The 56,139-nt window shown below is 71.5% G+C and carries 53 protein-coding genes (2 of these 53 only partly in view); 29 read left to right on the plus strand and 24 right to left on the minus strand.

The window, feature by feature from the left end:
• Together NW895_RS22545 and NW895_RS22550 are read left to right on the plus strand one after the other, a co-directional pair.
• Window positions 1-185: the 3' end of a TetM/TetW/TetO/TetS family tetracycline resistance ribosomal protection protein gene (locus NW895_RS22545; RefSeq protein WP_289937593.1), read on the plus strand. 1,786 nt of this gene lie to the left of the window's left edge; 185 of the gene's 1,971 nt are visible here — the last part of the coding sequence; its start codon lies beyond the left edge, outside the window; its stop codon occupies window positions 183-185.
• Window positions 186-267: 82 nt separating this feature from the next.
• Entirely contained in the window at window positions 268-2,127 is a 1,860-nt protein-coding gene (locus NW895_RS22550; RefSeq protein ID WP_289937594.1) for a cellulase family glycosylhydrolase, read from the plus strand.
• Here NW895_RS22550 and NW895_RS22555 read toward each other — a convergent pair.
• Entirely contained in the window at window positions 2,120-3,367 is a 1,248-nt protein-coding gene (locus NW895_RS22555) for a YncE family protein (RefSeq protein WP_289937595.1), read from the minus strand. The two genes, NW895_RS22550 and NW895_RS22555, sit on opposite strands and share 8 nt — an antisense overlap.
• Before the next feature lie 193 nt (window positions 3,368-3,560).
• Between NW895_RS22555 and NW895_RS22560 the strand changes: the two genes are divergently transcribed.
• Window positions 3,561-4,241 carry a TetR/AcrR family transcriptional regulator gene (locus NW895_RS22560; protein ID WP_289937807.1) on the plus strand — a complete coding sequence of 227 codons (681 nt, stop codon included), beginning with the start codon at window positions 3,561-3,563 and terminating at the stop codon, window positions 4,239-4,241.
• 216 nt (window positions 4,242-4,457) lie between these two features.
• On the opposite strand, the gene NW895_RS22565 is transcribed toward NW895_RS22560, so the two are convergent.
• The 3 genes from NW895_RS22565 to NW895_RS22575 all read right to left on the minus strand — a co-directional run bounded on the left by NW895_RS22565 (window position 4,458) and on the right by NW895_RS22575 (window position 8,069).
• A complete protein-coding gene (locus NW895_RS22565) occupies window positions 4,458-5,693 on the minus strand; it encodes a glycosyltransferase (protein WP_289937808.1) in 1,236 nt (411 codons plus the stop codon).
• Window positions 5,694-5,879: 186 nt separating this feature from the next.
• Window positions 5,880-6,242 carry a nuclear transport factor 2 family protein gene (locus NW895_RS22570; protein ID WP_289937596.1) on the minus strand — a complete coding sequence of 121 codons (363 nt, stop codon included), beginning with the start codon at window positions 6,240-6,242 and terminating at the stop codon, window positions 5,880-5,882.
• Between the two features lie 72 nt (window positions 6,243-6,314).
• The gene (locus NW895_RS22575; protein WP_289937597.1) at window positions 6,315-8,069 is read right to left on the minus strand and encodes an ABC transporter ATP-binding protein; all 1,755 of its coding nucleotides are present in this window, start codon (window positions 8,067-8,069) and stop codon (window positions 6,315-6,317) included.
• 138 nt (window positions 8,070-8,207) lie between these two features.
• Here NW895_RS22575 and NW895_RS22580 point away from each other — a divergent pair, with 138 nt between their 5' ends.
• The 3 genes from NW895_RS22580 (at window position 8,208) to NW895_RS22590 (ending at window position 10,945) form a co-directional block, all read left to right on the plus strand.
• A complete protein-coding gene (locus tag NW895_RS22580; RefSeq protein WP_289937598.1) occupies window positions 8,208-9,296 on the plus strand; it encodes an S-(hydroxymethyl)mycothiol dehydrogenase in 1,089 nt (362 codons plus the stop codon).
• Window positions 9,296-9,925: an MBL fold metallo-hydrolase gene (locus tag NW895_RS22585; protein WP_289937599.1), complete on the plus strand. Its 630-nt coding sequence runs from the start codon at window positions 9,296-9,298 to the stop codon at window positions 9,923-9,925. The genes NW895_RS22580 and NW895_RS22585 overlap by 1 nt, the downstream gene beginning before the upstream one ends.
• Window positions 9,926-10,030: 105 nt before the next feature.
• The gene (locus NW895_RS22590) at window positions 10,031-10,945 is read left to right on the plus strand and encodes an SDR family oxidoreductase (RefSeq protein ID WP_289937600.1); all 915 of its coding nucleotides are present in this window, start codon (window positions 10,031-10,033) and stop codon (window positions 10,943-10,945) included.
• Window positions 10,946-10,950: 5 nt separating this feature from the next.
• On the opposite strand, the gene NW895_RS22595 is transcribed toward NW895_RS22590, so the two are convergent.
• A complete protein-coding gene (locus NW895_RS22595) occupies window positions 10,951-11,178 on the minus strand; it encodes a hypothetical protein (protein WP_289937831.1) in 228 nt (75 codons plus the stop codon).
• Between the two features lie 104 nt (window positions 11,179-11,282).
• On the opposite strand from NW895_RS22595, the gene NW895_RS22600 reads away from it, so the two are divergent.
• A complete protein-coding gene (locus NW895_RS22600) occupies window positions 11,283-11,978 on the plus strand; it encodes a L,D-transpeptidase (protein WP_289937601.1) in 696 nt (231 codons plus the stop codon).
• Window positions 11,979-12,012: 34 nt separating this feature from the next.
• Here the strand turns inward: NW895_RS22600 and NW895_RS22605 are convergent, their stop codons facing one another.
• From NW895_RS22605 to NW895_RS22620, 4 genes are read right to left on the minus strand one after another with little or no spacing between them, the layout of a single operon-like run.
• Window positions 12,013-13,215, minus strand: a complete 1,203-nt coding sequence (locus NW895_RS22605) for a Gfo/Idh/MocA family oxidoreductase (RefSeq protein ID WP_289937809.1) — start codon at window positions 13,213-13,215, stop codon at window positions 12,013-12,015.
• 14 nt (window positions 13,216-13,229) lie between these two features.
• Window positions 13,230-14,555, minus strand: a complete 1,326-nt coding sequence (locus tag NW895_RS22610) for a sugar ABC transporter substrate-binding protein (protein WP_289937810.1) — start codon at window positions 14,553-14,555, stop codon at window positions 13,230-13,232.
• 34 nt (window positions 14,556-14,589) lie between these two features.
• On the minus strand, window positions 14,590-15,510 hold the full coding sequence (locus tag NW895_RS22615; RefSeq protein ID WP_289937602.1) for a carbohydrate ABC transporter permease: 921 nt from the start codon (window positions 15,508-15,510) through the stop codon (window positions 14,590-14,592).
• Between the two features lie 18 nt (window positions 15,511-15,528).
• Complete coding sequence (locus NW895_RS22620) at window positions 15,529-16,494, minus strand: sugar ABC transporter permease (RefSeq protein ID WP_289937603.1); 966 nt, start codon at window positions 16,492-16,494, stop codon at window positions 15,529-15,531.
• A 170-nt stretch (window positions 16,495-16,664) separates the two neighbouring features.
• Here NW895_RS22620 and NW895_RS22625 point away from each other — a divergent pair, with 170 nt between their 5' ends.
• The 3 genes from NW895_RS22625 (at window position 16,665) to NW895_RS22635 (ending at window position 18,989) form a co-directional block, all read left to right on the plus strand.
• Window positions 16,665-17,825, plus strand: a complete 1,161-nt coding sequence (locus NW895_RS22625) for an ROK family transcriptional regulator (RefSeq protein ID WP_289937604.1) — start codon at window positions 16,665-16,667, stop codon at window positions 17,823-17,825.
• A gap of 100 nt (window positions 17,826-17,925) precedes the next feature.
• Window positions 17,926-18,111, plus strand: a complete 186-nt coding sequence (locus NW895_RS22630) for a hypothetical protein (RefSeq protein ID WP_289937605.1) — start codon at window positions 17,926-17,928, stop codon at window positions 18,109-18,111.
• Between the two features lie 56 nt (window positions 18,112-18,167).
• On the plus strand, window positions 18,168-18,989 hold the full coding sequence (locus NW895_RS22635; RefSeq protein ID WP_289937606.1) for an EamA family transporter: 822 nt from the start codon (window positions 18,168-18,170) through the stop codon (window positions 18,987-18,989).
• 4 nt (window positions 18,990-18,993) lie between these two features.
• Here NW895_RS22635 and NW895_RS22640 read toward each other — a convergent pair whose 3' ends face one another.
• The 3 genes from NW895_RS22640 to NW895_RS22650 form a co-directional block, all read right to left on the minus strand.
• Window positions 18,994-20,355, minus strand: a complete 1,362-nt coding sequence (locus tag NW895_RS22640) for a S1 family peptidase (protein ID WP_289937609.1) — start codon at window positions 20,353-20,355, stop codon at window positions 18,994-18,996.
• Window positions 20,356-20,471: 116 nt separating this feature from the next.
• Window positions 20,472-21,302 carry an SAM-dependent methyltransferase gene (locus NW895_RS22645; protein ID WP_289937610.1) on the minus strand — a complete coding sequence of 277 codons (831 nt, stop codon included), beginning with the start codon at window positions 21,300-21,302 and terminating at the stop codon, window positions 20,472-20,474.
• Between the two features lie 42 nt (window positions 21,303-21,344).
• A complete protein-coding gene (locus NW895_RS22650) occupies window positions 21,345-22,403 on the minus strand; it encodes a hypothetical protein (RefSeq protein ID WP_289937612.1) in 1,059 nt (352 codons plus the stop codon).
• 24 nt (window positions 22,404-22,427) lie between these two features.
• On the opposite strand from NW895_RS22650, the gene NW895_RS22655 reads away from it, so the two are divergent.
• Genes NW895_RS22655 through NW895_RS22665 form a run of 3 tightly spaced genes read left to right on the plus strand, consistent with a single transcriptional unit; the run spans window position 22,428 to window position 25,443 of the window.
• A complete protein-coding gene (locus NW895_RS22655) occupies window positions 22,428-23,606 on the plus strand; it encodes a MalY/PatB family protein (protein WP_289937613.1) in 1,179 nt (392 codons plus the stop codon).
• 51 nt (window positions 23,607-23,657) lie between these two features.
• Window positions 23,658-24,047 carry a PPOX class F420-dependent oxidoreductase gene (locus tag NW895_RS22660; RefSeq protein ID WP_289937614.1) on the plus strand — a complete coding sequence of 130 codons (390 nt, stop codon included), beginning with the start codon at window positions 23,658-23,660 and terminating at the stop codon, window positions 24,045-24,047.
• A 55-nt stretch (window positions 24,048-24,102) separates the two neighbouring features.
• Window positions 24,103-25,443, plus strand: coding sequence for a Gfo/Idh/MocA family oxidoreductase (locus NW895_RS22665; protein WP_289937616.1), 1,341 nt, complete (start codon window positions 24,103-24,105; stop codon window positions 25,441-25,443).
• 5 nt (window positions 25,444-25,448) lie between these two features.
• Here the strand turns inward: NW895_RS22665 and NW895_RS22670 are convergent, their stop codons facing one another.
• Both NW895_RS22670 and NW895_RS22675 read right to left on the minus strand, forming a co-directional pair.
• Window positions 25,449-25,862: a zinc ribbon domain-containing protein gene (locus NW895_RS22670; protein ID WP_289937617.1), complete on the minus strand. Its 414-nt coding sequence runs from the start codon at window positions 25,860-25,862 to the stop codon at window positions 25,449-25,451.
• 160 nt (window positions 25,863-26,022) lie between these two features.
• Entirely contained in the window at window positions 26,023-26,757 is a 735-nt protein-coding gene (locus tag NW895_RS22675; protein WP_289937619.1) for a TetR family transcriptional regulator, read from the minus strand.
• A 179-nt stretch (window positions 26,758-26,936) separates the two neighbouring features.
• Between NW895_RS22675 and NW895_RS22680 the strand changes: the two genes are divergently transcribed.
• Together NW895_RS22680 and NW895_RS22685 are read left to right on the plus strand one after the other, a co-directional pair.
• Entirely contained in the window at window positions 26,937-27,656 is a 720-nt protein-coding gene (locus NW895_RS22680; protein WP_289937620.1) for a peptidoglycan-binding domain-containing protein, read from the plus strand.
• Between the two features lie 102 nt (window positions 27,657-27,758).
• Complete coding sequence (locus NW895_RS22685) at window positions 27,759-28,247, plus strand: flavin reductase family protein (RefSeq protein WP_289937621.1); 489 nt, start codon at window positions 27,759-27,761, stop codon at window positions 28,245-28,247.
• 32 nt (window positions 28,248-28,279) lie between these two features.
• Here the strand turns inward: NW895_RS22685 and NW895_RS22690 are convergent, their stop codons facing one another.
• The 4 genes from NW895_RS22690 to NW895_RS22705 form a co-directional block, all read right to left on the minus strand.
• Entirely contained in the window at window positions 28,280-30,622 is a 2,343-nt protein-coding gene (locus tag NW895_RS22690) for a SpoIIE family protein phosphatase (protein WP_289937813.1), read from the minus strand.
• Between the two features lie 133 nt (window positions 30,623-30,755).
• Entirely contained in the window at window positions 30,756-31,322 is a 567-nt protein-coding gene (locus tag NW895_RS22695; protein ID WP_289937622.1) for an antibiotic biosynthesis monooxygenase, read from the minus strand.
• 54 nt (window positions 31,323-31,376) lie between these two features.
• On the minus strand, window positions 31,377-31,757 hold the full coding sequence (locus NW895_RS22700; RefSeq protein WP_289937623.1) for a hypothetical protein: 381 nt from the start codon (window positions 31,755-31,757) through the stop codon (window positions 31,377-31,379).
• Between the two features lie 358 nt (window positions 31,758-32,115).
• Complete coding sequence (locus NW895_RS22705; protein WP_289937624.1) at window positions 32,116-33,033, minus strand: MurR/RpiR family transcriptional regulator; 918 nt, start codon at window positions 33,031-33,033, stop codon at window positions 32,116-32,118.
• Window positions 33,034-33,218: 185 nt separating this feature from the next.
• Between NW895_RS22705 and NW895_RS22710 the strand changes: the two genes are divergently transcribed.
• Together NW895_RS22710 and NW895_RS22715 are read left to right on the plus strand one after the other, a co-directional pair.
• Complete coding sequence (locus NW895_RS22710) at window positions 33,219-33,392, plus strand: hypothetical protein (protein WP_289937625.1); 174 nt, start codon at window positions 33,219-33,221, stop codon at window positions 33,390-33,392.
• Window positions 33,393-33,448: 56 nt separating this feature from the next.
• Window positions 33,449-33,865, plus strand: a complete 417-nt coding sequence (locus NW895_RS22715) for a DUF3662 domain-containing protein (RefSeq protein WP_289937627.1) — start codon at window positions 33,449-33,451, stop codon at window positions 33,863-33,865.
• Here the strand turns inward: NW895_RS22715 and NW895_RS22720 are convergent.
• From NW895_RS22720 to NW895_RS22730, 3 genes are all read right to left on the minus strand, one after another.
• Window positions 33,853-35,520 (minus strand): phospholipid carrier-dependent glycosyltransferase, encoded by a 1,668-nt coding sequence (locus tag NW895_RS22720; RefSeq protein WP_289937629.1) that lies wholly within the window; start codon window positions 35,518-35,520, stop codon window positions 33,853-33,855. The genes NW895_RS22715 and NW895_RS22720 overlap by 13 nt on opposite strands.
• A gap of 92 nt (window positions 35,521-35,612) precedes the next feature.
• Window positions 35,613-37,532 carry a phosphatase PAP2 family protein gene (locus NW895_RS22725; protein ID WP_289937630.1) on the minus strand — a complete coding sequence of 640 codons (1,920 nt, stop codon included), beginning with the start codon at window positions 37,530-37,532 and terminating at the stop codon, window positions 35,613-35,615.
• A 165-nt stretch (window positions 37,533-37,697) separates the two neighbouring features.
• A complete protein-coding gene (locus tag NW895_RS22730) occupies window positions 37,698-38,597 on the minus strand; it encodes a BadF/BadG/BcrA/BcrD ATPase family protein (RefSeq protein ID WP_289937632.1) in 900 nt (299 codons plus the stop codon).
• 238 nt (window positions 38,598-38,835) lie between these two features.
• Between NW895_RS22730 and NW895_RS22735 the strand changes: the two genes are divergently transcribed.
• From NW895_RS22735 to NW895_RS22755, 5 genes are all read left to right on the plus strand, one after another.
• A complete protein-coding gene (locus NW895_RS22735) occupies window positions 38,836-39,957 on the plus strand; it encodes an ROK family protein (RefSeq protein WP_289937633.1) in 1,122 nt (373 codons plus the stop codon).
• A gap of 274 nt (window positions 39,958-40,231) precedes the next feature.
• Window positions 40,232-41,554, plus strand: coding sequence for an extracellular solute-binding protein (locus NW895_RS22740; RefSeq protein WP_289937634.1), 1,323 nt, complete (start codon window positions 40,232-40,234; stop codon window positions 41,552-41,554).
• Window positions 41,555-41,676: 122 nt separating this feature from the next.
• On the plus strand, window positions 41,677-42,588 hold the full coding sequence (locus NW895_RS22745; RefSeq protein ID WP_289937635.1) for a sugar ABC transporter permease: 912 nt from the start codon (window positions 41,677-41,679) through the stop codon (window positions 42,586-42,588).
• The gene (locus tag NW895_RS22750) at window positions 42,585-43,487 is read left to right on the plus strand and encodes a carbohydrate ABC transporter permease (RefSeq protein ID WP_289937636.1); all 903 of its coding nucleotides are present in this window, start codon (window positions 42,585-42,587) and stop codon (window positions 43,485-43,487) included. Before NW895_RS22745 ends, NW895_RS22750 begins: the two co-directional genes overlap by 4 nt.
• Before the next feature lie 2 nt (window positions 43,488-43,489).
• Window positions 43,490-45,208: a hypothetical protein gene (locus NW895_RS22755; RefSeq protein ID WP_289937638.1), complete on the plus strand. Its 1,719-nt coding sequence runs from the start codon at window positions 43,490-43,492 to the stop codon at window positions 45,206-45,208.
• Between the two features lie 109 nt (window positions 45,209-45,317).
• Here the strand turns inward: NW895_RS22755 and NW895_RS22760 are convergent, their stop codons facing one another.
• Complete coding sequence (locus tag NW895_RS22760; RefSeq protein ID WP_289937640.1) at window positions 45,318-46,016, minus strand: nucleoside/nucleotide kinase family protein; 699 nt, start codon at window positions 46,014-46,016, stop codon at window positions 45,318-45,320.
• Between the two features lie 168 nt (window positions 46,017-46,184).
• On the opposite strand from NW895_RS22760, the gene NW895_RS22765 reads away from it, so the two are divergent.
• From NW895_RS22765 to NW895_RS22790, 6 genes are all read left to right on the plus strand, one after another.
• Window positions 46,185-46,922 (plus strand): beta-phosphoglucomutase family hydrolase, encoded by a 738-nt coding sequence (locus NW895_RS22765; RefSeq protein ID WP_289937642.1) that lies wholly within the window; start codon window positions 46,185-46,187, stop codon window positions 46,920-46,922.
• Window positions 46,919-49,273, plus strand: coding sequence for a glycosyl hydrolase family 65 protein (locus tag NW895_RS22770; RefSeq protein WP_289937643.1), 2,355 nt, complete (start codon window positions 46,919-46,921; stop codon window positions 49,271-49,273). The genes NW895_RS22765 and NW895_RS22770 overlap by 4 nt, the downstream gene beginning before the upstream one ends.
• 203 nt (window positions 49,274-49,476) lie before the next feature.
• The gene (locus NW895_RS22775) at window positions 49,477-50,973 is read left to right on the plus strand and encodes a hypothetical protein (protein ID WP_289937645.1); all 1,497 of its coding nucleotides are present in this window, start codon (window positions 49,477-49,479) and stop codon (window positions 50,971-50,973) included.
• 122 nt (window positions 50,974-51,095) lie between these two features.
• Entirely contained in the window at window positions 51,096-51,947 is an 852-nt protein-coding gene (prcB, locus tag NW895_RS22780) for a proteasome subunit beta (RefSeq protein ID WP_289937646.1), read from the plus strand.
• 123 nt (window positions 51,948-52,070) lie between these two features.
• Window positions 52,071-53,222 carry a HoxN/HupN/NixA family nickel/cobalt transporter gene (locus NW895_RS22785; RefSeq protein ID WP_289937648.1) on the plus strand — a complete coding sequence of 384 codons (1,152 nt, stop codon included), beginning with the start codon at window positions 52,071-52,073 and terminating at the stop codon, window positions 53,220-53,222.
• A gap of 88 nt (window positions 53,223-53,310) precedes the next feature.
• Window positions 53,311-53,784: a DUF5709 domain-containing protein gene (locus NW895_RS22790; protein ID WP_289937814.1), complete on the plus strand. Its 474-nt coding sequence runs from the start codon at window positions 53,311-53,313 to the stop codon at window positions 53,782-53,784.
• Between the two features lie 215 nt (window positions 53,785-53,999).
• Here NW895_RS22790 and NW895_RS22795 read toward each other — a convergent pair whose 3' ends face one another.
• Together NW895_RS22795 and NW895_RS22800 are read right to left on the minus strand one after the other, a co-directional pair.
• Window positions 54,000-54,206, minus strand: a complete 207-nt coding sequence (locus NW895_RS22795; protein WP_289937650.1) for a hypothetical protein — start codon at window positions 54,204-54,206, stop codon at window positions 54,000-54,002.
• Between the two features lie 218 nt (window positions 54,207-54,424).
• On the minus strand, window positions 54,425-55,537 hold the full coding sequence (locus NW895_RS22800; RefSeq protein ID WP_289937651.1) for a PP2C family protein-serine/threonine phosphatase: 1,113 nt from the start codon (window positions 55,535-55,537) through the stop codon (window positions 54,425-54,427).
• A 311-nt stretch (window positions 55,538-55,848) separates the two neighbouring features.
• Between NW895_RS22800 and NW895_RS22805 the strand changes: the two genes are divergently transcribed.
• Window positions 55,849-56,139: the 5' portion of a GNAT family N-acetyltransferase gene (locus tag NW895_RS22805; RefSeq protein ID WP_289937652.1), read on the plus strand. The gene runs 621 nt beyond the window's last position; 291 of the gene's 912 nt are visible here — the first part of the coding sequence; its start codon is at window positions 55,849-55,851; the stop codon falls past the right edge of the window.

Raw genomic sequence — 56,139 nt, forward strand, 5'->3', positions numbered from 1 at the left:
CCCGGGTGCACGAGCTGGAGCAGCGGCTGCCGGGGCTCACCCGCGGCGAGGGCGAGCTGGAGAGCACCTTCGACCACTATGCGCCAGTCACGCACGGCACGGTTCCACAGCGGCCGCGCACCGACCACAACCCGCTGAACAGGAAGGAGTACCTGTTGAACGTGACACGCCGGACGGGCGGGTGAGGCATACGGGGTGGCCGAGAGGGAACTTACTCCAGAGTCAGGGGTGTTGACGGTGTCCTGATATCGCCGGACTGTAGTGGACATGCCGACTATACGAGCGCGTCTGCTGGTTGTCCTGGCTGTCCTCTTCGGCTCCCTGTCGGTGGCGGGCGTCCCACCCGCCACCGCCGCGCCCCCTCCCGGCTCCCTCTGGTTCGACGACCCGACCGTGAGGGTGCAGAACGGCCGCTTCACCGACGGCTTCGGCCGTGAGGTCGTACTGCGGGGCTACAACGTCTCCGGCGAGACCAAGCTGGCGGAGAACGGCGGTCTGCCCTTCGCCTCGGTCGCCGACGCGAAGAAGTCGGCGACCGCGCTGCGCGCCCTCGGCGGCGGCAACGCGGTCCGCTTCCTGCTGTCCTGGGCGTACGCCGAACCCGTGCGCGGTCAGGTCGACACCGCGTACCTGGACGCCGCCACCGCGCAGATGCGCGCCTTCCTCGACGTCGGCATCCGTGTCTACCCCGAATTCCACCAGGACCTCTTCTCCCGGTACCTCTTCGACGCCGACAGCTGGTACACGGGCGACGGCGCCCCCAAGTGGGCCGTGGACGCCGGTGACTACCCGGACGAGTTCTGCGGGATCTGCCTGTTCTGGGGCCAGAACATCACCCAGAACGAGGCCGTGAAGCGGGCGGCGCACGACTTCTGGCACAACGCCCGCGGGGTGCAGGACGCCTTCCTCACCACCGCCGGGAAGACCATGGCGTACATCGAACAGCACGTCGGCGCCGATCAGTTCAAGGGGATCGTCGGCTTCGACCCCTACAACGAGCCGCACCCCGGCAGCTACGACTCCGGTCAGACCAGCCGCACCTGGGAGCGGGACGTGCTGTGGCCGTTCTACGAGCGGTTCCGGGCGCGCATGGACGCGGCCGGCTGGCAGGACAAGCCCGCCTTGGTGGAGCCCAACGTCTTCTGGAACGCCAACCTCGACTTCCAGAAGCAGGAGGGCGGCCTGCTGGACGCCGGCAAGCTCGGCCCGCGCTATGCCTTCAACACCCACTTCTACGACCAGAAGGCCATCTCCGGCGTCTTCATGTGGGGCAAGGCGCAGGACGGCCAGTACGCGAACGACTTCGGCACGGTCCGCGACCGGGCCGCCGCCGCGCAGACGGCCGCCGTCGTCAGCGAGTTCGGTCATCCGCTCGCGGGCAATGTCTCCGACAAGGCGCCGACCGTCCTCAAAGCGATGTACCAGGCCCTCGACTCCCGTCTGCCGGGAGCGCGTTGGTGGTCCGACCCGGCCTCGTCCGGACCGGTGCTCTCCGCTTCCCAGTGGCACTGGGACATCTACAGCGGACGCCACCACGAGCTCATGAACGGCAACCCCGACAAGGTGCAGACCGCGGGCGACGCCTGGAACGACGAGGACTTCTCGGCCGTACGCCTCGACGACTCCGGGAAGGCGACGCTGCGTCAGGACGCGCGGCTGCTGGACCGGCTCTACCCGAGCGCCACGGCCGGGACGACGGTCGCCTTCACGTACGAGGACCGGTCCCGGGACGGCTCGACGACCCTGACCTGGAACCCGGTGCCGAGTTCCCTGCCGAACGTGGCGCGGCTGGTGGGCTCCGGCCAGTACGGGCTGCTGCTGTGGCGCTCGGGCGAGGGGTCGGCGCCCACCGAACTGCACCTGCCGGCGTCCTTCCCGGCCTCGGGGACGACGGTCGTCTCCGACCTGGGCGCGGTGCACGCCCCGCCGTCGTACACGTCGGCGACGCCGGTCGCCGTGGCCTTGGAACCGGGCGACACGGGAAGCCGCCGCCTGCTGCTCACCGACAAGGACACCGGTGTCCTGCACTACGCGCTGGTGACCAACGGCGCGACGGCTCCCTCGGCGGACCTGCTGGACGCGGCCCGCGCGGAGCTGGCCGCGTGGTCCGCCAAGGCCGTCAGCTAGCGGACGGGCTCGTCCAGTTCGCCGTCACATGACCGAGACGTACGCGCTGGGGGTGGTCGCCGACCGGGACGGACACCGTCTTCTCGCCGGTGGCGAAGTCGATGGCCGTGACCTGGTCGGCGCCGCTCTCGGACACCACGCAACTCTTGCCGTCACCGCTGACGGTGGCCCAGTAGGGCTTGGCGGCGGTGACGAGCGGGCCCTGCTGGAGCGTGCCGCGGTCGACGACGGTCGCGTAGTCGTCCATCGTGCCGGCGACGCACAGCTTGCTGCCGTCGGGGCTCATCGACAGGCCGTGGTGGCGAGAGTCGTTGACGAACGTGGTGCGGTCGTCGCTGGTCGACGGGTTCTTCGGCAGGGTCTTCGTACGGGTGATCTTGTCGGTGGCGAGGTCGTACTCGAAGAAGCCGTTGAAGAACGACACCTGGAAGTACAGCTTCGACTCGTCCGGGGAGAACACGGCGGGCCGGACCGCGTCGGAGTAGTCCTTCAGGCCGATCGCGTCGAGGCGTTCGCGCATGTCGATCACCTTGACCTGCTTGAACGTCGTCGCGTCCACGACCGTGATGCGCCGGTCGCCCTTCGTCCAGTCCAGCCACGGGGCGTCGGTCTGTGTGTTCACGTCGCCGATGGCCATGTTCCAGATGTACTTGCCGTCCTTGGAGAAGATGTTCTCGTGCGGCTTGTCACCGGTGGCGAACGAGCCGAGCTGCTTGCCGGTGACGATGTCCAGCACGTGCACGGTGTTCGCGGTGGAGGCCGAGACGGCGACCTTGGTGCCGTCGGGGGAGACGGCCATGTGGTCGGAACGGTAACCCGACACGGGGAAACGCCAGTTGATCCGCCCGCTCGCCAGGTCGATGGAGACGACGTCGGCGAAGCTCGGCCGGGAGACCACCACGGACGTCCCGTCCGGTGTGGAGTACATGTCGTCGACGAACTGGTCGTGGCCCTCGCCGACGCTGTTGCGGATCGCCATGAAGTAGATCCACTTGATGGGATCGGCGTTGATCTCCGCCATCCGCTCGTCCTTGTCCGGGATGACGTCGACCCGGCCGATGCGCGCCAAGTCCCCGGTGGACTTGATGACGTCGGCGGTGCCGTCCCAGTTGTTGCCGACGAACATGACCTCCCGCAGCGCGGCGGTGGAGTCCGCAGCGGCGGCGGTCGCGGGGACGGTGGCGGTGAGTGCGAGGGCGGCGGCTACGGAGCGAAGGTGCCTGCGTCGGAAGGCCGGCATGGCTGCTCTCTCCTCTGGTGGCTGTATGACTGGGGCATGCCAAGGCGGTCGCGACGCCAGGGCGCGGTGCGGCAAATTCTGAACACGCGTGCTTTCAGAGTGAACTTACTGCAAAGTAAGGAAGGGGGGCCCTTCTCCACAAGACCGCGTGCACGACAAAATTGGCTCCTGGGTGAGGAAGGGAGGGCGCCGGGTGGCGGGCAGGCTCAGAGCGCCGACCGGCCGCTACGGCGGCAAGTCCGCCGAGGAACGGCAGGCCGAGCGGCGTCGGCGCTTCCTGGACGCCGCGCTCCAGCTGTTCGGCGGCTCTCCCGGCTACCGCGGCACGACCGTCGCGGCGCTCAGCGAGGCGGCGGGCCTGTCGACACGCCAGTTCTACGAGGAGTTCCGCACCCTTGAGGACGTGCTGGCCGCGCTGCATCTGCAGGTCAACGACTGGGCCGAGGAAGCGGTGGTGGAGGCGGCGGCCGGAGCGGCGGACCTGCCGCTGACCGAACGTGCCACCGCGATCTTCCGCGCATACGCCGCGAACGTCACCGGTGACCCGCGCCGCATCCGCATCACCTTCGTCGAGATCATCGGCGTCAGCCCGCGCCTGGAGGAACAGCGGCTGGCCCGCCGCGCCAGCTGGGTCGACCTCATCTGCACGGAGGCCCGGGCGGCCGCCGCCCGAGGGGAGGCGGCGCCCCGCGACTACCGGATCGCCGCGACGGCGTTCATCGGCAGCGTCAACGGCCTGCTCCACGACTGGAGCGCCGGGTGGGTGGACGCGACGCTGGACGAGGTCGTCGACGAACTGGTCCGCCAGTTGGTGGGCATCCTGCGGCCGCCGGGATGGCGTCCTCCGGGCGGGGTTGTCGAGGGACGGGGGTAGGGCGCTGGCCGGGACGCGACCGACCGGAGGAGGGACCGTCGGAACCGGGCCGCGGCACGGCCTGCGCCGTCCGGCGCTCGCCCGACCGGCACCGCGGTGCGGAGGCCTGCGAGGCCCGTCGGCGTCCAGGCCCCGCGCCGTGGCACGTCCTTCTCCACGCGGCCGGCGCGTTCCGGGGCCGCCCGCCGACCAGTCCGTCACCACCCGGACGGGTCACTACGCCCGGCCGGCGACCCGCGCCACCGCCTCCACCACGGGAGTGACCCCGTCCTCCGCGCGTATACGGGCGCCGAGGGCCCGCGCCCGCTCCCGGTACGCGGGGTCGCGGGTGGCCCGAACGAGTGCCGAGGCCAGCGCGTCGGCCCTCAGCCGCCGCAGCGGTACGACGCGGGGCGCCACGCCGAGGGCGACCAGCCGTGCGGCCCAGAACCCCTCGTCGAACTGCACCGGCACGGGCACGGCCGGGACCCCTGCGCGCAGCCCGGCCGCGGTCGTGCCGGCGCCCGCGTGGTGGACCACGGCGGCCGTCCGCGGGAACAGCAGGGAGTGCGGCACCTCACCGATCGTCAGCATGTCGTCCCCGGCGGCCTGCAACTCACCCCAGCCGCGCTGGATCACCCCGCGCAGCCCGGCCCGGCGCAGGGCCCGTACGATCTCGGCGCTCAGCCCTTCGGGATCCGGCACGGTAGCGCTGCCCAGGCCCACGAAGACCGGCGCGGGACCCGCGTCCAGGAACTCCCGCAGCCCGAGCGGCAGTTGCTCCTCACGGTCGTACGGCCACCAGTAGCCGGTCACCTCCAGGCCCGCCCGCCAGTCGCGCGGCCGGGGCACCACCAGCGGGCTGAAGCCGTGGAGCACCGGCGGCCCCTGCCGCTCCCCGCCCCGCCACGCCGTGACCGTCCGCCGCCGGGGCAGCCCCAGCCGAGCCCGTACGTCCGGCACGGCCTCGGAGAAGACGCGCTGCACGGCCAGGGACACACCGTGCCCGGCGATCCGGTTGCCGACCGGCCCCAAGGAGCGAACGCCCAGCACGGACGGCGGGAACTCGCGGGTCGGAATGCGCGGTTGAAGATGAAGACTCAGCATCGGCAAGGACATTCCCTCGGCGACGGCGTGCCCCAGCGGCTCCAGCGAGGTGGCCACCAGCAGCACGTCACTGGCCCGCGCGGCCGCCAGGACATCGTCGGTCATCCGCCCGACCAGCGCCCGCGCCAGCGCCACCACCCGCACCAGCTTCCCGACCCCGGTCGCGCTGCGATGCAGTCCCCGCCCCCGCGAGGATTCCAGCTCGGCCCGTGGATCGACCGGCAGTGGATGGAACCCGACCCCCGACCCCGCCACCAGCGCCTCGAAGCGGCTGTGTGTGACCAGGGTGACCTGGTGCCCGGCCCGGACGAGTCCGTGTCCGAGTCCGGTGAACGGGGCCACGTCGCCCCGGGATCCCGCCGTGATGATCGCCACGCGCACGACGGTAAGTATGGCGCCGCGGCGGCCGGTCCGGGGAGAGTGCCCCGCGCCGAGGGGCGGTTTCACGCCTTCCGGTGTCCGCGCCTCGCCCAGCCGCCGCACTCACATGATCCACTCCGGGCCGGTGGTCCTACTCGCCCGGCAGTCACCTCGACCGACCTGCCTTTCTCCCTACTCGTCCCAGGCCTGGACCAGAGTCTGCTCGGTGATCTTGCCGTCCCGCAGCGAGAGCATCGACTCGGAGAGCACGCGGACCCCGTCCGCGTACACGCAGGACTCGCTGTAGGCCGCCTGATCGCCCTGCACCACGCACCGCTCCAGCTTGTGCGTCATGTCGCGGCTGTAGACGTCGTCGAGCATCCGGGCGATCTCGTCGCGGCCGTGCAGGACCTTGGGGTGGCTCGGCTGGGTGGTGCGGTCCACGATGCGAAACTCCGCGTCGTCCGCGTAGAGCGACAGGAGGGTCTCCGGCTGTCCCTCCACACCCCGGCGCAGGGTCTCGGTGTCGAAGGCGGGCTGTGCCGCGGTTCCCATGGTGACCTCCTTCGATGGCCGTCCTCTCCTTCGAGGCTCCTCCGCCCCGGCAGGCCCGGCAAGCGCAGTGGCTCACTCACCCCCCGCCAGGAACTGGGTCGCCGCCAGCTCCGCGTACAGCGGATCGGCGCTCACGAGCTCGCGGTGGGTGCCGACCGCGCGGACGCGGCCCGCGTCCATCACGACGATCCGGTCGGCCATCGTCACCGTCGACAGCCGGTGCGCGACGACCAGCACCGTCGTCGTCCGGGCCACATCGGCGATGGTGTCCCGCAGCGCCGCCTCGTTCACCGCGTCCAGCTGGGAGGTGGCCTCGTCGAGCAGCAGCAGCCGGGGGCGGCGCAGCAGGGCCCGGGCGATGGCGACGCGCTGCCGCTCGCCCCCCGACAGCTTGGTGCCGCGGTGCCCCACGAGCGTGTCCAGGCCACTCGGCAGGCGGGCCACCAGCCCGTCGAGACGAGTCGTCTTCAGTACGCGGGCGAGCGCGGCCTCGTCCGCCTCCGGATGGCCCAGCAGCAGGTTCTCCCGCAGCGAGCCCGACAGCACCGGCGCGTCCTGCTCCACGTATCCGATCGCGGCCCGCAGCTGCGGCAGCTCCCAGTCCGTGAGGTTCCGGCCGTCCAGCGTGATCTCGCCGGACTCCGGATCGTAGAACCGCTCGATCAGGGAGAAGACGGTGGTCTTGCCCGCGCCGGACGGGCCGACGAACGCCGTCATCCCCTGCGCGGGCACGGCGAACGTCACCCCGTGGTGGACGTACGGCAGGTCCTCGGCGTACCGGAACCGCACGTCGTGGAAGGCGAGGGCGGCCGGCTCCGCGCCGGTGGCGGGCAGCGGCGCGGGCCGGGCCGGCGGTTCGGCGGGCAGGCGCAGTGCCTCCTGGATGCGGGCGAGGGCCGCCGAGCCCGTCTGGTACTGGGTGATCGCGCCGACGACCTGCTGTATCGGCGACATCAGATAGAACACGTACAGCAGGAACGCGACCAGCGTGCCGACGTCGATCGCGCCGGTCGCCACCCGCGCCCCGCCCACCGCGAGCACCGTGATGAAGGCGATCTGCATCGCCAGCCCTGCCGTGTTCCCCGCCGCCGCCGACCACTTGGCGGCGCGCACGCTCTGCCGCCACGACTCCTCGGCGGCCTCGTGCAGCACGCGCTCCTCGCGGTGCTCGGCGCCGGACGCCTTCACCGTGCGCAGCGCGCCGAGCGTCCGCTCCAGCGCGGCGCCCATCACGCCGACCGCGTTCTGCGCCTGCCGGCTGGCCCGGTTGATCCGCGGCACGATCACGCCGAGGACCGTGCCGGCGGCCAGGACCACGGCCAGGGTGACACCCAGCAGCACCGGATCCACCAGGCCCATCATCACCAAGGTGGCGACGAGTGTGAGACCGCCCGTGCCGAGGCCGACGAGCGAGTCGGTGGTGACCTCGCGCAGCAGCGTGGTGTCGGAGGTGATACGGGCCATCAGATCGCCCGGCTCACTGCGGTCGACGGACGTGATGCGCAGCCGCAGCAGATACGACGACAGTGTGCGCCGCGCCCCGAGCACCACCGACTCGGCGGTGCGCCGCAGCACGTACGAACCCAGCGCTCCCACCGCCGCGTTGGCGACCACCAGCCCCGACATGACGAGCAGCGCACCCGTGATGGCCCGGTCGTGCGCCAGGTCGTCGATGAGCCCCCGCGCCACCAGCGGCAGCAGCAGCCCGGTGGCCCCCGTCACCAGCGAGAGCACCGCGCCGGCCAACAGGGCCCACCGATGCGGCCGTACGTATCCGAGGAGCAGCCGCCATGCGGGCGGACCGCTCTGCGTCTCTGCGATGCTCACGGTGCTCCTTCGGAGTCCGACGGATCCCTCAGGCTACGTCGGCGCCGCTGCGCGCGGCTTGCCGATTTCCGACGCATGTGGCGTAGCCGCACGTAGGGTTCGAGGGAACGAACACCGGTCGAGGAGAGGGGCAGCACCATGGCGCAGGAAGTTCGTGGGGTGATCGCATCGGGCAAGGGTGAGCCGGTGCGTGTGGAGACGATCGTGGTGCCGGATCCGGGGCCGGGTGAGGCGGTGGTGAAGGTGCAGGCGTGCGGGGTGTGTCATACCGACCTGCATTACAGGCAGGGCGGGATCAGTGACGACTTTCCGTTCCTGCTGGGGCATGAGGCGGCCGGGGTGGTGGAGTCGGTGGGCGCGGGTGTCACCGAGGTGGAGCCCGGTGACTTCGTGATCCTGAACTGGCGCGCGGTGTGCGGCCGGTGCCGGTCGTGTCTGCGGGGGCGGCCCTGGTACTGCTTCGACACCCACAACGCGCGGCAGAAGATGACGTTGGCGGGCAGCGGGCGGGAGCTGTCGCCGGCCTTGGGGATCGGTGCGTTCGCCGAGAAGACGCTGGTGGCGGCGGGGCAGTGCACGAAGGTGGATGCGTCGGTGTCTGCGCAGGTGGCGGGGTTGCTGGGGTGTGGGGTGATGGCCGGGATCGGTGCGGCGATCAACACCGGCGGGGTGGGCCGGGGGGACACGGTGGCGGTGATCGGCTGTGGTGGTGTGGGGGATGCGGCGATCGCGGGGGCGCGTCTGGCCGGGGCGGCGAAGATCATCGCGGTGGACATCGACGACCGCAAGCTTGAGACGGCCCGGGCTATGGGTGCCACGCACGCGGTGAATTCGCGCCGGACGGATGCGGTGGAGGCGGTCCGGGAGCTGACCGGCGGGTTCGGGGCGGATGTGGTGATCGAGGCGGTGGGCCGGCCGGAGACCTACCGGCAGGCGTTCTATGCGCGGGATCTGGCCGGGACGGTGGTGCTGGTCGGGGTGCCGACGCCGGAGATGAAGCTGGAGCTGCCGCTGCTGGACGTCTTCGGCCGGGGCGGGGCGCTGAAGTCGTCCTGGTACGGCGACTGCCTGCCCTCGCGGGACTTCCCGATGCTGATCGACCTGCATCTGCAGGGCCGCCTGGATCTGGCCGCGTTCGTGTCGGAGACCATCGCGCTGGATGAGGTGGAGCAGGCGTTCGAGCGGATGCATGCCGGGGATGTACTGCGTTCGGTGGTGGTGCTGTGATGACCGCCCGCATCGAAGGGCTGGTGACCTCCGGGCAGTTCACCCTGGACGGCGGCAGCTGGGACGTGGACAACAACGTGTGGCTGGTCGGCGACGACCAGGAGGTCATCGTCATCGACGCCGCCCACGACGCCGACGCCATCGCCGCAGCCGTCGGCGGGCGCCGGCTGGCGGGGATCGTGTGCACCCACGCCCACAACGACCACGTGGGCGCCGCTCCCGCCCTGGCCGAGGCGACCGGCGCGATGATCTGGCTGCACCCGGAGGACCTGCCGCTGTGGAAGCAGACCCACCCCGACCGTGACCCCGACGCCTGGCTGGCCGACGGTCAGGTCATCGACGTGGCCGGCACCGAGCTGAGGGTCCTGCACACGCCCGGCCACGCCCCCGGCGCCGTCTGCCTGCACGCCCCCGCCCTGGCCACCGTCTTCACCGGCGACACCCTCTTCCAGGGCGGCCCGGGCGCCACCGGCCGTTCCTACTCCCACTTCCCGACCATCATCGACTCCCTCCGCGACCGCCTGCTGACCCTCCCCCCGGAGACGAAGGTCCTCACCGGCCACGGCGACGCCACCACCATCGGCACCGAAGCCCCCCACCTCCAGGAATGGATCCAGCGCGGCCACTGACCGCGTTCTCCGTCACGGTCACCTGCCGGAAAAGGTGACAGAGGATGTCCGGCTTCATCGGCACCCTCGAAGCGGAAACGCTTGCGGGCACACGGGAGGCCGGACATGTCACAGCCGCTGGAAGGCAAGATCGCACTGGTCGCCGGGGCGACCCGGGGAGCCGGGCGCGGCATCGCCGTGGAACTCGGGGCGGCCGGGGCCACCGTCTACGTCACCGGGCGCAGCACCCGCGCCCGGCGATCGGAGTACGACCGGCCCGAGACCATCGAGGACACCGCCGACCTGGTCACCGAGGCCGGCGGGCAGGGCATCGCCGTACCCGCCGACCACCTCGACCCGGAGCAGGTCCGCGCACTCGTCGACCGCATCGCGCAGGAGCAGGGCCGACTCGACGTCCTCGTCAACGACATCTGGGGCGGCGAGCACCTCTTCGGATGGGACTGCCCGGTCTGGGAGCACGACCTCGACAACGGGCTCAGACTCCTCAGGCTCGCGGTCGAGACCCACGCCATCACCAGCCATCACGCCCTGCCGCTGCTGCTGCGCCGGCCCGGTGGCCTGGTGGTCGAGGTGACCGACGGCACCGCCGACTACAACAGCGACCACTACCGCACCTCCTTCTTCTACGACCTCGCCAAGGCGTCCGTCCTGCGCATGGCCTTCGCGCTCGGTCACGAACTGGGGCCGCGCGGCGCCACGGCCGTGGCGCTGACCCCGGGCTGGCTGCGCTCGGAGATGATGCTCGACCACTTCGGCGTACGCGAGGACAACTGGCGCGACGCCCTCGACCGCGTCCCCCACTTCGCCATCTCGGAGACACCCCGTTTCGTGGGCCGCGCCGTCACCGCGCTCGCCGCCGACCCCGAGGTGGCGCGCTGGAACGGCACGTCCCTCTCCAGCGGAGGCCTGGCGCAGGTGTACGGCTTCACCGACCTCGACGGCAGCCGCCCGGACGCCTGGCGCTACCTCGTCGAGGTCCAGGACGCGGGCGGACCGGCGGACGTGACCGGGTACCGGTGACCGGGTCAGCCCTGGTGGGCCGGCGGTAGGGGCCGGCGCGCCCCGTGGCCGGGCGGCAGCGCGAGGTCGTCCCGTACGGCGGTGCAGTAGCCCTCGCGCGCGGCGCGCTGCCGTTCCAGCAGACCGTGCCAGGACGCCGTGACCGATGTGGGCGGGCCGGCGGCGGACAGGGCAGCGGCGGCATTGCGCGAACGGGGCGCCCGCAGCCGGCGCCGTCGCGGCGTACGAGCCACGGAATGTCACCGTTTCGTCGCAGGGTGAAGCTCACCACAACCGATTGCGCCGGACACGGGTCTACCTGGCAGAGTCGCAACGTACGAAGGGGGAAGGGCCCGCCATGAGGACCACAGCCAGACGCGGCGCCGTCGCACTCGGGATCACCGGGCTGGTGGCACCACTCACACTCGCGCTCGGTGCCGCGCCGGCACAGGCCGCGAGCTGCACCACACAGACCGGTCCGTACCAGAAGCAGGTGGAGAAGTTCCTCGGCCGCCCGGTCGACGGCAGGCAGTCCGCCGCCGACTGCAAGGCCATCCAGGCCTTCCAGAACAAGCACGGCATCACGCCGAACGTCGGGTACGCCGGTCCCGTCACCTGGGGCGTGATGGACCTGATGAACAAGCAGAAGGCCGTCGGGACGAACCCCAACAAGGACGGCAAGTGCCCGGTGAACAAGGGCCGCATCGCCTGCGTGAACCTCACGCTCCAGCTGAGCTGGATCCAGGACGGCAAGAATCTCGTCTACGGCCCGGTGCCGGTCCGCACGGGACGTGACAAGTACGAGACCCGCACCGGTCTGAAGAAGATCTACTGGCGGGACATCGACCACGTCTCGTCCATCTACGACGTGCCGATGCCCTACAGCCAGTTCTTCGACGGCGGCCAGGCCTTCCACTCGGTCGGCGTCAGCATGTGGAACCCGCCGGGCTCGCACGGCTGCGTCAACATGACCACCACCGACGCCAAGAAGTACTGGTCGCTGCTGAAGAAGGGCGACGACGTCTACGTGTACGGCCGCAAGCCGGGCACCTGACGTGCCACAGGGCCCGGCTCGACCGGCACCGGGCTCACAGCTCCGGCGCGTCTCCGAAGTCCGGGATCTCCAGCCTGACCCCGCCCTGCCGCGCGGACTCGTGCGCGATGATGCCCGGCAGGGTGTAGCGGGCCGCGACCCACGCGTTCACGGACGGCAGGGTCCGGTTGTTGACCGCGGTCACGAAGTCGTCCACCAGGAAGTGGTGGCTGCCCTCGTGGCCGTTGTGCAGGTTGTCGAACTCCCGCGGCAGGCGGGAGCGGTCGTGCACCGGCGCCGACCCGGACGTGAACGCGGCCCGCAGCTCCGGCGCGATGTGCTGGAGTGAGGGGTCGTCAGCGGACATCGTGGGCTTGGGCTCCAGCAGCTCGCTGATGTCCTTCACCCCGTTCTTGTCCTGCCACAGGGCCACCGTGGCGAGCTGCTCCATGCTCGCCTCCGTGCCGAAGAAGCGGAAGCGGGACTCCCGGATGTGGGAGGGGTAGCCCACCCGCCGGAACTCGTTCGTGCGGAACGAACCGCCGCCCGCGACCTCGAACAGGGCCGTCGCGTTGGACACGTCGTTGTCGAACTGGCTGACCGACCTGTCGAAGACGCCGTCCCCGCGGTCGTCGACGACCCCGATCGCGGACACGCTCACCGCGTGCGTCTGCCAGGCGCCCAGCACCCCGCCCACCGAGTGCGTCGGGTAGAGCAGCGGGGGATAGCTGGCGGTCGCCTTCCAGTTCTCCCCGCCGCTGTACTGGTACGCCTCGTAGAAGCCCAGATCCATGTCGTGGACGTAGTCGCCCTCGGCGTAGAACAGCCGTCCGAAGGCGCCCTCGGCGATCTGGTTGCGGGCGTGCACCGTCGCCGGGTTGTACTGGCTGGTCTCGCCCATCATGTACGTCAGGCCGGTCGCCTTGACCGCGTCGATGATCGCCGCGATCTCCTCGGTGGTGATCGCCATCGGGACCGCGGAGTACACGTGCTTGCCCGCGTTCAGGCCCTGCAGGACCAGTGGGCCGTGGGTCCAGCGCTGGGTGAAGATGGCGACCGCGTCGACGGACGGCGACTCCAGCATGGCCTCGTAGGAGGGGAAGGTGCCCGCGAGGCCGTGGCCCGCGGCGAGCTGCTCGGCTCGCTCGGGCAGCAGGTCGGTGACGTAGATGTCGCCGACGCCCGGGTGAGCCTGGAACAAGGTGGCGAACTGGCCGGAGAACTGGCCGGCACCGACGATGCCGAGCGAGAACGTCATGAAATGCGTGCCCTTCACTGGGAGAGGATCAGGTTGATCTGGTCGTTGGTCTGGTCCAGGCTGCTCACGGATTTGCCGTTGCCGTAGACGTCCTGCATGGCGGGGTGCATCAGGGCGTACACGTCCGCCGCGTAGTTGGTGATCGGGAAGGAGAAGGTGGTGAAGTCCTTCTTGTCGGCGACCGGTTCGGTGAACGCCGTGACGTCGATGCCCTTCTTCTTGTACGCGGCCACGGCGGCCTCGGTGCCGGCAGGCGTGGCCGGGAAGACGATGCCGTAACTCCCGACCGTCTTCTGGCACTTGTCGGACGACAGGTACTTCACCCACTTCAGCGCACCCGGCTTGTTGCGCGCGTTCTTCGTGACGGAGTCGGCGAGGCCGTTCATCATCGTGGCGCGCTTGCCGGTGGGGCCGGCGGGGGTGACGGCGGTGCCGACCTTCAGATTCTTGAAGCCGTAGTAGGTCGAGATCATCCACGCTCCGTCGAAGGCCATCGCCGCCTTGCCGGAGGCGAGTTGGGCGTTGGCCGGGTTGGCGCCCTCGCTGTAGTCCGTGAGCGGGGGCATGTAGCCCTTCTTCGCCAGGTCGAAGAACCACTTGATGGTGGACTGGAAGGTCTTGCTGTCGTACTGGTACTTCGTGCCCCACCGCTTCTTGTCGGTGTAGTTCCATCCCGCGGAGGCGGCGAAGTTGCTCCATGTGGTCTGTCCGTCGCCGTCGCCCGCGCCGCCGGTGGCGAGGCCGTACACCTTGACGTGGTTCTTGTCGAAGCCGGGCTCGTCGCCGCGCTTGCCGTTGCGGTCGATGGTGAGGTGGGCGACGGCCTTCTCGAAGGTGCCGCCGTCCTTCGGGTTCCAGTCCAGGTTGTTCAGCTGCTCGGCGGTCAGACCGGCCGCCTTGGTCATCTTCTGGTTGTAGAAGAGGGCGACCGTGTCCCAGTCCTTGGGGGCTCCGTAGCGGTGGCCGTCCTGGCCCATCCAGTTGCCGGCCAGCCCCGACTGGTAGTCCGACGGGTTGATACTCAGGTCGTCCAGCGGCTCCAGGACCTTCAGATCGGCGAACTGGCCGAACTTCTGGATGTGGTCGGTGAAGACGTCCGGCTGGGTGCCCGCGATGAAGCTCGCGGTGAGCTTGGTCCAGTAGTCGCTCCAGCCCATCTGCGTGATCTTGACCTGCAGGCCCGGGTTCTCCTTCTCGAAGTCCTTCGCGCAGGCCTGGTAGGCGGGCAGTTGGTTGGCGTCCCACAGCCAGTACGTCACCGTGTTCCTGCCCGCGCCGACGGAGTCGCCGTTCGCGCAGCCGGCCGTCAGGGACAGCGTCAGCGCCCCGGTCAGCGCCATGACCGTACGCATACGAACTCGCATAGCAGTCCCCTTACTTGATACCGGTGAAGCTGATGGAGCTGACGATGCGGCGTGCGAAGAAGCCGAAGAGCACGAGCATCGGGAGCGCGGCGATGAGCGTGGCCGCCATCAGGCCGGACCAGTCGTAGCCGGTCTGCGGGGTCTGCGCCCGGAAGATGGCCAGCGCCACGGTGAGCACGCGTGAGCTGTCGCTGTAGGACACCATCAGCGGCCAGAAGTAGTCGTTCCAGGAGGTGATGTACGTCAGCACGGCCAGGGTGAGGATGGGCGTGGACGCCATCGGCAGCATCACCCGGAAGAAGATCCGCACCTTCCCGGCGCCGTCCAGCAGGGCGGCCTCCTCGACCTCCCGCGGGACGTTCATGAAGAACTGCCGCAGGAAGAACACCGCGAACGGCGTCATGAACATCGTCGGCAGCGCGATGCCCAGCAGGCTGTCCACCAGGTGGAGTTGCTTGATGAGCACGAAGTTCGGCAGCAGGGTGAAGATGGTCGGCACCATCAGCCCGGCGAGGAACAGGGCGAACACCTTGTCCCGGCCGCGCCAGCGCAGCCGCGCGAAGGCGTACGCGGCCATGGAGGAGAAGAAGATCTGGCAGACGGTGATCAGCGTCGAGACGACGACCGAGTTGATCAGGTAGCGCCAGAACTTCAGCCCGCCGCCCGCACCGCCCTGGGCGATGGCCTCCTTGGTGGACTGCAGGCCCAGGGCACGCTCGAAGCCGCCCGCCGTCAGGTCCACGGGCAGGGGGTCGCCGGGGTGGGCGGCGAGCGCGGTGTTGGTGGACAGCGCGGTGCGCAGGATCCAGTAGAACGGCAGCAGGGTGATGAGCACGATCGCGGCCATCACCGCCCAGGCCACGATCCGTCCGGCGGAGGGCCGGCGCCTGAGGGGCCGTACGCGTGTCGTCGTGGTGGTCACGGCAGCCATGTCGGTCTCTCCTCTCCGTCAGCCGAGGTCGCTCTGCCCGGCGCGGGTGAGCCGGTACTGGAGGATGGTGATCGCGCTCAGCACGACGAGCAGGGCCACGGACATCGCCGAGGCGTACCCGAACTGGAAGCGGCCGAAGGCGGCGCCGTAGATGTAGTACTGGAGCACGTTGGTCGCGTTCGCCGGGCCGCCCGCGGTCGTCACGGCGACCGTGTCGAACACCTGGAAGGAGCCGATCACCGTCATGATCAGGACGACTGCCAGGACCGGCCGCAGCAGCGGCATGGTGATCCGCCAGAACATCCGCCACTCGCTCGCGCCGTCCACCTTGGCGGCCTCGTACATGTCGTTGGGGATGGCCTGGAGCCCGGCGAACAGCAGCAGGGCGGTGTAGCCGACGTGCCGCCACACGTTGATCAGCGCGATGGTCGGGATGGCCCAGGTCTCGTCCGCCAGGAACGGTATGCGGTCGAATCCGATCGCCGAGATGATCTCGTTGCCGATACCGAGCTGGGTGTCCAGGATCCACAGCCAGACGATGCCGGCCACGACGTTCGACATGAGGTACGGCGTGAGCACGATCCCGCGCAGCACCGCCGACTGCGTCAGACGCTGGAGCAGCACGGCGATGGCGAGGGCCGAGACCGTCTGGACACCGATGTTGATGACCACGTACTCGACGGTGACCGAGAGCGAGTCCCAGAAGATGGGGTCATGCACCATCCGTACGTAGTTGTCCAGTCCCACCCACTCCGCCGGCGTGAGCAGATTGAAGCGGGTGAAACTCAGATAGATGCCCCGCAGCGTCGGCCACAGCAGGAAGACCGTGAAGCCGAGCAGCGCCGGTGCGATGAACACCGCGGCGAGACGCCCGTCCCCCCTGCTCTCGGCGGCTCCGGTCCGGCGTGTCCTGTGCTTGGTCCCTGCCTCCGTGGCGCCGCCGAGTGGCAGACGCGACGGAGGGCTGCTGGAGGCGATGGTCATCGGGAGACTCCCTCGCATGCGGCGGCTCGTCCTCGGGCCACTTACTTTTGGCGCGAAATAATCGTGGCGTCAAGGGGTGCGCAAACATCTTTTCCGGCTGTCCTTCATCGCCGTAGAGTGGTCTCGTTCTTTCCAGGTCGGAAAAAACTCACGTGGGGAGTACGACCGTCATGACCGCAGGTTCCGCCAGCTGGCTGCCGCTGAGCCCCGGCGAACGCTCCGTGGCGATCGAGGTGCTGGTCCACGGTCCGCTGTCCCGCACCGAGCTCGCCCGGCGGCTGGACCTCTCGCCCGGCAGCCTCACCCGGCTGACCAAGCCGCTGATCGAGTCGGGCCTGCTCGTCGAGGTGCCCGAGGCGGGCGCGCCGGCCGGAGTGCGGCAGGGGCGCCCCTCGCAGCCGCTGGACGTCGTCGCCGACTCCCGCTCCTTCCTCGGCTTCAAGATCACCGAGGACATGGTGTACGGCGTCGTCACCACGCTCCGCAGTGACATCGTCGCCCGCCACGACCGCCCCCTCACCACGCACGACCCCGCCCAAGTAGCCGACGTGCTGGGCGAGATGACCGCGGAGCTGTCCCGCATCCATCCCCGCCTCGCCGGCATCGGCATCGGCGTCGGCGGCCTCGTCCGCGACCGGGCCGTGGTCGGGGAATCCCCCTTCCTGCGGTGGCGGGACGTGCCGCTGGCGGGGCTCGTCGAGGAACGCACCGGGCTGCCGGTCGTCGTCGAGAACGACGTCGCCGCCCTCGTCGAGGCCGAGACCTGGTTCGGCGCCGGCCGCGGCCTGGACCGCTTCGTCGTCCTCACCATCGGCGCCGGCATCGGCTACGGCCTGGTCCTCGGCGGCAAACGGGTGCCCTGCGCCGAGGAGGACCGCGGCTTCGGCCGTCACTGGATCCTCAACCCCAACGGCCCGCTCACCCCGGACGGACAGCGCGGCAGCGCCGTCTCGCTGCTGACCACCTCCAACATCCGCTACCAGGTTCAGGTCGCCACCGGCCGCGACCTGACCTACGAGGAGGTCCTCGCGCTCGCCGCCGCAGGGGAGCCGATGCCCTCCCGTGTCATCGACGAGGCCGCACGCGCTCTCGGCACCCTGGTGGCGCAGATCGCCAACTTCGCCATGCCGCAGAAGATCCTGCTCGCCGGGGAGGGTGTCGGGCTGATGGACGTGGCCGGGAAGACGGTCGAGGAGACCATCCGCGCGGGCCGGCATCCCCTTGCCGCGCCGGTCGATCTGGAGACCAAGGTGTCCGACTTTCACGACTGGGCGCGTGGCGCCGCCGTACTGGCGATCCAGGTGCTGGTGCTGGGGGCGGCGGATGTGTGAACCAGCCCACGTTTAAGGGCAGATGGACGTGATCAGTAACACGGTCCGGTATGTCCGCTTAGCTCGTGATTACTCACATCGTCTTCACTCACGGAGCCGTATGCTTCACACCATGTCCACCACTGTTGAACCCTCCTCCGAGCGATCGGCTGCCGAGGTCAACGAGGAGATCCGGGCCCTGTGGCTCCGGTCGGGCGGGACACTGAGCGTGGAGCAGCGCGAGGAGTACCAGCGGCTCGTCCTGGAGTGGGCCGCGGCGCTCCCGCAGCCCGTGACGGCCGCCTGATCTCCGCGTAGGCCCCGCGCCGCATCGAAGCCTCGTCCCGGGGCACCCCGAACCAGATGGGTGCTCTTCTCGCACTGGCCTCGGCCGTCTGCTATGGCATCGTCGACTTCGCCGGCGGACTGCTGTCCAGACGAGCCCACTTCGTCACCATCACCTTTCTCGGCCAGGTGGGCGGGCTGCTGCTCGCCTGTCTGGCCGCACTTCTCTTACCCACCGATTCCGTACGCCTGTCCGACCTGCTGTGGGGAGCGCTGTCCGGCGCCGGAAGCGGCACGGCGATGCACTTCCTCAACCGCGGGCTGAGCCGCGGCGCGATGAGCGTGGTCGTACCGGTGAGCGCCGTCACCGGCGTCGCGCTGTCCGTGCTGTGCGGTGTCCTCCTCGGCGATCGTCCCGACGCGGTCGCCTGGGCGGGCATCGTCGTCACGGTGCCCGCGCTCTGGCTCGTCTCCGGCGGCGCGGCCGGAGACGGCCAGGCGGTGGCCGACGGCCTGCTCGCCAGCGCGGGCGTCGCGGTCCAGTACCTCGCCCTCGGCCAGGCCGACCCCGCGAGCGGCCTGTGGCCCGTCGCGGCGGGCCGCGTCGCCGCCGTACTCCTGCTGCTGCCGGCCGCGGCACGGCATGCCCCGCAGCTTCGGCTGCCGCCCGCGCGATGCGCCCAGGCACTGCTCGTCGGGGCGGGCGCCGCGCTCGGCCTGATCCTGTACCTGCTCGCCGCCCAGCGGCAGTTGCTCGCGATCGCCGTGGTGCTCGCCTCCCTCTACCCGGCCCTTCCCGTCGTCCTCGGCCTCGCCCTCCTGCACGAGCGGGTCACCCGGCGGCAGGCGGTGGGACTGGTCGGGGCGGCGGTGGCCACCGTGCTGCTGACGCTGGGCTGACGGGTCAGCCCCACATGGCCGAGTAGCGCCGCTGGTACGCCTTGCGGTCCTGCTCCGCGCGGATGTACCGGGTGGCCGCCAGCGCGACCAGGCTGCCCGCGATCACCAGCAGACCGGGACCGATGTTCTTGGGGTCCGTGAGCCGGGACAGCAGCGTCGCCGCGTCCGCGCCGGTGATCGGTGCCGACGACCCCGGCGAGGCGTCTCCCGGGGCGGCGGCGCCGTCCGCGGCCGACGAGGACGGCGCCGGCGAGGCTCCCCCGGGCTGCCCCGACACGATCAGCCGTACGCCGAGCGAGGCCATCGCCTTCGTCACCGGCTGGAAGAAGGTCGTACCGCCCGAGGTGCAGTCTCCGCTCCCGCCCGACGTCACTCCGATCGCGACGCCCTCGGAGAACAACGGGCCGCCGCTGTCGCCGGGTTCGGCGCACACGTTCGTCTCGATGAGGCCGCTGACGGTGCCCTCCGGGTAGTTCACCGTCGCGTTGAGGCCCGTCACCTCACCGTCGCGCAGACCGGTGGTGGCGCCGCTGCGGAAGACCCGCTGCCCGACGGTCGCCTCGCCCGCGCTGGTGATCCGCACCCCCTTGCCGTCGCCGACCGCCACCACGTCGGCGCCCTGGCCGGCGTTGCCGCTCGCGTACTTGACCAGGGAGTAGTCGTCGCCGGGGAAGCTACCGCTGACCGTCTCGCCGATCTGCTGCCTGCCCCGGTTGTCCGCGAACCAGAGGGAGCCCTCGGGCCCGCAGTGACCGGCCGTGAGGATGAAGTCGCTGGTCCCGTCGGTCACGTTGAACCCCGCCGAGCAGCGCCCGCCGGTGGACAGGATCGGCTGCGCCCCGTTCAGGCGTGTGGTGAAGGTGCCCTCGGTGCGCTCCATGCGGACGAAGCCGCCGATGCCCTCCGCGACCTCGGTCAGCCGGGACCAGTCGGCCTTGGAGACGGTGCTGTCGCCGCGTACCACCACCTCGTTGGTCTTGTAGTCCACCATCCACGCCGTGCCGGCCACCCGGGGCGCCGAACGCAGCGTCGACGTGGCCGACTTCAGGTCGCGCATGCTGTGCTCGACGACCTTCGCCCTGGCGCCCGACCGACGGACCTCGGCGGCCGCCTCCTCGTCCGTGACGGCGACGACCGGCCGCCCGTCGGAGCCGACCCAGCTGCCCGCCGTACGGGAGGTGCCCAGCCGGGACACGAGGTCCGTGCCGGTGTCACCGGCCGCCTGCGCGGTCGTGCGCGGGGCGGTGGACGCGTCGGGGGGCTCGCTCGCCACCGCCCGGGTGACCATCGTCCCTCCCAGGAGGAGTCCGCCGACGGCCGCCAGCCGTGCCGCTCGCCGGACGATGCGTCGTCGTGCGTGCCTCATGCATGCGCTCCCGAACCCGATCACGTGGCGTCAACTGCGCGGAGCCCTCCGCAAGTCGAGTGCCCTCCCTCCATACGTGGCCGGGGGCGCCCGTGTTCACCGAGCCGGTGATCTTCTCATCTCTTGCGGCCCACCCCGCCGTACAGCGCCACCTCGGGCGGCTCCTCCCCGTCGGGGCCCTCCGGGCGCCAGCGCGAGCAGGACACCACACGCGGCTCCAGGAGTTCCAGGCCGTCGAAGAACCGGCCGACGGCCTCGGCGGTACGCGGCGTCAGCTTCGGGTTGCCGTGCTCGTTCCAGTACCGGACGGCCGCGTCCACCTCGGACGTCCCCGGGCCGGTGACCGTGTGCGACAGCACGAGATGGCTGCCGGAGGGCAGCGCGTCCAGCAGCCGCCGCACGACGCCGTACGGATCCTCGTCGTCGCCGATGAACATGACGACGCTGAGCAGCATCAGGGCGACGGGCTGCGTGAAGTCCAGGGTGTCGGCGGCGCGTTCCAGGATCGCGTCGACATCGCGCAGGTCCGCGTCGAGGTGGTCGGTGCGGCCCTCGGGCGTACTGGTGAGCAGGGCCCGGGCGTGGGCCAGGACGAGCGGGTCGTTGTCGACGTAGACCACCCGGGCGTCCGGTGCGACACGCTGTGCCACCTCGTGCGTGTTGTCGGCGGTGGGCAGCCCGGTACCTATGTCGAGGAACTGGCGGATGCCGACGTCGGCCGCGAGGTGGCGCACGGCGCGCCCCAGGAACAGGCGGTCGGCGCGGGCGTACTCGACGATGGCCGGGTGGAGTTCACGGATCCGGTCACCTGCCGCCCGGTCGACCTCGTAGTAGTCCCCGCCGCCGAGCCAGTAGTTCCATATCCTGGCCGCGGTCGGCTGCTGTGTGTTGATGCGTCTGCGCAGTGACGCGGCGACGTCTTCGGCGGCCGGCGGGTGCTCCGTCACGGGACGATCTCCTGGAGTGCCTGGTGGGGAGGGGGGGCGGCGTCAACGGGCAATGTAGCCCCTGAAGTTGATGTTTGCCGAGAGGGCTGCACCGTCCCCGTTCCGGGTCAGCAATGTCCAGCTCCGCTCGTCGCCCCACACGGACGCGGTCCCCACGTACGGGCGCAACAGCGCGGTGAGCACCGGGTCGCCGCGCCCGTTGAGCTCATCGGAGGCGATCTTGCGGGCGATCCCGGCGAGGAAGTCGGCGAGCTGCACCCGCGGATCCTGCCGTGCGGCAACGAGCGTGAGCCCGCCGAAGCCGATCCCGCGCAGCCGGGCCGCCTCCTCGATCCAGGCGATGCGTTCCGGCGTCAGCATGTTCTGCCGGTCGTGCACCAGGCGGACGGTCCGTCCGCCCGCGCTCCAGTGCGCGGCCGTGGTCACGATGGCCGGTAGCAGCGGATTGAGGACGGGAATGAGGGCCGGGCCGTCCAGGACACGGGCGTCCAGGAGCCGGGCCCGGTAGGCGTCCGCCCGGGGCCGGACCGCGGCGAGCCGGTCCAGCCGCGCCGCCGCGTCCGTACCGGGATGCGCGCGGCGCAGGGCGTCGACCGTGCGGAAGAAGGCGTCGACGGGTTCCGCCGGCTCCCCGTCATACCTGATGCGCAGCAGCCGGTTGGCGGCCCTGAGAAACTCCCGCCACCCGTCCTCCCCGAAGGCCCGCCGCCCTTCGCGGAACAGGGGGAGCGCCTCGGCCGGGTCGCCGAGCAGCAGGCCGACCACCCGGTCCACCACGAAGAACGCCTTCTCGGTGAGGTGCACATGGGCGTGTCCGTGGATCGGGCCCGACGGTCCCAGCAGCCACTCCAGCACCGCCCGGTGCTTCTCCCGCAGCAGATGGTTCGCCTTGTACTCCTCCGCCGGCGAGCGGATCCGGTCCCGAATCTCCTGCACGGACCCCGCGGCGGACACCACGGGCAGCCGCACACTGGCGTGGGCGAACACGTCGGTGTTCCCGCCGGTCAGATTCTCGCCGTCCGACCCCGACTCGTCGCAAGCGATCTCCAAGAGCGCGCCGGCCGGCGCTTCCCGCTCCCCGTCCTCGTGTTTCACGGTCACACCACGGCCCCCTATCTTGTGCCCATGACCAGGATCCCGCACGAAACGTCCGGTGAACCGAATCCCCTCCGCGCTCTCACGCTCGACCAGCTCCGGTGCCGTACGAGTATGAAGTGGCGCACCTATCCCGAGGACGTGCTGCCGCTGTGGGTCGCCGAGATGGACGTGCCGCTCGCCGAGCCGATCGTGCGCGCCGTCACCGACGCGCTCGCCCGGGGCGACACCGGCTATCCCGTGGGGACCGCCTACGCCGAGGCGCTGGCGGACTTCGCGGAGAAGCGGTGGAGCTGGGACGGGCTCGCCGTGCAGCGCACCGCGATCGTGCCCGACGTGATGCTGGGTGTCGTCGAGATGCTCAAGCTGGTCACCGGACCGGGAGACACGGTGGTCGTCAACTCGCCCGTGTATCCGCCCTTCTACCAGTTCGTGGAGCACATGGACCGGCAGGTGTTCGAGGCCCCGCTCGGCACGGAGGGGCGCATCGACCTCGGCGGGCTGGAGGACGCCTTCCGGCGGGCGGTCGACGGACGGCGGCGGGCCGCCTACCTGCTGTGCAGCCCGCACAACCCGACCGGCACCGTGCACACCGCCGACGAGCTGGCCACGGTCGCCGTCCTCGCCGACCGGTACGGCGTGCGGGTCGTGGCCGACGAGATCCACGCCCCGCTCGTCGTCGGCGGTGTGGACTTCGTGCCCTACCTGAGCGTGCCGGGCGCCGGGAACGGCCTGTCCCTGATGTCGGCGTCGAAGGCGTGGAACCTGGCCGGACTCAAGGCCGCCCTGGCCATCGCCGGCCCCGAGGCTGCCGCGGACCTGGCCCGGCTGCCCGAAGAGGTCGGCCACGGCCCGAGTCACGTCGGCGTCATCGCCCACACCGCCGCCCTGCGCGACGGCACCGCCTGGCTGGACGCGCTGCTGGCCGGGCTCGACGACAACCGGCGCCTGCTCGGCGAGCTGCTGGCCGGGCACCTGCCCGGAATCGCCCACCGTCCCGGCGAGGCGACGTACCTGGCCTGGCTCGACTGCCGCGCGCTCGGCCTCGGCGACGACCCGGCGGAGGTGTTCCTGCGGCGCGGCCGGGTGGCCCTCAACTCCGGGGTCCCCTTCGGCACCGGCGGGGCCGGTCACGTACGCCTGAACCTGGCGACGTCGCCGGAAGTGGTCAGGGAGGCGGTGCGGCGGATGGCGGCGGCGCTCGGCTGAGGTGGGCACGGCCGGGGCACCACCCCGGCGAGGGGGCCTATGCTTCCCGCCATGGACGACGCGTCGCTCGACCGGCTCGGCGCCGGCAAGTACCTGCTGCTCACCAGCCACCGCAGGAACGGCACCCCGGTCGCCACCCCCGTGTGGGCCGTGCGGGACGGGGACGCGCTCGGCGTATGGACGGCCGCCGACTCCTGGAAGGTGAAGCGGATCCGCAACCGCCCCGACGTCCTGGTCGGCCCCTGCGACCTGCGCGGCAACCCCACCGGCGAGCAGACACCCGCGACCGCGGAGATCTGCGACGCCGCCACCACGGCCCGCTACCGGCGGCTCATCGCCCGCAAGTACGGCGTCCTCGGCCGCCTCACCCTCCTCGGCAGCCGGCTGCGCCGGGGCGAGCACGGCACCGTCGGGATACGCGTCACGCCGCCTCACGGGTAGCAAGCGCTTGCCGTCCGGGGGAGTGGGCGGACGGCCGACGGGAAAGGCCACCGTCATGAGCCGAACACCCCCTCTGCGCGCAGCCATCGTCGGCACCGGGCACCGAGCCCAGATGTTCACCCGGGCGCTGGCCGAACGCCCCGGCCACCTCGTCGCCGCTCTCTGCGATCCCAGCCCCACCCGGATGGCCTTCCACAACGGCCTCCTCGCCCGGGCGGGTCAGCCGACCGCCGCCCAGTGGGAGCCCGAGCGCTTCGCCGACCTGCTCGTCACGGAGGACATCGACGAGGTCGTCGTCACCACCGTCGACGCGGAACACGACCGCTACATCGTCCCGGCGCTGACGGCGGGCTGCCGTGTCGTCACCGAGAAGCCGATGACCGTCGACGCGGACCGCTGCGCCCGCATCCTGGACACGGTCCGCGAGACCGGCAACTCCCTGACCGTCGCCTTCAACTACCGCTTCAACCCGGTGCACGAGAAGGTGCGCGCCCTGCTCGCCGACGGCGCGATCGGCGAGGTGCTGTCGGTGCACTTCGAGTGGCTGCTCGACGTACGGCACGGCGCGGACTACTTCCGCCGCTGGCACCGGGACAAGCATCACAGCGGCGGCCTGCTGGTGCACAAGTCCTCGCACCACTTCGACCTGGTGAACTGGTGGCTCGGCGACGTACCGCAGGAGGCCTTCGGCTACGGACGGCTCGGCTTCTACGGCCGTGACGCGGGCGAACGGCACGGACTGCGCCGGGAGTACGAGCGTGCGCACGGCGCCCCCGAGGCCGCCGACGACCCCTTCGCCCTGGACCTCGCGGCCAACGACGCCCTGCGCGCCCTCTACCTCGACGCCGAGCGGGACGACGGCTACCTCCGCGACCGCAACGTGTTCGACGGGCCGATCACCATCGAGGACGACATGGCGGTGCTGGTGCGGTACTCGCGGGGCGCCACGATGACGTACCACCTGACCGCCTACTCCCCGTGGGAGGGCTACCGGGTGATGTTCAACGGCAGCGCCGGCCGCCTGGAACTGGAGGTCGAGGAGAACCGCTGGCAACCGCCGCACACCCGCATCGCCTCGGCTCGCGGCGCACTGCACGGCGACACGGTCGCCGAGCACGCGGGCGGCGCCCGGCTCACCCTGCGTCCGCTGTGGCAGCCACCGGCCGACGTCCCTCTCGCGGTCGACCACGAGGCCCACGGCGGCGGTGACCCGCGCATGCTCGACGCGCTCTTCGGCCCCGCCGACCCGACCCGGCCCACGGACACCGGCGCGGCCGCCCACCCGACGGCCACCGAACGCGACGGAGCGCTCGCCCTGGCCGTCGGCCTCGCCGCCAACCGGAGTTTCGAGACGGGACGACCGGTCCGCACCGACGAGCTGATCCCGCCGGCCTAGGACCGTCAGGTCCAGGCCCGGTACGGTTCGTCGACCAGCTGGAAGACCGGCTCGCCCCGCACCGGGTCCTTGGCGGTCGACAGGCGCACCCGGTCCCCGCTGTGGATGCCGATGGGCGGTCCCATGACCCGCCCGCGGACGACGAAGCCCTCGGCCATCTCGACCAGTGACACGTTGCGCGCGGCGGGGCTGTTGCGGTGCACCACCGTGGAGTGGCGCACCGTGCCCGTGCCCTGGCTGCGCTCCGTCCTCAGGTCGCTGCCCCGGCACACCGGACACAGCAGCCGGTGGTACATGGCGGTGCCGCACCAGGTGCAGCGCTGGAAGAGGATGGCCTCCGTGTCCGCGGCCTTGGGTTCGAGCACGCCCGACGCGGAGCCGGCTGCCTGCTGAGCGACGCTTCCTGAGTGGTGGTACACGCTGTCAACTCCCTGCACTCGGCCGGAATCCCGCGTGCGCGGTCAGCCGTGCACGCGCGTGCACGGTTCGCCGTGCCGCCGTGCACGGCGACAGCGTATGGCACTCAGTGCCACGGGTAAAGGGTGAGGCGGCACTCCGTACCCTCGATTTCCGTGTGGCTCAGTCCCGCCCCAGCGTTGCCTCGATCTGCTGCACCACCCGCCACAGCGGAGCCCCTCGCCGGGACACGACGACCACCACGTCCTCGGGCTCCTCCTCGGCGGCAGGTGCCGGAGCGGTGCCGAAGGCGGCCTGCACGTACCCCAGCGCGTGGTCCACGGCGGCGCTCGCGTCGCCCTTGCCGTCCGAACGCAGCCAGGAGCGCAGCGCGTTGTTGTGCGCCGCGACCACCGCGGCCGCGATCACGTCGGCCCGCAGGGTCCCGTCCGGGCGGCCGGCGAAGCGCCCGCGCAGATACTCGGCGAGGGCGCGCTCGTAACGCCAGACCACCGACAGCTCGTAGGCGCGCAGCCCGGGCACCTTCTTGGTGAGGCGGTATCGCTGCACCGAGAAGCCCGGGTTCTCGGCGTACATCCGCAGGACGAGCCGGGCGGCATCGCACACCCGCTGCACCGGTTCGTCCCCCTCACCGCTCGCCGCGAGGAAGGCCGTCATGTCGGCCAGGCACCTCTCGTGGTCGGGGAAGACCACGTCCTCCTTGGAGGGGAAGTAGCGGAAGAACGACCGCCGCCCGACCCCGGCGAGCGCCACGATGTCGTCGACGGTGGTCTGCTCGTAGCCCCGTTCCAGGAACAGCTGGAAGGCCGCCGCGACCAGCGCCTCCCGGATCGGCGGTCTCGGCGCCGCCGTCTCCGCCTTCTCGCCGCGGCGGGGCGCGGCACTGCTGGAGCTCATGGACGGGAACGTAACACCTGATCGGCGGTCATGGCACTCAGTGCACCGATCAGGGGGAACTGAGTGCTCTCCCGGCCCTTTCGGTGGAGAACGAGCCCGGCTGAACCCTGGGGGCGGCGGCCGCGTATCACTCCTCGGGGATGGGCCAGGCGCCTCGTGCGGGACGGAAGGAGAGCAGTGTGTCGACACGGTCCGAACCGGGGCAACCGCCCGACAGCCGGATCCTCGAACCCATCCGGGTCCTGCGGCCCCGCCGCACCGACGCCCTCGCGGAACTGATCGAGGAACTGCGGCGGGACGCCGGTGGCGAATCCGGGCGGAAAACCGGCGGGGAACCGTCGCGGGACGCAGGCGGCTACGAGTCCGTTGCGGTGCCGAGCCGTCCCCGGCGAGACACCCGGCCACCGGCCGGAGCCGAGGACGAGACGCAGGAAATCCCACCGGTCACCACCGACGGCGGCGGGGGCGCCGGCCCTCGCTCCGGGCGCGGACTGCGCCTGGCCGCCCTCGCCGTGGCCGTGACCGCCGCCGCACTGGCCGGCTTCGGCAGCGCCCTCCTCCTGCCGGACCGCAGTGAGGACAAGGACGACAGCGCGGCACCGGCTGCCCCGCCGCCCGCCACCGCCACGGCGAGCCCCGCCCCGGCACCCACGGCCCCGACCGACCCCGACGGTCCCGGCACCCTCCGCGAGGGAGCCGCCGGCCCCGACGTGACCGAACTCCAGCAACGCCTGCTGCGCATCCCGGACGTCTACACGGGCGGCTCCACCAACGGCCGCTACGACGCCGACCTGACCGAGGCGGTGGCCCGTTTCCAGCTCTGGTACGGCATCCGGGGCGACGAGACCGGCGTCTACGGCGACGACACGCGCCTCGCGCTGGAGTCCCGTACCGGCTGAACCGGGCACGGCCCGAGACATGGCTGCCGTATGGCATGGATGCCTGTGCCGTGGTGAGGTGTTGCGGGAGTGCGGACCTCGGCAGACGGGAGTGGCGTGAGCATGGCGGGCATGGACGCGTTCATCGACCGGCTCAACCCCGACATGTGCGTGGTGACCGCCGCGGCGGGCGGGGAGCGGGCCGGCTGTCTGGTCGGGTTCGCCTCCCAGTGCTCCATCGAGCCCGTGCGGTTCGTGGTGTGGCTGTCCGAGGCGAACCGGACCTTCCGGGTGGCCCGGTCGGCCGACGTCCTCGCCGTTCACCTCTTGACCCGTGACCAGCGGGACCTCGCCGAGCTGTTCGGCGGGCAGACCGGCGACCGCGTGGACAAGTTCGCGCGGGTCCGCTGGCGGCAGGGGTACGGCGGGGCCGTCGTCCTGGAGGACGCGCGGGCGTGGTTCGTCGGGCGCATCACGCTGCACGCCGGCGGCGGGGACCACGTCGGCTTCGTGCTCGACCCGGTCGAGTGGGGCGAGCGGGACGCGGACGACGAACCGCTGCTGCGCCTCGCCGACGCCGGCACCATCGCACCAGGTCATCCCGTGGACTGATGCAGCGGCCCGGCCCCGACGGTGCCGATGCCTCAGCCTGGCTCGTCCGGCATCCGGATGTCCAGCACGCACACGTCGTCCTGCCGCTCCTCCTCCAGCATCGCGGCGAGAAGCGGCTCCAGGGATCCGGTCGCGTCGGTGTGGTGGGCGGCGACGGCCTCCGCGAGCCGCCGCAGACCCAGGTCGATGTTCTCCGGGGACCGCTCGACCAGACCGTCCGTGTACATGATGAGCCGGTCGCCCGGCTCCAGGCGGCACTCCGCCTCCTCGAAGACCGGCGTCGAGGTCGCCCCGAGCAGCATGCCGCTCGGCCGGTCCAGGTAGCGCACCTCGCCATCGCGCAGCAGCAACGGCGGCGGATGACCGGCCTGCGCCCAGACCAGGCGGTGATCGGTGGGGCCGTAGCGGGCCAGGATCATCGTCGCGGTGCCGTGGGAGTCCCTGGAGTGCAGCAGCAGCGTGTTGAGCCGGGCGAGCGCACCGGTCAGCGACGAGCCCGTGATGACCATGCCCTTGGCGGTGAAGCGGAGCTGGGCCATCGTGGCGACGGCATCCACGCCGTGCCCGGCGACGTCGCCGACCACGAACAGGGCGTCACCGTTGGGCAGTTCTATCGCGCTGAACCAGTCGCCGCCGACGTGGACCCCCGACTGCGCGGGCAGATAGGCGACCTCGACGCGCAGCCCGGCCAGCTGCACGGGCCTCTTCGGCAGCGGCAGCAGCGCGTGCTGGAGCCGCGCGGCCAGCGTCCGTTCCGTCCGCAGGATGTCGTGTTGTGTGAGCATCGCCCGCTCGCTCTCCACGAGCGCCAGCTCCGCCCGACGCTGCGCGGTCAGGTCCTGTACGAAGCCGTGCACTTCGACGGGCGTGTCGTCGATGTCCGTCACCGCCTCGGCGACGAACCGCAGATGCCGCACACCGTGGGGTGTCCTGGCCCGGAACGGCAGGTCCAGCGGCCGGCCGGCCCGCAGCAGGTCCCCGACCGCCCGGGCCAGCGCGGGGACGTCATCGGGCGCCGCGAGGTCGGGGAGGTCGCCGATGCGGACCGGGCCGAGCTCGGGATCCCGGCCGAGAATGGCGAAGACCTGGGAAGACCAACTGGCCTCGTGGGTGACCAGGTTCCAGTTCGCCCAGCCGAGGTTGCCCAGTCGCTGCAGGTCGGCCAGCCGCTGTTCCTGCCGGTCGGAGGAGTCGTGCCGGATCCAGGTGACGGCCAGCCCGCCGCCCAGCCTCGCCACCCGGACCGAGTAGGTGGACAGCTCCGCGACCCCGGACACGACCTCCTGGTGCGCGAACGGCTCGCCCTCGTACGGCTCCCCGGTGGCGAGCGTGTGCCGGCAGCCCTGCCACAGCGGCTCGCCAGCCATGGTGGGAAAGCAATCGAGAAGCCGCCGGCCCACGAGCTCGTCGCCGGTGCGGCCGACGACGTCACCCACCTGTGCGGTCGCGGCGTCGACGCGGTAGTCCTGGACCTCTCCCGACTTGGCGCGCAGCGGGGTGAGCAGCAGCGCGGCCACCGGCAGCGCGTCGAACACCGCCTGCACGGCGTCGGCGGCGCCTCCCGCGGCCCGCTCCGGCCGGGCGCCGAACGCGCGCAGCCGCCCGGCGCACAGCCGCGCGACGGCGCACAGGTGTTCCCGGGCCTGGGGTGCGAAGGGCTCGGCACGGCCGCGCAGGACGCCGAGGCAGACCTCGGCCGTGTCCCCGAGCTGCACGGGCAGCCAGGCACGGGACCGCCACCGCTCGGGCGGATCCCCGATCAGCAGATACCGCTCCCGGTCCCGATCGATCTCCTCCAGCCAGCGCGGTTGCCGGGCGCGCAGCGCGTCCAGCGCGGCCACTCCGCTGAGCGGCGGCACCTGCTGCCACTGGGAGGCCAGAGTGTCGTCGATGCCGGCGTGCCCGATCAGTTCGAGTCCTCCGGCGGGCAGCCGGGCGTAGAGAATGATCGCGTCGGCCCCGACCTCCGGAGCGAGGTGCTCCAGCAGGCAGCGGGCGAGGTCCCGCGGGGTGCCGACGTGGACGAGGGACTTGGCGAGGCGGCCGAGGGTGGAGGAGAGGCCGTTCTCCGCGAGGGCGTCGGCGGGCGTGCCGGGGCCGGGGGAGCCGGGCGCCACGGCGGGGAGCTCCGGTTCGTCGTCGGCGTCGAGCGGTGGCATCAGCGTGCCGAGCGTGATCCAGCACTCCTCCAGGAGCGTGCGCCGCTCGGCCTTGGCACGCTGCAGCAGCAACTCGCGCGCGGCCTCCGCGGAGCACCCGGTCAGCGCCATCACCGCGCCCTTGGCCCGCTCCAGGACAGCGGACGTCGCCGCCAGATCGCGCAGCCGGTCCATCTCGGCACGCTGCCTGGCCACCACTCTGGCCATCGCGGCCATGTCCGGCACGGTGCCGGACTCGGCCGGCGTGGCGGGCTCGCTCGTCACGCGTTGAGCATTACATACGGAAGCGGATTCCATGCCCGGCTTGACACCACGGACTCGGTCCGGCTACCCGCGCACCCCGGCGCGGTCAGTCGTCCGGCAACCGGTACAGCCACCGCCGCAGCGCCCGGCTGAGCAGCGGCATCACCACGTAGGTGAGCATCGGCAGCAGCACGATCGGGAACAGTGCGGCGCGCAACGGCAGCGGCCAGCCGGTCGTATGGGGCGTCGCCAGCCACTGGATGAGGAATGTGAACGGGTAGGCGCCGAGGAAGGTGGTGAGCACCATCTTCCACCGGGGCGGGGCCTGCACGGTCGTGCCGGGCAGGCTGAACCAGGTCTCCATTCCGGTCGTCGACTGCCGCTCGCTGCTGACCTCCGTGGCGATGCCGTCGATCCGCGCGTGCCACTCGGCTCGCTCCGTGGAGTCCAGCCAGGCGCCGAGCCGGTGCGGATCGGAGAAGCGCAGCACCGCGTGGTAGCGGTGGCCGTCCTCGGCGTGCAGCCAGGAGACGCCCTCGTTGCCCGAGAACCGTCTGGCGCAGCGAGTGATGCCGCGCGTCCACTCCTCGAACTGCTTTTCCTGACCGGGGCGCACTTCCCACGTGAAGACCGTGGTCACCGGCTCGCCCCGGCGCGTCTCGGTGGTGCTCATCCCCGCACGGGTGCCACACGAGGCTCCGGTCATGCCCCGTCGTCCCGGGGCGGCTCAGCGCCCGGCGTTGTGCTCCACCAGCGCCTGGCTGACCGCGCGCACGCTGCGCGCGATGTGCTGCAGCTGCATGACCTCCGCCGCGTACAGCTTGATGGTGTGCTCGATGACCGACTCCGGCAGGCCGAGCCGGGGCAGGTCGGCCCGCGCGGTCTGCAGGGCGGTACGGGCCACCCGGACCTCGTGCTGGACCTGGATCTCCGCGTGGCGGGCGAGCAGCACGGGGTGGCGGATCAGCGCGGGATAGCTGGCGTAGCGCGCCGGCACCAGCTCGCGCAGCCACTTGGCCGCGGAGCGCTCCCAGTCGTAGGAGCCGGGGGTCTTGACCTGGCAGGGCCAGTCCGGGCTGATGCGCGTGGACGTCAGGGGCATGATCATCGCTTCCGGGTGTGCGGCGTCGTCGAGGGGTGGGGCGACGGGGGTGGGCGGCCCCGGCCTAGGGGAGGGCCGGGGCCGCCACGGGCGCTCGCGCAGGCGATGCCCGATCGAACACGCGAGGCGCCTGAACGGGTAGGAGTCGGCGGCCTCGGGTGTTCGCGAAGGAGCCCGGAAGGGGCAGGCGTCGCCCGCGCGGCGAGTGGTGCAGCGTGCGCATGGGCGGACCGTCGGCTTTCTCCGGGCTGTGGTGAGTGCGTGAGAAGTATTTATATATGCCGTCGGCTTTGCAAGACGTATGTAAACATTCATGCCTGCTTTGTCGCGGATGCTTCCGTTCTGCGCCGGTTGCGGCCGCGGATCAGTCGCGCAGGAAGAACTGATGCTGGTCGGCGACCTGCTCGTACTCGTCCAGACGGGCCTGGGTCCGTTCGGGGTCCGCGTCGGTCATGGCCTGGAGCAGCGCGGCGCACATGACACCGGGCGCCGCGTAGGAGTCGAAGACCAGACGCGAGCCGGTACCGGTGGCGAAAGTGACGTCGGCCTCGTCCGCCACCGGCCCCAGTGCCAGATCGGTGATCAGGGCGACCTTGAGGCCGGCGTGGCGCGCGACCCGGACGGCGGTGAGCGTCTCCTGGGCGTGCCGGGGCATGGAGAACGCCAGCACCCAGGTGCCGCCGGCCTCGCGGGACTGCAGCAGAGCGTCGTAGGCGACACTGCCGCCTCGCGTCACCAGGCGCACATCGGGGTGGATACGGCGGGCCGCGTAGGCGAAGTACTCGGCGAGCGAGACGGAGATGCGCAGGCCGAGCACGGTCAGCGGCGTCGAGGCGGACAGTTCGCGGCCGACGCCGATCACCCGGTCGGGGTCGGCGAAGTCCCGCCGCAGGTTCTCCAGGTTCTCGATCTCGGCGTCGACCGCCGCCTGCAGTTCGTTGCCCCGGTTCTCCTCGGCGGGGCCGCCGGCGAGCGTGCCGAGCGCGATCGACTGGAGCTTCTCCCGTAGCGCCGGGTAACCGCTGAAGCCGATCGCGGCGGCGAAACGCGTCACCGAGGGCTGGCTCACGCCCACCCGGTCGGCGAGATCCGTGATCGAGAGGAACGCCGCCTCGGTGATGTGCTCGATCAGGTACTGGGCGATGCGCCGCTGCCCAGGGGAGAGCCGGGGGCGGTCGAACAGCTCCCTGAGCTGGGAAGTCGGGGAGGCCTCCGCTTCCGGGCCGGTCTTTCCCGAGGTGATCGCGGATGCCTGTGCACGTGCCTGCTGCGGCGATGGCACCGGTGCGCCTCCTTTGTCTCCCACAGACGTCAACATAGCTCACGGACCGTGCCCGCCAGGGCTCGCACGAGGGCATTCGCCGCCGACACGGATGGATACCCGCGCGCTGTGCGGGAACCCGCCCGCCACGGAACATCCCGACACGACGGACAAACCGACCCGACGTAGAACGAGGAGCCCCCGTCATGACCGTCCCGGAAGAGAACCGGCCGAAGACCGAGACCACCGACGAGGTCCTGGAGAACCGGGACCGCAGCCGGGAGGAAACCGAGTCCAGGACGCCCGGCGCCACCGGCCGCACGATGCGCGAGGCCCTGCAGGAGGCCCAGGTACGGCCCGACGACTACGCCGAGGAGTGACAGCACCCACGGCCCCGCCGCACCCGACCCCGACACGTTTCGGCAGGTGATACGGAATGAGCGCACTAAGCGCTCTGGAGCAGGCCCTGGAAGACCGCTGGGAGGCGCTGTGGGCGCGGGTGTTCGACCGGGAGCCGGTCGAACTCCTCGACGCCCTCCGGCAGGAATGTGACAACAACGCCGTGATCTGCGCCGAGGGCCGCGTCATGGTGCCCAACGCCTACGACGTGGAACTCGCCCACGTCGTGCACGAGGAACTGACCCGCCGCGGCAGCCGGGTGGGTCAGGAGCTCACCGACAGCCTGGCCCGGTACGCCCAGCGGAAAGGCTACGAATGGGCGGGCCCGCTCGCGGTGCACATCGCGAAGTCGGACGACGTGCCCAACGGCCGCTACCGCGTGGGCAGCAGTGTGATGCAGCACGTGAGCGCGGAGGGGTTCCAGCACGCCGGCGGCATACCTCATCGCCGGTAGATCGTGATCGAGTGACCGACCTCGTCGACCGGGCGACTGCCGGCGATCAGGCCGGCCAGCCGTCCCGTCGCCTTGGCGACGGCGGAGTCGGACACGACCAGCAGTCCGCGCACCTGCCCGGCGGGCACCGTACGCGGATCGGACGCCTGGATGCCGTAGAAGGACGGCACGCCACTGCCCTTGTACACAAGCCACACCCGCTCGCCCGCGTACCGTTCGCGCAGCCGGTCGGCGAGCCGGCCCAGGTCCTGTCCCCAGTCCACGTTGGAGTCGTGGAGCCGCAGGTGGGTCCGGGCCGGCCCGCCGAACGCCTCGTTGGAGTACGGCAGGTAGTACGGATACGTCCGCAGGGAGCTGACCGCGACACAGGCCACCAGCGCCCACGCCACGGCCGGCGCCCACCGCCACCGCCCCGCGAGGACGCAGCCCGCCGCCACCGCCAGGAACATCGGCAGGAACACGGCGTACCGCGTGCCGAAGTCGCGGGACCCCTGCATGGCCGCCGCCAGCAGGACGGCACCGGGCACCAGCACGTACGGCGCCGCGGGCCGCAGTCGCCGTACCGCCACCATGGCGACGGCACCGGCGGCCCACAGCGCGAGCATGCCGAGCGGCGTCTTCACCAGCAGCGCGGCCGGGAGGTAGTACCACAGCGAGCCGGTGTAGACCCGGCCGAACAGGAAGCCCTCCCAGGGGCGGTTCTCCAAGCCGAACTGGATGCGCATCCCGTCCCGGTACGCCTCCGGGAACGGCAGCAGCTCGACGAACAGCCCTCGCAGCCCGTGCACGACGGGCACGTGCTGCCGGGGCGTCCAGCGCAGCCGCGGATCGACCACCAGATACACGGCCCATACGAAGGCGACCGCGACCACCGCCACGACGGCCGCGCCCGCCACCGCCCGTCCCAGCCGCCTGCGCCGTTCATCCGTGGAGGCGCACCACACCGACAGAGCCGCCAGAGCCGTCAGCACCGGCACCGCGGCCAGCGTGCTCATCTTCGTGGCCAGGGCCGCCCCGAGCGCCACCCCGGCGAGCGGCACGTACCGGCGGGGTCGGTGCCGCGCCCGCCACAGCAGCCACACCGACGTGAGGACGAACCCGGCCGCGGGCACGTCCAGCGTGGCCAGTGAACCGTGCGCGATGACGTCGGGGGAGAAGGCGTACAGGGCGAGCGCCGCCAACCCGCCCGCCGCGCCGGCGAGTTCGCGGGCGAACGCCAACACCGCGAGCCCGAACAGCAGCGTCAGCGCGATCACCGGAAGGCGGGCCCACAGCATCAGCCGCCACGGGTCGTTGCCGGACTCGTACAGCAGATGCCGCCCCAGCGCGCCCTGGTCACCGGTGAAGGACCGGTCGACGTGCGGGTCGGCGAGCGCCACCCCGACGCCGATGACCAGCTTCCCGAGCGGCGGGTGCTCGGGGTTGTGGCGCAGACGGTGCTCGTACAGCTGGTCGGCGGCCGTGCCGACGTACACGGGTTCGTCGATCGTCGGCGTCTGCTGTACGGCGGTGCTGACCATGGCGGCGGCCATCTGGGCCAGCAGCACGACCACCAGGAGCGGCACCAGCCACCGTCTGCCGGACGGTCCCGGCAGGGGCAACGGACGTTCGGGAGTCCCGCGGTCCAGGACCGCCTGCGGTGCGCGTGCCATCATCCGCCCCGCGGTGACAGCGACCGGGCGGTGGCGGGAGCGATACGGAGCCGCCTCATGGGCCTACTCTCGCATCGGCTCCCGCCAGGGGAGCGTCACCGCTTCACGAGTCGTACCGACAGACCTTCCGCCGTGTAGACGGGTACGGCCCGCAGCGTCTCGGAGTTCAGCTCGATCCGGTCGAACTGGCCGCGCAGCACCGGCGCGCCGAGGACGCGTACCGTGCTGCCCGCGGCCGGCGGCCTCTCGGCGTCGAGCCGAAGCGACAGCACGCTGCCCGGGCCGAGCACCGCCCTCCGGGTCACCTCCAGCGCGGGCCCGCGGCCGGAACGCAGCGTCACCTCAAGCGTGGCGGACTCCTGGGTGTACGTCCCGTGCACCCGCACGGACTTGCACGTGCCCGCCCGCAGCGTCCCGCCCGGCACCCGCACGTCCCCGTGGCCCAGGGCGTGGGCCGAAGCGGCGACCAGCACGCCGTCCTCCACGACCGTGCCGCCCGTGTAGCGGTTGTGGCCCGTCAGCGTCAGCGTCCCGGAACCCCGCTTGGTCAGACCGCCGCGGCCGTCGATGTCGTTGCGCCAGCTGTCGGCCGCGTGGAAGCCCCCGGCCGCCGCGTCCAGCGTCACGGTCACGGCGGAGTCGAAGGCGCCGTACCCGTCCGCCGCGGCGAACAGGTTCAGCCGCCCCCACTGCTCGAAGCCGTCCAGCAGGACGTACCCGGCGGGCAGCGCGGTCGTCCGCAGCACCTCCCGGCGCTGGGACGCGTCGAGGTACGGCAGCCGCGTCTCCAGCAGCACCTCCGCGCCCTTCGGCACGGTCAGGGGCGCGTCGCGGCCCTCCCGCTCCAGCACATACGTCAACTTGGGCGTGACCGTCCGGGCGTTGGCGGCCCGGTCGGCGTAGGCGTCGGTGCCGGGGCCCGCCGAGTGGGCGTACGTGTACAGCTCGTCCGAGCCGGTCCGCTCCGTGAAGTAGGCGAGGGCCTGAGCGCGCGCGGCGGCCTTGAGGTCCGCGTTCGCCGGGTCGGCCAGCGTGGCGGCGGCCAGGGCGGTGGCCATGATCCGGCCGCCGATGACGTCGACGGTGGAGTGCATGCCGGACATGATCCGCGTGTGGCTGAGCTCGAAGGCGCGGGTCACGAGCTCCTGGAAGCGCTCGGGGACCGCGTACGCGAAGGCCAGGGCCGCCAGGTGGAAGGCGTTGGTGTGGCCGCTGGGGAAGCCGCCGTCGTCGGCCGGGGTCTCGGCGCGCTGCCGCAGCAGCTGCGGGGCGACGACCACCTCCGAGTCGTACACCGGGTAGCCGAGCGCGTCCTTCGCGCCCGTGTCGACCACCTCGCTGTCCTCGTTCATCCGCCACGGACGCGGGTACTGGAAGGCGAACTTGGCCGGGTTGCCCGAGGCGAACGGACCGCGCACCGTGTCGACCAGCTTGGCGACCGTGCCGAGCGCGGAGTCGTACGAGCCGGCGCCCAGGGCGGACCCGGCCGGGGCGTCGGCGGGCACAGAGTCGCTGATCTTGCCCGCGGGAGTGCCGTCCGGCGCGCTGGTGATCGACGTGACCGCCTTGGCGCCGGACCGGTACAGCTCGGCCAGCGGGCCCAGGCCGGCGATCATCGCGTAGCTCTGGTGCTGGCGGTCGTAGACGAACGCCTCCTTCGCCTGCGCCTCGGTGCGCGCGGAGGTGAGGCGGGCGCAGTAGCGCATGTTGGCGCGCAGCACCTCCGGCCGGAGCGGCGTGCCGGTGTTCCAGGCACCGCCGGTCTTCCACACCTGGGCGAAGCCGCCCAGGATCCGGACGACCGCGTTGGTCTCGGGGGTGAGGTTCGACAGGACGTTCGTCTTGTAGTCGTCGACGAACGCGGCCGGCGCCGTGGCGGCCTTCGCGTCCGCGGCGGCCAGCCACGTGGCGAAGGCCGGGGCGGCCACCAGACCGGCCGACGTACCGAGCGAGGTCCTGAGGAAGCCCCGTCGGCTGACGGACGAGGTGACGTGGTGCCCGGCGGGTGACGGCATGCGTGTGCCTCTCTTCAGTTCTGCGGCGCCTTCGGGGCGCTGATGCCTTGTGGCGGCTTCTGAGTCATGTGGTGTTACGAGCGAAGATCTACGGCCGAGTCGTGTCCCCTCGGCGAGGGTTCGGCGACCGCGACGTGTCCCGCGGGCGAACGAGGGGCGCCCGGCTCACAGAAGCGAACGGGCCAGCGCCACCGCGCCCTCGACCGGGGGGACGCGCAGGGGATGCGGCCGGACTCCGGGCAGGGCTTCGGCGAGTGCCGAGGTGAACGCCGCGTACAGCGCGGCCTGGGAGAGGATCGTGCCGCCCGCCACCACCACGTCGTCCACCACGACATCGCGCTCCGCGAGGCGGACGACGAGCGCGGCGAGCGAGCGGCCGCCGTCGGCGATCACGGTGCGCGCGAGCGAGGAGCCCGCCTCGGCGGCGGCGAACACCACCGGCGCGTGCCGTCCCCACTCGGCGGAGACGTTCGTGGCGGCCTCCAGCGCCGCGCCCAGCGCCGGTACTTCGGCCACCTGGAACGCGGCGACGAGCCCGGCGGCCAGCGCGTCGGGTTCCTCCCCGCGATCGTGCGCCGCCCATGCGGCCCGCGCCGCCTCGCGCACGAGACCGGCCGCGCCGCCCTCGTCGCCGAGCACCGCACCCCAGCCGCCGACCTGGACGAGGCGGCCGTCGGGCCGCCGCCCCACCGCCACCGACCCGGTGCCGGCGACCAGACCGACGCCCTTGGCCAGGCCGGCGGCGGGGACGAGGAGTTCGGCGTCGCCCACGATCAGCGCGGGCGCTCCGAGGCGGTCCTGGAGCGCGGCCCGGATCCCGGCGCACTGGCGAGGGGTCTCGCAGGCGTGCCCGCCCACGGCGACGGCGGACGGGCGCGCGCCCGTCGGCAGGGCGTCCCGGACCAGGGCGGCCAGCCAGTCGGCGGCCGCCGCAGGATCATGCGGCCGCCAGCCACTGCTCGGACGGACGTGGTCGGCGACCCGGTCGCCATCCGCGAGGGCACGCAGATGGGTCTTGGTGCCGCCCACGTCGATGCCTGCCACAAGTGGCGTGGAGTCCCGCACGGAATCCCCTTCGTCGATGCGCGATCCTGCGCACGGCAGGCGAACCGTACGTCTGATAACGGCAGTTGAAGGTGTCGGGAAGCCCCGGGACGGGCTTCGTCAGCGGCTCACGGCAGGCGAGTACCGTGAAGTTCGTTAGGAAGTTAACTAACGAAGTAGGGTGCGTCAAGAGGCACGGAAGTCCCGATGCCGCGCGACCCTTGCGGCCATGCCGCCGCAGCACGACTTGGGGGAGAGCATGCAGCTGAGTGAGAGCGCCCGCGTGGTGTTCGCCGTCCTGGCAGCGGCGGGCACCGCCACCCGCCCGCAGCTGGCGGCCGGTGCGGGCCTTTCCAAGCCGACCGTCTCCACCGCCGTGGCCGAACTGGAGGCCGCCGACCTCGCCGCCCACTCCGGGACCGCCTCCGGCGGCACCGGCCGCAGCGCCGCCGTCTACCGGCTCGGCCCGGCCGCCGGCGCCGTGCTCGCCGTCGACCTGGGTCCCGCCGAGACCCGGGTGCGCGCCTGCGCCCTGGACGGCACCCTGCTCGCCGAGGGCACCGACTCCCGCTCGGACGCGGCCGGCACCGTCCGAAAGGCCCTGGAGGCGCTGCCCGCCGGGGCCCCGCTGCGTACCGTCGTCGTCGCCGTCGGCGACGTCACCGTCCGGGACCGGGAGGGCACCGGGATGCGTCCCGCGACCGCCAAGGCCGGCCCCGTCTTCGACGCCATGGCCGTGGCCCTGCCGGAGGGGGTGCCCGTCCACCTGGAGAACAACGTCAACTGTGCCGCGCTCGCCGAGCTCCACGAGGGCGCCGCCCGCGGCCGGGACACCTTCGGCTACCTGCGGATCGGCGTGGGCATCGGCCTCGGCATCGTCGTCGGGGGGCGGGTGCTGCGCGGCGCGAACGGCGCCGCAGGTGAGCTGGCCCGGCTGCCCTACCCCTGGGACGAGGGCCGGGAGCCGCGTCACGAGGCCCTGGAGCGGCACATCGGGATGCCTTCCCTCCTCCGGCGGGCGAGACAGGCCTGGCAGGACGCGGACGGCCCCTGCCCCCGCACCGCCCGGCGGCTCTTCGCCCTCTCCGGGCAGGGTCATGCCACGGCCCGTGCCGTGGTCGCGCGGCACGCCACCGAGGTGGGCCGGCTCGCCGCCGCCGTGGCCGCCGTCCTGGACCCCGGGCTGATCGTGCTGGGGGGCGCCACCGGCGCGGACCCGCAGCTCCTGCCCGGGGTGCGTGCCGAGCTGGCCCGGCTGAGCTGGCCGACCGAGGTGGTCAGCAGCATGGTCGGCGACACCGGTACCGTCGTCGGCGCGAGCCGGCTGGCGGTCGCCCACGGAATCCAAACCGTGACCGGAGCTATGGCGGTGAAGCATTGACGGCTTCGCGGTCGGTCTGCCAATGTCCGGACAAGCGCTTTCTGAGTCGGCCGGGACGCCGACTCCGGGTGAGTCTCCCGCCCGTACGCGAAGTACGGCAGCCGCACGAGGGCGTGCTTGTGCGACGCCGGCCGTCATGGCCGGGGATTCCACCCGTCAAGGCGACGCGGCCGGGCGAGGCCGTGCCCCCGGAAAGCGACATTTCCTGCAACATGCACCCGTGCCGCCTCGGCTGGCGCCGTGCTTCCTCCGCTACGACGAAAAGGGATCGAAGATGACCAGTGTGGGTGTGCGGCGCTCCCGCCGACTCGGCCGCGGCGGCATACGCCGCGTGGTTCCCCTCGCTGCCGTGGCCACGGCAGGTGCCCTTCTGCTCTCCGCCTGCGGGTCGGGGTCCGACTCGGGCGGGACCTCCAAGTCGCTGACGTTCTGGATCTCCACGGTTCCGGGGCAGGACGCGGGCTGGAAGAAGCTGGTGGCGCAGTACAAGAAGGACGCCGGCGTCACCGTCAAGCTCGTCAACATCCCCTACGACGGATACACGACGAAGCTGCACAACGCCGCGCAGGCGAACTCCCTGCCCGACGTGGCGGCCGTGCCGGCGCTGGACCCGATCTGGTCGAGCAAGCTGATCGACCTCAGCGACATCGCCAACAACAAGAGCAACAAGATCAACACCAACTTCGTCGCCAAGGACTCGTCCGGGAAGGTGCTGTCCATCCCCTCGGACATCACCGCGTCCGGCCTGTTCATCAACAAGACGCTGTTCAAGAAGGCCGGCGTCTCCTTCCCGACCTCGCCCCAGAAGACCTGGACCTGGACCGACTTCATCAAGGCGGCGAACAAGGTCCGCGAGAAGACCGGCGCCAAGTACTCCCTGACCTTCGACCAGTCGCCGTCCCGGCTCCGCGCCATGGTGTACGAGATGGGCGGGAAGTACGTCCACGCGGACTCCTCCGGCAAGTTCTCGGTGGACGCGGCGACCAAGAAGGCCGTGAACACCTTCGTCGGGTGGAACGACAACAAGACCATGCCGAAGTCGGTGTGGACCAGCGGCGCCGACCCGTCCGCCATGTTCCAGAGCGGTGACGTGGTCGCCTACTGGTCCGGCGTGTGGCAGGTCGCCGCCTTCGCGGAGAGCATCAAGAAGTTCGACTGGGCGAGCGTCCCGACTCCCGCCCAGCCGGTGCAGGCCAGCGACGTCAACAGCGGCGGCTTGATGGTGGGCTTCAACAACAACGGTGACGCGGCCACCGCCGCGAAGAAGTTCCTGTCCTGGGTCTACGAGCCGGACCACTACCGCACGCTGTGCGAGGCCTCCGGATTCCTGCCCGTCGAGAACGGTCTGAACCCGAAGTACCCCTTCACCTCCGAGGCGGCGCAGGCGGCGTTCAAGCTGTACAACGAGTCGATCCCGCTCTACGCCCCGATCTCCGGCTACTTCAACAACGCGCAGACGCAGTGGGTGCTGAAGGGCAAGAGCCTCACCGAGGACCCGACCAAGACGGAGCTCGGCAAGGCGATCAACGGCCAGCAGTCGGCCGACAAGGCCCTGGAGAACATCGTGGCCGGCTACAACCAGCAGGTCGGCGGCTGATCGTGGGCCACGGGGCCGGGCGGCGGGATCGAGACACCGCCACCCGGCCCTGGACGCCCACGTGATGCCGGGCTCATGGCGTGAGCACACCGCAATCCATCCACCAGCACGGAGTCAGGAAGATGACCAAACGCGCCTCGGACGTGTCCGCGAGCCCGCCCAGGAGACGCAGTAAGTACACCCTTGCGCCGCTCGTGCTCATCGCGGCCAATGTCGTGCTCTTCGCGCTGTTCTTCGTCTGGCCTGCGGTGATCGGGCTCGTCTACTCCTTCACGAACTACACGGGCGTGGGGGTGTTCCAGTTCGTCGGACTGGACAACTACCACAACCTGTTCGGGGACTCCACGTTCTACGACGCGCTGACAAGGACCCTGCTCTACACCGTCCTCTTCGTCCCGTTGAACTTCGCGCTCTCGCTGCTCGCCGCCAACCTGGTGGTGAGCAAGCACGCCAAGGGCTCGTCGCTCGCCCGCGTCATCTTCTTCATCCCGTGGCTGCTGTCGCCCATCGTCGTGGGCGTCCTGTGGCGGTGGATGTTCGGTGAGAACTTCGGACTGGTCAACTACGTCATCGAGAAGCTCGGCGGAGGCGCCGTTCCGTGGCAGTCGAACGCGGACCTGTCGCTGCTGGTGGTGGTGATGGCGGCGTCCTGGATGTGGACGGGTTTCACCATGCTGCTGTTCATCGCGGCGATCAAGAACGTACCGGTGTCGTACTACGAGGCGGCCTCGCTGGACGGCGCCGGTCCGTGGCGCCAGTTCATCAGCATCACGCTGCCGAGCATCGCGCCCACCTCGTTCATCGTCATCCTGCTCAACACGATCAACGCGATGAAGGAGTACCCGGTGTTCGTCGCCCTCAACAACGGCGGACCCGGATCGTCGAACAACCTGCTCGTCCAGTACATCTATGAGACCGGCTTCAAACGGGGCCAGATCGGCTACGCGAGCGCCGCGTCATTCGTGCTCATGCTCATCCTGATGGCCGTCGCGATCATCCAGCTGATCGTCAACCGGCGGGTGGAGAACCGATGACTACCACAGACATGCCACGCCCGCTCGACGCCGACGCCAAACAGCCCGTTTCCAAGCAGCGTCCCCGCAACGCTGTCGGCGGTGGGATCCGGCGGGCGGTGCCCGCGACGACCCTGCTGTGGATCCTGGCGTTCCTCTACGGGTTTCCGGTGCTGTGGTTCATCCTCAGCTCCCTCAAGCCGGCCAGCGACCTGTTCTCCTATCCGCTGACGCTGGTTCCGCACAACCCCACCCTGTCGGGTTTCAAGGCGGCGTGGGACAGCGCCAACTTCTCCCAGTACTTCATCAACACGGCCATCGTGTGCGTGATCACGACGATCCTCACGGTGGGTGTCAGCTGCTGCACCGGCTACGCGCTGGCCAAGTACGACAACAAGTGGCTCAAGGTCTTCTTCCTCTGCATCCTGGCCACCACCATGCTGCCGTCCGAGGTCATGCTGGCCCCGGAGTTCCTGGTGGTCCGCAACCTGGGCCTCTACAACTCGTTCGCCGGCATCATCCTCCCGGCCGTGCTCACCGCGACCGGATGCTTCATGTTCCGCCAGTTCTTCCTGACGGTGCCCGACGAACTCGTGGAAGCCGCACGCATCGACGGCGCCCGTGAACTGGCGATCTTCGCGCGGATCATGGTGCCGCTCTCCCGGCCCATCATGCTGACCCTGGCCATCCTGTCCTTCCAGTGGCGGTGGAACGACTACATCTGGCCGCTGCTGATGCTCAACGACCCCAACAAGTTCACCGTGCAGATCGGCATCCAGAGCATCGTCGGGGCGCAGAACATCAACTGGTCCGTACTGCTCGGCGCGTCGGTCATCTCCATGATCCCGCTGATCGCCATCTTCCTGGTCTTCCAGCGCTACGTCATGGGCGCCGACATCAATGCCGGACTGAAGGACTGATCTTGCCCACCCCGCTCGACCACGAGTTCGTCCGCGCGGTGGCCCGCGCCGCCGACCGGCTGGCCGTCCCACTGGCGGCCCGCCCGGACGAAGAACCAGCCGACGCCTCCCACCGCGGTCTGGCGCACCGGGTGAAAACGCTGCTCGCGGCGTACCGTTCGAAGGACTCGGAGCTGCACGGCAGCAGCCGGGCGATCGCCGCCGCGATGACCCACCTCGGTGCTCTGCGTGCCGTGCAGACCCCCTCCGGGCTGTTCGCCGGCGGCGACAACGTGCAGTCACCGCCGGATTCCGCGTTCACCATCAACGACGTGTGCGACGCGTACGTCATCGCCGCGGGTGCGGGGCCGGAACTGCGGGATGCCGCCGCCGAGCTCGCCGAGATCGCCGGGGCGGCGTCGCAGAGCCTCCTGACGGGCGGGGTGCACACCCCGAACCACCGATGGGAGTTGTGCGCGGCGCTGGCCCGGCTGCACCGGTCCTTCCCGGACAGCCGGCTGCTCGACCGTATCGAGGAGTGGCTCGCCGAGGGCGTCGACATCGACGCGGAGGGCCTGTACTCGGAGCGCAGCGCCAACTACGCGGCCCACGTGTCCAATCCCTCGCTGCTGCTGCTGGCCGACGTCCTCGGCCGCACCGACCTGCGGGAGGCCGTCGAACGCAACCTCACGACGACCCTGGATCTCATCAGGCCGGACGGCACGGTGGAAACCGTCCACTCGCGGCGACAGGACCAGGGGCACCGGTTCTCGCTGGCGCCCTATCTGCCGCAGTACCGGCTGTTCGCGATCCGTACCGGCCGGGGCGACTTCAGCCGGGCGGCGCGGCTGGCAGCGGCCTGCGGCATCGACGACCCCGCCCTGCTCGCCGAGACCGTCCTCACCCCGGACCTGTGCCGCGCGCTGCCGGCACCGGCTCCGGAAACACTTCCCCGCGACCGGTACATCGCCACGGCGCGCCTCGCCTCACGCGCCTCCGCCGCCGCGCACACGGTGGTCTACGGCGGCTCCGACGTGCCCGAGTCCCGGCGCATCCGCTCGGGCCTCGCCAACAATCCGACCTTCCTGCGGCTGTTCGCGGGCGACGCCGTCCTCGACGCGATCCGGCTCTCGCGGGGATTCTTCGACATGGGCCCGTTCCGTGCCACGGGCATGCAACGGCTCGCCGACGGCCGGTACCGGCTCACCGAAACTCTGACGGCCGCCTACTACCAGCCGCTTCCGCCGGACCAGCGGCGCTCCGACGGCGCCTACCTGATGGCGGACGAGGGACGGTTCTCGGCCGCGATGGCCTTCGGGAACCGACCGCAGGAGGAGGTCGCGCAGACGACCGGCATCGACGTGGACCTCCGGGACGACGGTGCCGACCTGCGGATCGACATCAGCGGACCACGGGTGCCGTGGGCACTCGAACTGGCCTTCCGGCCGGGAGGCGTCCCGCACGGCGCGGTACCGATCGGCGACGGACGCTGGTGTCTCACGACCGGGCCGATGACCTACCGGGCGGGCGACAGTGAGATCCGCGTCGAGGTCGGCGTCCACGCCGGGGAGCCGCTCGCCGGGCCGGACCAGCACGACCTCCTGCGGTACGACCCAGGTCAGGACTACACCTTCCTGGGCGGAACCGATGCGATGACCGGGGAACGCGTCTACATCGGTGGACACGGGCCGCACACGCTGAGCGTCGCACTGCGTGCCGGCCGGCCCGAGCGGGCCGGCTGATCGGCGACGCGACGGGCAGCGCGGACGCGGAACGGCAGATGTGGAAACCACAGGGCGGCCCGCCGTCTCGCCGGTCCCGCCGTCCTGACTGCCCTGATCAGGCGGGAGTTCATGGGGCAGTACGGGGACCGGTGTCCACCGCACGGGGAGTCTCACCGCGCGGGAGCACCGGCACCGGTACGACAAGATCCGCCCGGTTCCGGGTCGTGGCGACCAGCTCTGCGTTGCGCTGGTCGCTGCGCAGCACCCAGGCCACCGCCTCCTCGTGGCTCTTGCCGAACTCCTCGTGGCGGGCGACCAGCCGCCGAATCCGCTCCTGTTCGTCCAGCTCGCAGAACCACACCTCGTCGAGCTGTGGCCGGACCCGGGCCCAGGCGCCGGAGTCCAGCAGCAGGTAGTTCCCCTCCGTCACGACCAGCCGGGCCGTCGGCGGCACCGCGATCGCCCCCGCGATCGGCTGCTCCAGCACCCGCTCGAAGCCGGGCGCGTACACGACGTCGCCGTACGCCTCCTCGCGCAGGCGCCGCAGCAGCGCCGCGTACCCGGCCGCGTCGAACGTGTCCGGGGCACCCTTGCGGTCCAGGCGGCCGAGCCGGTCCAGTTCGGCGTCGGCGAGGTGGAAGCCGTCCATGGGGACGTGCGCCACCCACGGCTCCCCGCCGGCGTTCAGCTCCCGCACCAGGGCCTCGGCGAGTGTCGACTTGCCCGCGCCGGGGCTGCCCGCGATGCCGAGGACCGCCCGCCGCCCGTCACGCGGGAGGGCGCGGGCACGGGCGAGGAGATCGTCGAAGGTCCCGGTCGGCGGCACACAGCAGAGTGTGTCACCCGCGCCGGAGTGATGACGGGCGGGTACCGGAAGGCGGGCGGGCACCGTGCCCGACTCGCCGCGGCCACGGCTGACGCTCGGTCTGCCGGGACGCGGGATGTGGCGCGCGCCACATCTGTGGACGGGGCGCTGCGGGGAACCGGGACCTGTATGACGGAGCTCGGTCTTCCCGAAGAAATCCAGGCCTGCCTTTTCGACCTCGACGGCGTCGTCACCAGGACGGCCGTGGTGCACGCGGCCGCCTGGAAGGAGATGTTCGACGCCTTCCTGCGCGGACGCGACGGCGACGACTTCCGGCCCTTCACCGACGCCGACTACGACGAGTACGTCGACGGACGTCCACGCGCCGACGGCGTGCGCACCTTCCTCGCCTCCCGCGGCATCGATCTGCCCGAGGGCGATCCCGAGGACCCACCCGACGCCCCCACCGTCCACGGCCTCGGCAACCGCAAGAACGACCTGGTACTGGAGAAGATCCGCACCGAGGGCGTTCAGCCGTACGACGGCACGCTGCGCTACATCGAGGCGGCGCGCGCGCAGGGCCTGCGCACGGCGATCGTCTCGTCCAGCGCCAACACCCTCCAGGTGCTGCGCTCGATCGACGCCGAGTCCCTCTTCGACGTCCGTATCGACGGCGTGGTCGCCGCCGAGCGCAAGCTCCCCGGCAAGCCGCACCCGGACACCTTTCTGGCCGCCGCCCGTGACCTCGGCGTGCGGCCGGAGCAGGCCGCCGTGTTCGAGGACGCGCTGGCCGGCATGGACGCGGGTCGCGCCGGCGGTTTCGGGTACGTCGTCGGCGTCGACCGCGTCGGGCAGACCGACGCCCTCTACGCGCACGGAGCGGACCGGGTTGTGAAGGATCTCGCCGAACTGGGAGGCAAGGAGTGATCACGCAGAGGTCGTACGCCGTCGAGCCCTGGACCGTCCGCGAGGCGGACCTGAACCTCGACGTCCTGGCGCAGAGCGAGTCCGTCTTCGCCCTCTCCAACGGCCATGTCGGCTGGCGCGGCAACCTGGACGAGGGCGAACCGCACGGCCTGCCCGGCTCCTACCTCAACGGCGTGCACGAACTCCACCCCCTGCCGTACGCCGAGGCCGGATACGGCTACCCGGAGTCCGGCCAGACGGTCATCAACGTCACCAACGGCAAGGTCCTGCGGCTGCTCGTCGACGACGAGCCGTTCGACCTGCGCTACGGGCGGCTCCTCACCCACGAGCGGACGCTCGACCTGCGCCGGGGCGTGCTGGAGCGGGTCTGCGAGTGGACGTCGCCGGCCGGCTCGACGGTCCGGGTGCGCTCGACACGGCTGGTCTCCCTCACCCAGCGGGCGATCGCCGCCGTCGCGTACGAGGTGGAGCCCGTCGACAGCCGCACGCGCGTGGTGGTGCAGTCGGAGCTGGTCGCCAACGAGAGCCTGCCCGAGCCGAACGGAGACCCGCGCGCGGCCCGGGCGCTGAAGTCGCCGCTGGAACCGGAGGAGGACTTCGCCTCGGGCGCCCGGCTGCGGCTGGTGCACCGCACGCGGCGCAGCGGCCTCAGGGTCGCCGTCGCCGCCGACCACACGATCGACGGCCCCGAACGGACCACGACGAGCAGCGAGAGCAACGTCGACGTGGCCCGGCTGACCGTCACCTCCGTGCTGGAGCCGGGCCAGCGGCTGCGGGTGGAGAAACTGGTCGCCCACGGCTGGTCCGGAGCCCGTTCGCGGCCCGCGATGAGCGACCAGGTCGAGGCCGCGCTGGCGGCGGCCGCGCACAGCGGCTGGCAGGGTCTGCTGGAGGATCAGCGGGCGTACCTCGACGACTTCTGGTCGCGCGCCGACGTGGAGGTCGACGGCGACGAGGAGATCCAGCAGGCGGTGCGCTTCGCCCTCTTCCACGTACTGCAGGCCGGGGCCCGCGCCGAGCAGCGCGCAATACCGGCCAAGGGACTGACCGGCTCCGGTTACGACGGGCACGCCTTCTGGGACACCGAGGCCTTCGTCCTGCCCCTGCTCACCCACACCGCGCCCGACTCCGCGGCCGAGGCGCTGCGCTGGCGGCAGAAGACCCTGCCGGCCGCCCGGGAACGCGCGGCCCAGCTCGGTCTGCGGGGCGCCGCGTTCCCCTGGCGGACCATCGCGGGCCAGGAAGGATCCGCGTACTGGCCGGCGGGCACGGCGGCCTTCCACGTGAACGCCGACATCGCGGACGCCGTGGTGCGCTACGTGGCGGCCACCGGCGACGAGGACTTCGAACGCGACACCGGCCTTGAGCTGCTGGTCGACACGGCCCGGCTGTGGCGCTCGCTCGGCCACCACGACGACCGGGGCGCCTTCCACATCGACGGCGTCACCGGCCCCGACGAGTACAGCGCGATCGCCGACGACAACACGTACACCAACCTCATGGCCCGGGCGAACCTCCTGGCCGCCGCCGACGTGTGCAAACGCCACCCCGACCAGGCGGCCCGGCTCGGCGTCGACGACGAGGAGAGCGCCGCCTGGCGGGACGCCGCCGAGGCCATGCACGTCCCCTACAACGACGAACTCGGCGTGCACGAACAGCACTCCGGGTTCACCCGCTACCAGCGCTGGGACTTCGCCGCCACCGGCCCGGACCAGTACCCGCTGATGCTGCACTTCCCGTACTTCGACCTCTACCGCAAGCAGGTCGTCAAGCAGGCCGACCTGGTGCTGGCGATGTACACCTGCGGCAGCTGGTTCCGGGAGCACTACGACGAGGAGCAGATCGCCCGCAACTTCGCCTACTACGAGCCGCTGACCGTGCGGGACTCCTCCCTGTCGGCCTGTGTCCAGGCCGTCATGGCCGTGCAGGCGGGCCATCTGAACCTGGCCTACGACTACACCGCCGAGGCCGCCCTGATGGATTTGGGCGACCTGGAGCACAACACCCGCGACGGGCTGCACATCGCGTCCCTGGCCGGCACCTGGATGGCCCTGGTCGCCGGCTTCGGCGGCATGCGCTGCGACGGCGACACCCTGTGGTTCGCCCCGCGCCTGCCGGAGCGGTTCCGCCGCCTCACCTTCACGGTGCAGTTCCTCGGCCGCTGCCTGCGGGTGGCGATCGACGCGGAGGAGGCCACCTACACGCTGCTGGCGGGTCCGCGCCTGACGATCGGTCACCACGGCTCCACCCTGACCGTGCGCGAGCACACCCCGGTCACCCGCCCCGTCCCCACGCTGCCCGCCCGCCCGACCCCCGAACAGCCCCCGCACCGCCACCCGAACCCCCGCTGACCGACGCGGGCGCCCCGTCGCTGGCCGGCTCCAGCGGCGGGGCGTCGGCCAACTGGCCGTATTCCGCCCTGCACTCCTGCGCCCCGCGGGTTAGTTTGACCATGGTTTCCCTGGCATTCGCCGCCAGCCCCCCAGGCAGTGGGGTTCCGGAAACCCAGACTCGCAGGGGACGACCCCACGACCGCAGGGGAAAGGGACGGACGATGGCCAACGGGGCGAGCGCCATCCTCGTCGGTAGGCGACGAGGTGAACCGGCGTCCGCGCCGGGCAGACCGCGCAGAGGGCGCGGCGACGGCCTGCTGGCGGCGGTCGCGGGCGCCTTCGTGGTGGCCCAACTCGCGCTCGTACGGCCCGGGATGGGCCTCGGCTGGGACGAGACGGTGTACGTCAGCCAGGTCACCTCCCACACCCCGGCCGCCTTCTTCAGCGCACCGCGCGCCCGGGGCGTCTCCCTGCTGGTCGCGCCCGTCGCGTCCTGGTCGTCGTCCACTCCGCTGCTGCGCGTCTACCTCGCGCTGCTGTCCGGCCTCGCCCTCTACCTGGCCCTGCGTACCTGGCGGGGCCTGTTCCCGGTCCGCGTCGTGGCCGTCGGGGGCGCGCTGTTCGCCTCCCTCTGGGTGACGCTCTTCTACGGCCCGCAGGCCATGCCCAACCACTGGGTCGCGATCGGCGCCCTGATCGTCGTCGGCTGCTTCCTGCGCCTCCAGGCGAATCGTTTCGACAGGGCGGCGCTGTGGGGCCTCGTGGCCGGTGCCGCGCTCATGGCGTGGATGCGGCCCACCGACGCGGTCTGGGTCACCGTGCCGCTGCTCGTCCTCACCGTGGTGCGACGCCACTGGCGGCTCCTGCTCGCACTCCTGGCGGGACTGGCGGCCGGAGCCGTCGAGTGGGTCGTCGAGGCATACGTCGGCCACGGCGGCCTCGGACAGCGGCTGTCCGAGGCCTCCCGGATCCAGGGCGGCCTCGGCTGGCAGATCGCCGTCGACGACCAGCTGCGCAGCCTGGGCGGACGCGCCCTGTGCCGCCCGTGCACCGGGTCGATGCCCCATCCGCTGGTCACCCTGTGGTGGTACTTCCTGCCGCTGCTCGCCGCCCTGGGGCTCCTCGTCGCCGTCCGGGCCCGGCGCACCGCCCGCACACTGATCCCGCTGGCCTGCGCCGCCACGGCGGCCCTCCCGTACCTGTTCATGATCGGTTACGCGGCGCCCCGCTTCCTGCTGCCCGCCTACGCGCTGCTGGCCATCCCGGTCGCCGACGCGCTGTGGCACCTGGTCAAGGCACCGGGCGGGAGGTGGCGGCCGCTGGCCGCGACGCTGGTCGCGCTCGGACTGCTCGGGCATCTGGCGGTGCAGCTCACGGTGCTGTCGCTCACCGTCGACCGCAACACCGAAAGCCGCCGCGACTGGGCCCGCACCGCCGACGAACTCCACCGCCTCGGCGTGCGCCCGCCCTGCCTGGTCACCGGACACGAAGCCATCCCGATCGGCTACTACGCCGGCTGCTCCTCCGCCAACATCGGCGGCCACAACGCCAGCATCACCGAAGCCGGCGTCCTGCGCACCGCCCGCCGCGTCCCGGTCGCCGTCCTCACCGGGCCGGGCGGCACCTCGCCCGGTTACGCCCGGTCCTGGGCCGTCCACCGGTTCCACGACCTGGAGATCCGCGTGGCACCCTCACCCGGGGCCGATGGGCGGGGGTGACCTCCGAGCAGGCCTCGCGATGCCGGTGCGCCGCACTTCGCTGTGGGCACAACAGGCGTTTCCCGTCCGCCCCGTTCAGGTAGGAGAGGGTTGTCGGACAACGGGCGAGGGGGAGTGGCGGCATGACAGGGAGCGAGAGCGGTGGCCGGTTGGGGGAGGAGTTCTTCACTCCGGGGACGTCGTCCTTCACCCAGTTCCTGGCGGAGCACCGCCCGGAACTGCTGAGCACGCGGAGCGTCCTCCCGGACGTGGTCCGGGCCGCCCCCGACAGGGTCCCGCACGGCACCACGGTGCTCGCCCTCACCTACGGCGACGGCGTGCTGATCGCCGGCGACCGCAGAGCCACCATGGGCAACCTCATCGCGCAGCGCGACCTGGAGAAGGTGCACCCGGCCGACGACCACACCGCGGTCGCCTTCGCGGGCAGCGTCGGACTCGCGCTGGACATGGTGAAGCTCTACCAGGTCGAGCTGGCCCACTTCGAGAAGATCGAGGGCACCCCGATGACCCTCAGGGCGAAGGCGAACCGGCTGGCCGGCATGATCCGGCAGAACCTCGGCCAAGCCATGCAGGGCCTCGCCGTCGTACCGCTCCTCGCCGGCTACGACCGCACGGCCACCGGCGGACGCGGGCGCATCTTCAGCTTCGACGTCGCCGGCGGACTGTACGAGAAGGCGGAGTTCCACGCCGAGGGCTCCGGCTCCCCCTACGCACGGGGCGCGCTGAAGAAACTGTTCCGGCCGGGCATGTCCCGGCGTGAGGCGGCGCTGGCCGCGCTGCACGCGCTGTACGACGCGGCGGACGACGACTCGGCGACCGGCGGGCCGGACCTCGGGCGGCGGATCTACCCGATCGTGTCGGTTATCACCGAGGAGGGGTTCGAGCGGCTGCCCGAGACGGAGGCGGAGGAGCTGAGCCGCGAGATGGTCGAGCAGCGCGCGGGCCGGCCGGACGGGCCGAACGCCACCCCGTGAGGCGAGTTTCCCCTTCCGTGGCCAAGACCTGCCACGGCCTTTACTGCACATGAGTTGCAAGTGCTGGAGGATGGCACAAGGCTGTGGAACGCAGCCGTTCAGCCGAACGAAAGACCCTCCCGAATGACGGCCGCCCCTGACTCCGCTCCACACCTCCCCGCCGCCGCACCCGTGAAGGGCCTGACGCGGCAGGAGTGGGCCAGGGCCGGAGGGATGGCCGCCTTCGTCCTCGCGCTCCATGTGATCGGCTGGTTCACCCTCGTCGCGATCGTCGCGCCGCACCACTACAGCACCGGCGAGCGGTCCTTCGGCATCGGCGTCGGCGTGACCGCCTACACGCTCGGCATGCGGCACGCCTTCGACGCCGACCACATCGCCGCCATCGACAACACCACCCGCAAGCTCATGAGCGACGGTCAGCGGCCGCTGTCGGTCGGCTTCTGGTTCTCGCTCGGCCACTCCAGCGTCGTCTTCGCCCTGGCGCTGCTGCTCTCCCTCGGCGTGAAGACCCTGGCCGGCCCGCTCCGCGACGACAACTCCGAACTCCACGACGTCACCGGCCTGATCGGCACGACCGTCTCCGGCGCCTTCCTCTACGTCATCGCGGCACTCAACCTCGTCGTCCTGGCCGGGATCTGGAAGGTGTTCCGGCAGATGCGCTCCGGCCGCTTCGACGAGGCCGCCCTGGAGGAGCAGCTGAACAACCGCGGCCTCATCAACCGCCTCCTCGGCCGCGTCATGAAGTCCGTCACCGAGCCCTGGCAGATGTACCCGCTCGGCCTGCTCTTCGGCCTCGGCTTCGACACGGCCACCGAGATCGCCCTGCTGGTCCTGGCGGGCTCGGGGGCCGCCTCCGGCCTGCCCTGGTACGCGATCCTGTGCCTGCCCGTCCTGTTCGCCGCCGGCATGTCCCTTCTCGACACGATCGACGGCTCGTTCATGAACGTCGCCTACGGCTGGGCGTTCTCCAAGCCGGTGCGCAAGGTCTACTACAACCTCACGATCACCGGCCTGTCCGTCGCCGTCGCCCTCCTCATCGGCACGGCCGAACTCCTCGGTCTGCTCGCCGAGAAACTCGGCCTGCACGGGGCGTTCTGGGACCGGGTGAGCGGCATCGACCTGAACACCCTCGGCTTCGCCGTGGTGGGCCTCTTCGTCGCCACCTGGGTCGTCGCCCTGCTGGTCTGGAAGGTCGGCCGTCTGGAGGAGAAGTGGTCGGCGGGCCTGGCTCCGGCGACCGACCCGGCCGAGGTCCCGGAGAACTGCCGAGGTTAGAGACGGCGTAAACGGAAACGCGAACTCAGACACCGAGACGAACGAGTCGACGCAGCGCGACAGGGAGGCAGCCATGGGCACCGAACGGATGCGCCCCGAACCGATGGCGGACGACGCGTACCAGCCCACCGGGACCAACGAGGAGCAGGAGGACGCCGCGCCGCTCGACCTGCAGGACGCCGTCGGCGAACGGACCTACGACGACACGCTCGACGAGGGCTACTCGCCGCCGGAGAAGCCGCTGGGCGTCACCAAGCACGGCACCACGGCCGCCGAACAGCACGACCGCGAGACCCTCGACGAACGACTCACCCAGGAGGTACCCGACGTGGCCCCGCCTGCCGGGGACGACGTCGGCGACACTCCCGAGGGGGAGGGTGAGCCGGTCGACCCCGAGGCGGGCACGGACCGCGCCGGCCGCCTGGTGGCGCCGGACGAGGGCGTACGCACCGACACCACCAAGGAGACCGTCGCCGACGACGTGGGAATCGACGCGGGAGCCGCCGGAGCGGAGGAGGCGGCCGTGCACGTCGTCGAGGACGACAGGGAACTCCCGGACTGAACACGCCGGGCCGCGCCCGGCTCGGTCTCCGATCCGGTCGATCCGCCCCGGCCTGTTGGTGGCGTCCAGGGCGGCGTCGGCCGAGCAGCCGTTGCGCGACGGAACTTCCGTGACCGACGAGGGGAATCACCCGCACGCGGACGTGCCGGCCCGTCCCCGGTACGCGCCCGCACCGGGCCCGGGAGCGTCCCCCGCGCCGTGGCGGGGGAGGAGGGCTACGGCAGCAGCTTGTCGAGGGCGGCAGGACCCTCCGCCGCGATCTTGCGCTTGGCCCATTCCAGGTTGCGCGGGGTGAGGTCCTTGCCGGAGGCAAGCACTACGTCCTCCGGCGACACCTCGGTGCCGGTGCGGGCGTGGAGCAGGTCGTCCGGGGTGGTGCGGTTCCCGGGCGACCGGGACGCGTCGGGCTGTGGCGTCGGCATGATCTCGGCTCCTCGGTCCGGAACACTGTTGCGGCCCCGGTGAAGTCACCCGGTGACGTCATCGGGGGCCCGATATCACCATTCAACGCGGGAGCGCGCCGTGCATCCGGAAACCGCGGGGGCGTCGCCGTGAAGCCGTCCGCTCCCTCCGGGTGCAGGGGTAACCCCTCCGGGACCGGCGGAAACCTCCCCCGCGTCGCACACCGGATCCACTGTGGTCAGGCCCCGTCCCGCGCCCGCGGCGCCAGCACGAGCATCGTCACGTCGTCCCGGACGTCCGGACAGTGCCGCACCAGGTCCGCCCACACCTGCTCGGCCAGAGCGGCGGGCTCCTCGTCGCAGAAGCTCCCGAGCCGCTCGGTCAGCGGATAGAAGGCGCCCGTGGTGTCCCTGGCCTCGGTGACGCCGTCGGAGGCCAGGAAGAGCCGGTCCCCGGGCCGCAGCGGCACCGTGGCCCCGGAGGGCCGGGCGACCTCGGCCAGCCCCAGACCCAACGGAGCGCCCGGCTCGATCTCCAGCTCGACGGCCTTGCCCCGGCGCAGCAGCAGGGGCCCCGGGTGGCCGCACGCCACGATCCGCACCGCGCGGGCGTCGGCGGAGAACTCCAGCAGCACGGCCGTCGCGAACAGCTCGGCGTGCGGCACCCCCGCCGAGTCCGTCACCAGCCTGCGATCCAGGCGGGCGGCAACCGACTCGGGGTCCGGCTGGTCCAGCACCGCCTCCCGGAAGGCCCCCAGCAGCGACGCCACCGTCGCGACCGCCGACAGACCGTGCCCCTGCACGTCCCCCATGACCGCCCGTACGCCCCGGGGGCCCGCGCGCACGTCGAAGAAGTCCCCGCCGACCAGCGTCCCGCGCTGCGCCGCCCGGTACAGGCCCGCACACTGCACCGGTCCCACCTGCTTCGGCAGTGGCGGCACGACCGCGCGCTGCGCGACCTGGGCGACGGCACGCTCGGTGACCAGCTGGGCGTCGCGGTGACTGCGTACGAAGGACACGAACACGCTCAGCACCGCGACGAAACCGACCGTGAGCAGGTCGGTGCTGCCGGGGTCGTCGAGGCGGAACGCAGGGGCGACCAGCACCACCAGCACCAGACCGCCCAGCACGGCCGTCGCCGCCGGCCCGTACGACAACACGGCCAGCGGCGGGATGGCGCCCAGCAGGAAGCCGATGTCGAGCGGCTCGGGGCTGAGGAGCGTGGCCGCGCACACAGCCGCCAGCAGGCCGGCCGGCAGGACCCGCACCCATCCGGGCGGCGGCGCGCCCCGCAGCCAGCTCCGCCTGTCCCGGTCATGGCGCCACGGCCGGCCGCGCACACTGCTGCTCACACCACCACGCTGCTACGACGGCCCCGGCACCGCACCCCGGACCGCCGTGCCGTTGCCCCGTTAGGCATGACCGTCGGCTGAGGGCCACTTGAGGCGAACCGGCCCGAGAGCGAAGCGACCGCGACCGCCGTGAATTCGATGGACGGACGCAGGGAGGCCCCCGTACTGTGTGGCATCACGCCCTGAGACCGGCGAAAGGAGGGGAGAACCATGCAGCTCACACCGTTCCAGCGCTCCCTTCCCATTGCCCCGGCGTGCCTCGTCTGACCTGACCGGGAGCGCTCCACACAGTACGCATCCCGGAGGAATCCGTGACCGACCTGGTCATCCGCGCGCTCGACGAGAGCGACGCGCACCTTTTCGACACCCTGCCGGACCCCCTGGGCGCCCGTGAGGCGCACCGGCTGACCCGGCACCGCCCCGACTGGAAGCGGGTCGCCCTGCGCGACGGCACCGTCGTCGCGCGCGGCGCCTGGTGGGGCGGCGCCGACGACGCCGAGCCCCTGAACGTCAACTGGTTCGACGTCGCCGAAGGGGAGGAGGAAGCGGGAGCGGAACTCCTGCGGACCGCCCCCTGGCAGGTGGAACTGGAGATGAACCTG

Source organism: Streptomyces sp. S.PNR 29, from assembly GCF_030386795.1.
Classification (GTDB): Bacteria; Actinomycetota; Actinomycetes; order Streptomycetales; family Streptomycetaceae; genus Streptomyces.

What these genes read in the sequence shown, in the direction of transcription:
- NW895_RS22550 (WP_289937594.1), top strand. Translation starts at nt 268, where the DNA reads ATGCCGACTATACGAGCGCGTCTGCTGGTTGTCCTGGCTGTCCTCTTC.
- prcB (WP_289937646.1), top strand. Translation starts at nt 51,096, where the DNA reads ATGACAGGGAGCGAGAGCGGTGGCCGGTTGGGGGAGGAGTTCTTCACT.
- NW895_RS22715 (WP_289937627.1), top strand. Translation starts at nt 33,449, where the DNA reads ATGAGCGCACTAAGCGCTCTGGAGCAGGCCCTGGAAGACCGCTGGGAG.
- NW895_RS22740 (WP_289937634.1), top strand. Translation starts at nt 40,232, where the DNA reads ATGACCAGTGTGGGTGTGCGGCGCTCCCGCCGACTCGGCCGCGGCGGC.
- NW895_RS22580 (WP_289937598.1), top strand. Translation starts at nt 8,208, where the DNA reads ATGGCGCAGGAAGTTCGTGGGGTGATCGCATCGGGCAAGGGTGAGCCG.
- NW895_RS22675 (WP_289937619.1), bottom strand. Translation starts at nt 26,757, where the DNA reads ATGAGCTCCAGCAGTGCCGCGCCCCGCCGCGGCGAGAAGGCGGAGACG.
- NW895_RS22750 (WP_289937636.1), top strand. Translation starts at nt 42,585, where the DNA reads ATGACTACCACAGACATGCCACGCCCGCTCGACGCCGACGCCAAACAG.
- NW895_RS22690 (WP_289937813.1), bottom strand. Translation starts at nt 30,622, where the DNA reads ATGGCCGCGATGGCCAGAGTGGTGGCCAGGCAGCGTGCCGAGATGGAC.
- NW895_RS22610 (WP_289937810.1), bottom strand. Translation starts at nt 14,555, where the DNA reads ATGGCGCTGACCGGGGCGCTGACGCTGTCCCTGACGGCCGGCTGCGCG.
- NW895_RS22605 (WP_289937809.1), bottom strand. Translation starts at nt 13,215, where the DNA reads ATGACGTTCTCGCTCGGCATCGTCGGTGCCGGCCAGTTCTCCGGCCAG.
- NW895_RS22695 (WP_289937622.1), bottom strand. Translation starts at nt 31,322, where the DNA reads ATGAGCACCACCGAGACGCGCCGGGGCGAGCCGGTGACCACGGTCTTC.
- NW895_RS22585 (WP_289937599.1), top strand. Translation starts at nt 9,296, where the DNA reads ATGACCGCCCGCATCGAAGGGCTGGTGACCTCCGGGCAGTTCACCCTG.
- NW895_RS22720 (WP_289937629.1), bottom strand. Translation starts at nt 35,520, where the DNA reads ATGATGGCACGCGCACCGCAGGCGGTCCTGGACCGCGGGACTCCCGAA.
- NW895_RS22620 (WP_289937603.1), bottom strand. Translation starts at nt 16,494, where the DNA reads ATGACCATCGCCTCCAGCAGCCCTCCGTCGCGTCTGCCACTCGGCGGC.
- NW895_RS22590 (WP_289937600.1), top strand. Translation starts at nt 10,031, where the DNA reads ATGTCACAGCCGCTGGAAGGCAAGATCGCACTGGTCGCCGGGGCGACC.
- NW895_RS22625 (WP_289937604.1), top strand. Translation starts at nt 16,665, where the DNA reads ATGACCGCAGGTTCCGCCAGCTGGCTGCCGCTGAGCCCCGGCGAACGC.
- NW895_RS22785 (WP_289937648.1), top strand. Translation starts at nt 52,071, where the DNA reads ATGACGGCCGCCCCTGACTCCGCTCCACACCTCCCCGCCGCCGCACCC.
- NW895_RS22655 (WP_289937613.1), top strand. Translation starts at nt 22,428, where the DNA reads ATGACCAGGATCCCGCACGAAACGTCCGGTGAACCGAATCCCCTCCGC.
- NW895_RS22665 (WP_289937616.1), top strand. Translation starts at nt 24,103, where the DNA reads ATGAGCCGAACACCCCCTCTGCGCGCAGCCATCGTCGGCACCGGGCAC.
- NW895_RS22685 (WP_289937621.1), top strand. Translation starts at nt 27,759, where the DNA reads ATGGCGGGCATGGACGCGTTCATCGACCGGCTCAACCCCGACATGTGC.
- NW895_RS22570 (WP_289937596.1), bottom strand. Translation starts at nt 6,242, where the DNA reads ATGGGAACCGCGGCACAGCCCGCCTTCGACACCGAGACCCTGCGCCGG.
- NW895_RS22635 (WP_289937606.1), top strand. Translation starts at nt 18,168, where the DNA reads ATGGGTGCTCTTCTCGCACTGGCCTCGGCCGTCTGCTATGGCATCGTC.
- NW895_RS22735 (WP_289937633.1), top strand. Translation starts at nt 38,836, where the DNA reads ATGCAGCTGAGTGAGAGCGCCCGCGTGGTGTTCGCCGTCCTGGCAGCG.
- NW895_RS22775 (WP_289937645.1), top strand. Translation starts at nt 49,477, where the DNA reads ATGGCCAACGGGGCGAGCGCCATCCTCGTCGGTAGGCGACGAGGTGAA.
- NW895_RS22765 (WP_289937642.1), top strand. Translation starts at nt 46,185, where the DNA reads ATGACGGAGCTCGGTCTTCCCGAAGAAATCCAGGCCTGCCTTTTCGAC.
- NW895_RS22630 (WP_289937605.1), top strand. Translation starts at nt 17,926, where the DNA reads ATGCTTCACACCATGTCCACCACTGTTGAACCCTCCTCCGAGCGATCG.
- NW895_RS22640 (WP_289937609.1), bottom strand. Translation starts at nt 20,355, where the DNA reads ATGAGGCACGCACGACGACGCATCGTCCGGCGAGCGGCACGGCTGGCG.
- NW895_RS22660 (WP_289937614.1), top strand. Translation starts at nt 23,658, where the DNA reads ATGGACGACGCGTCGCTCGACCGGCTCGGCGCCGGCAAGTACCTGCTG.
- NW895_RS22700 (WP_289937623.1), bottom strand. Translation starts at nt 31,757, where the DNA reads ATGATCATGCCCCTGACGTCCACGCGCATCAGCCCGGACTGGCCCTGC.
- NW895_RS22725 (WP_289937630.1), bottom strand. Translation starts at nt 37,532, where the DNA reads ATGCCGTCACCCGCCGGGCACCACGTCACCTCGTCCGTCAGCCGACGG.
- NW895_RS22555 (WP_289937595.1), bottom strand. Translation starts at nt 3,367, where the DNA reads ATGCCGGCCTTCCGACGCAGGCACCTTCGCTCCGTAGCCGCCGCCCTC.
- NW895_RS22615 (WP_289937602.1), bottom strand. Translation starts at nt 15,510, where the DNA reads ATGGCTGCCGTGACCACCACGACGACACGCGTACGGCCCCTCAGGCGC.
- NW895_RS22745 (WP_289937635.1), top strand. Translation starts at nt 41,677, where the DNA reads ATGACCAAACGCGCCTCGGACGTGTCCGCGAGCCCGCCCAGGAGACGC.
- NW895_RS22790 (WP_289937814.1), top strand. Translation starts at nt 53,311, where the DNA reads ATGCGCCCCGAACCGATGGCGGACGACGCGTACCAGCCCACCGGGACC.
- NW895_RS22795 (WP_289937650.1), bottom strand. Translation starts at nt 54,206, where the DNA reads ATGCCGACGCCACAGCCCGACGCGTCCCGGTCGCCCGGGAACCGCACC.
- NW895_RS22710 (WP_289937625.1), top strand. Translation starts at nt 33,219, where the DNA reads ATGACCGTCCCGGAAGAGAACCGGCCGAAGACCGAGACCACCGACGAG.
- NW895_RS22600 (WP_289937601.1), top strand. Translation starts at nt 11,283, where the DNA reads ATGAGGACCACAGCCAGACGCGGCGCCGTCGCACTCGGGATCACCGGG.